The 46,470-nt window shown below is 70.9% G+C and carries 48 protein-coding genes and 1 riboswitch (1 of these 49 cut by a window edge); of the genes, 28 read left to right on the top strand and 20 right to left on the bottom strand.

Annotation, left to right across the window (positions count from 1 at the left end):
- Positions 1-596: 596 nt before the first annotated feature.
- Together QMG73_RS36390 and QMG73_RS36385 are read right to left on the bottom strand one after the other, a co-directional pair.
- Positions 597-1,418: a peptidylprolyl isomerase gene (locus tag QMG73_RS36390; RefSeq protein WP_281903480.1), complete on the bottom strand. Its 822-nt coding sequence runs from the start codon at positions 1,416-1,418 to the stop codon at positions 597-599.
- A gap of 17 nt (positions 1,419-1,435) precedes the next feature.
- Complete coding sequence (locus QMG73_RS36385) at positions 1,436-2,341, bottom strand: peptidylprolyl isomerase (protein WP_281903479.1); 906 nt, start codon at positions 2,339-2,341, stop codon at positions 1,436-1,438.
- Positions 2,342-2,475: 134 nt separating this feature from the next.
- On the opposite strand from QMG73_RS36385, the gene QMG73_RS36380 reads away from it, so the two are divergent.
- Together QMG73_RS36380 and hisS are read left to right on the top strand one after the other, a co-directional pair.
- Entirely contained in the window at positions 2,476-3,150 is a 675-nt protein-coding gene (locus tag QMG73_RS36380) for an MBL fold metallo-hydrolase (protein WP_281903478.1), read from the top strand.
- Entirely contained in the window at positions 3,147-4,478 is a 1,332-nt protein-coding gene (hisS, locus tag QMG73_RS36375) for a histidine--tRNA ligase (RefSeq protein ID WP_281903477.1), read from the top strand. The genes QMG73_RS36380 and hisS overlap by 4 nt, the downstream gene beginning before the upstream one ends.
- A gap of 23 nt (positions 4,479-4,501) precedes the next feature.
- On the opposite strand, the gene QMG73_RS36370 is transcribed toward hisS, so the two are convergent.
- A complete protein-coding gene (locus tag QMG73_RS36370) occupies positions 4,502-4,933 on the bottom strand; it encodes a MarR family winged helix-turn-helix transcriptional regulator (protein WP_281903476.1) in 432 nt (143 codons plus the stop codon).
- A gap of 77 nt (positions 4,934-5,010) precedes the next feature.
- Between QMG73_RS36370 and QMG73_RS36365 the strand changes: the two genes are divergently transcribed.
- The 6 genes from QMG73_RS36365 to urtE all read left to right on the top strand — a co-directional run bounded on the left by QMG73_RS36365 (position 5,011) and on the right by urtE (position 10,924).
- The gene (locus QMG73_RS36365; RefSeq protein WP_281903475.1) at positions 5,011-6,099 is read left to right on the top strand and encodes a substrate-binding domain-containing protein; all 1,089 of its coding nucleotides are present in this window, start codon (positions 5,011-5,013) and stop codon (positions 6,097-6,099) included.
- Positions 6,100-6,297: 198 nt separating this feature from the next.
- Positions 6,298-7,539 carry an urea ABC transporter substrate-binding protein gene (gene urtA, locus QMG73_RS36360; protein WP_281903474.1) on the top strand — a complete coding sequence of 414 codons (1,242 nt, stop codon included), beginning with the start codon at positions 6,298-6,300 and terminating at the stop codon, positions 7,537-7,539.
- The gene (urtB, locus tag QMG73_RS36355; protein WP_281903473.1) at positions 7,536-8,423 is read left to right on the top strand and encodes an urea ABC transporter permease subunit UrtB; all 888 of its coding nucleotides are present in this window, start codon (positions 7,536-7,538) and stop codon (positions 8,421-8,423) included. The genes urtA and urtB overlap by 4 nt, the downstream gene beginning before the upstream one ends.
- Before the next feature lie 59 nt (positions 8,424-8,482).
- Entirely contained in the window at positions 8,483-9,505 is a 1,023-nt protein-coding gene (gene urtC / locus QMG73_RS36350; protein ID WP_281903471.1) for an urea ABC transporter permease subunit UrtC, read from the top strand.
- Entirely contained in the window at positions 9,502-10,239 is a 738-nt protein-coding gene (urtD, locus tag QMG73_RS36345) for an urea ABC transporter ATP-binding protein UrtD (protein WP_281903469.1), read from the top strand. The genes urtC and urtD overlap by 4 nt, the downstream gene beginning before the upstream one ends.
- Positions 10,232-10,924, top strand: a complete 693-nt coding sequence (urtE, locus tag QMG73_RS36340) for an urea ABC transporter ATP-binding subunit UrtE (protein WP_281903467.1) — start codon at positions 10,232-10,234, stop codon at positions 10,922-10,924. The genes urtD and urtE overlap by 8 nt, the downstream gene beginning before the upstream one ends.
- Before the next feature lie 52 nt (positions 10,925-10,976).
- Here the strand turns inward: urtE and QMG73_RS36335 are convergent, their stop codons facing one another.
- Positions 10,977-11,489, bottom strand: coding sequence for a PaaI family thioesterase (locus QMG73_RS36335; RefSeq protein WP_281903466.1), 513 nt, complete (start codon positions 11,487-11,489; stop codon positions 10,977-10,979).
- Between the two features lie 56 nt (positions 11,490-11,545).
- On the opposite strand from QMG73_RS36335, the gene QMG73_RS36330 reads away from it, so the two are divergent.
- The 4 genes from QMG73_RS36330 to QMG73_RS36315 all read left to right on the top strand — a co-directional run bounded on the left by QMG73_RS36330 (position 11,546) and on the right by QMG73_RS36315 (position 15,075).
- On the top strand, positions 11,546-12,022 hold the full coding sequence (locus QMG73_RS36330; RefSeq protein WP_281903465.1) for a winged helix-turn-helix transcriptional regulator: 477 nt from the start codon (positions 11,546-11,548) through the stop codon (positions 12,020-12,022).
- 67 nt (positions 12,023-12,089) lie between these two features.
- Positions 12,090-12,617 (top strand): GNAT family N-acetyltransferase, encoded by a 528-nt coding sequence (locus QMG73_RS36325; protein WP_281903464.1) that lies wholly within the window; start codon positions 12,090-12,092, stop codon positions 12,615-12,617.
- A 421-nt stretch (positions 12,618-13,038) separates the two neighbouring features.
- Complete coding sequence (locus tag QMG73_RS36320) at positions 13,039-13,491, top strand: GNAT family N-acetyltransferase (RefSeq protein WP_281903463.1); 453 nt, start codon at positions 13,039-13,041, stop codon at positions 13,489-13,491.
- Between the two features lie 21 nt (positions 13,492-13,512).
- A complete protein-coding gene (locus QMG73_RS36315) occupies positions 13,513-15,075 on the top strand; it encodes an MFS transporter (RefSeq protein WP_281903462.1) in 1,563 nt (520 codons plus the stop codon).
- Positions 15,076-15,789: 714 nt separating this feature from the next.
- Here the strand turns inward: QMG73_RS36315 and QMG73_RS36310 are convergent.
- From QMG73_RS36310 to QMG73_RS36285, 6 genes are all read right to left on the bottom strand, one after another.
- Complete coding sequence (locus tag QMG73_RS36310) at positions 15,790-17,829, bottom strand: serine/threonine-protein kinase (protein WP_281903461.1); 2,040 nt, start codon at positions 17,827-17,829, stop codon at positions 15,790-15,792.
- 115 nt (positions 17,830-17,944) lie between these two features.
- Complete coding sequence (locus QMG73_RS36305; RefSeq protein WP_281903460.1) at positions 17,945-18,712, bottom strand: ABC transporter ATP-binding protein; 768 nt, start codon at positions 18,710-18,712, stop codon at positions 17,945-17,947.
- On the bottom strand, positions 18,709-19,563 hold the full coding sequence (locus tag QMG73_RS36300) for an ABC transporter permease (RefSeq protein WP_281903459.1): 855 nt from the start codon (positions 19,561-19,563) through the stop codon (positions 18,709-18,711). Before QMG73_RS36300 ends, QMG73_RS36305 begins: the two co-directional genes overlap by 4 nt.
- Positions 19,560-20,549 (bottom strand): ABC transporter substrate-binding protein, encoded by a 990-nt coding sequence (locus QMG73_RS36295; protein WP_281903457.1) that lies wholly within the window; start codon positions 20,547-20,549, stop codon positions 19,560-19,562. The genes QMG73_RS36300 and QMG73_RS36295 overlap by 4 nt, the downstream gene beginning before the upstream one ends.
- Positions 20,546-21,655 carry an agmatinase family protein gene (locus QMG73_RS36290; RefSeq protein ID WP_281903489.1) on the bottom strand — a complete coding sequence of 370 codons (1,110 nt, stop codon included), beginning with the start codon at positions 21,653-21,655 and terminating at the stop codon, positions 20,546-20,548. Before QMG73_RS36290 ends, QMG73_RS36295 begins: the two co-directional genes overlap by 4 nt.
- A gap of 52 nt (positions 21,656-21,707) precedes the next feature.
- Positions 21,708-21,821, bottom strand: a riboswitch (guanidine-I (ykkC/yxkD leader).
- A 253-nt stretch (positions 21,822-22,074) separates the two neighbouring features.
- Positions 22,075-22,458, bottom strand: a complete 384-nt coding sequence (locus QMG73_RS36285; RefSeq protein ID WP_281903455.1) for an SSI family serine proteinase inhibitor — start codon at positions 22,456-22,458, stop codon at positions 22,075-22,077.
- Between the two features lie 110 nt (positions 22,459-22,568).
- On the opposite strand from QMG73_RS36285, the gene QMG73_RS36280 reads away from it, so the two are divergent.
- Positions 22,569-23,267, top strand: a complete 699-nt coding sequence (locus QMG73_RS36280) for a hypothetical protein (protein WP_281903453.1) — start codon at positions 22,569-22,571, stop codon at positions 23,265-23,267.
- Here QMG73_RS36280 and QMG73_RS36275 read toward each other — a convergent pair.
- The 7 genes from QMG73_RS36275 to QMG73_RS36245 all read right to left on the bottom strand — a co-directional run bounded on the left by QMG73_RS36275 (position 23,250) and on the right by QMG73_RS36245 (position 28,193).
- Positions 23,250-23,975 (bottom strand): urease accessory protein UreD, encoded by a 726-nt coding sequence (locus tag QMG73_RS36275; RefSeq protein ID WP_281903451.1) that lies wholly within the window; start codon positions 23,973-23,975, stop codon positions 23,250-23,252. The two genes, QMG73_RS36280 and QMG73_RS36275, sit on opposite strands and share 18 nt — an antisense overlap.
- A complete protein-coding gene (gene ureG / locus QMG73_RS36270) occupies positions 23,972-24,640 on the bottom strand; it encodes an urease accessory protein UreG (RefSeq protein ID WP_309299568.1) in 669 nt (222 codons plus the stop codon). The genes QMG73_RS36275 and ureG overlap by 4 nt, the downstream gene beginning before the upstream one ends.
- Positions 24,630-25,274: an urease accessory protein UreF gene (locus QMG73_RS36265; RefSeq protein WP_281903449.1), complete on the bottom strand. Its 645-nt coding sequence runs from the start codon at positions 25,272-25,274 to the stop codon at positions 24,630-24,632. Before QMG73_RS36265 ends, ureG begins: the two co-directional genes overlap by 11 nt.
- The gene (locus QMG73_RS36260) at positions 25,274-26,980 is read right to left on the bottom strand and encodes an urease subunit alpha (protein WP_281903448.1); all 1,707 of its coding nucleotides are present in this window, start codon (positions 26,978-26,980) and stop codon (positions 25,274-25,276) included. Before QMG73_RS36260 ends, QMG73_RS36265 begins: the two co-directional genes overlap by 1 nt.
- Positions 26,977-27,273 (bottom strand): urease subunit beta, encoded by a 297-nt coding sequence (locus QMG73_RS36255; protein ID WP_281903447.1) that lies wholly within the window; start codon positions 27,271-27,273, stop codon positions 26,977-26,979. Before QMG73_RS36255 ends, QMG73_RS36260 begins: the two co-directional genes overlap by 4 nt.
- Positions 27,270-27,572: an urease subunit gamma gene (locus tag QMG73_RS36250; RefSeq protein WP_281903446.1), complete on the bottom strand. Its 303-nt coding sequence runs from the start codon at positions 27,570-27,572 to the stop codon at positions 27,270-27,272. The genes QMG73_RS36255 and QMG73_RS36250 overlap by 4 nt, the downstream gene beginning before the upstream one ends.
- 63 nt (positions 27,573-27,635) lie before the next feature.
- Complete coding sequence (locus QMG73_RS36245) at positions 27,636-28,193, bottom strand: hypothetical protein (protein ID WP_281903445.1); 558 nt, start codon at positions 28,191-28,193, stop codon at positions 27,636-27,638.
- Between the two features lie 200 nt (positions 28,194-28,393).
- Between QMG73_RS36245 and QMG73_RS36240 the strand changes: the two genes are divergently transcribed.
- From QMG73_RS36240 to QMG73_RS36220, 5 genes are all read left to right on the top strand, one after another.
- The gene (locus QMG73_RS36240) at positions 28,394-29,152 is read left to right on the top strand and encodes a hypothetical protein (protein WP_281903444.1); all 759 of its coding nucleotides are present in this window, start codon (positions 28,394-28,396) and stop codon (positions 29,150-29,152) included.
- Positions 29,153-29,228: 76 nt separating this feature from the next.
- A complete protein-coding gene (aspS, locus tag QMG73_RS36235; protein WP_281903443.1) occupies positions 29,229-31,073 on the top strand; it encodes an aspartate--tRNA ligase in 1,845 nt (614 codons plus the stop codon).
- A gap of 1,224 nt (positions 31,074-32,297) precedes the next feature.
- Complete coding sequence (locus QMG73_RS36230) at positions 32,298-32,510, top strand: hypothetical protein (protein WP_281903442.1); 213 nt, start codon at positions 32,298-32,300, stop codon at positions 32,508-32,510.
- A gap of 51 nt (positions 32,511-32,561) precedes the next feature.
- Complete coding sequence (locus QMG73_RS36225) at positions 32,562-33,974, top strand: replication-associated recombination protein A (protein WP_281903441.1); 1,413 nt, start codon at positions 32,562-32,564, stop codon at positions 33,972-33,974.
- On the top strand, positions 33,971-34,096 hold the full coding sequence (locus QMG73_RS36220; RefSeq protein ID WP_281903440.1) for a hypothetical protein: 126 nt from the start codon (positions 33,971-33,973) through the stop codon (positions 34,094-34,096). The genes QMG73_RS36225 and QMG73_RS36220 overlap by 4 nt, the downstream gene beginning before the upstream one ends.
- 476 nt (positions 34,097-34,572) lie before the next feature.
- Here QMG73_RS36220 and QMG73_RS36215 read toward each other — a convergent pair whose 3' ends face one another.
- A complete protein-coding gene (locus QMG73_RS36215; protein ID WP_281903439.1) occupies positions 34,573-35,553 on the bottom strand; it encodes a hypothetical protein in 981 nt (326 codons plus the stop codon).
- Positions 35,554-35,568: 15 nt separating this feature from the next.
- On the bottom strand, positions 35,569-36,339 hold the full coding sequence (locus QMG73_RS36210) for a hypothetical protein (RefSeq protein WP_281903438.1): 771 nt from the start codon (positions 36,337-36,339) through the stop codon (positions 35,569-35,571).
- Between the two features lie 994 nt (positions 36,340-37,333).
- Between QMG73_RS36210 and QMG73_RS36205 the strand changes: the two genes are divergently transcribed.
- From QMG73_RS36205 to QMG73_RS36160, 10 genes are all read left to right on the top strand, one after another.
- A complete protein-coding gene (locus tag QMG73_RS36205; protein WP_281903437.1) occupies positions 37,334-37,678 on the top strand; it encodes a hypothetical protein in 345 nt (114 codons plus the stop codon).
- A gap of 440 nt (positions 37,679-38,118) precedes the next feature.
- Positions 38,119-38,709 carry a hypothetical protein gene (locus QMG73_RS36200; RefSeq protein ID WP_281903487.1) on the top strand — a complete coding sequence of 197 codons (591 nt, stop codon included), beginning with the start codon at positions 38,119-38,121 and terminating at the stop codon, positions 38,707-38,709.
- A gap of 69 nt (positions 38,710-38,778) precedes the next feature.
- Positions 38,779-39,249 carry a DUF948 domain-containing protein gene (locus tag QMG73_RS36195; protein ID WP_281903436.1) on the top strand — a complete coding sequence of 157 codons (471 nt, stop codon included), beginning with the start codon at positions 38,779-38,781 and terminating at the stop codon, positions 39,247-39,249.
- Positions 39,250-39,271: 22 nt separating this feature from the next.
- Positions 39,272-39,535: a hypothetical protein gene (locus QMG73_RS36190; RefSeq protein ID WP_281903434.1), complete on the top strand. Its 264-nt coding sequence runs from the start codon at positions 39,272-39,274 to the stop codon at positions 39,533-39,535.
- Positions 39,532-42,210 (top strand): alanine--tRNA ligase, encoded by a 2,679-nt coding sequence (gene alaS / locus QMG73_RS36185; RefSeq protein ID WP_281903432.1) that lies wholly within the window; start codon positions 39,532-39,534, stop codon positions 42,208-42,210. Before QMG73_RS36190 ends, alaS begins: the two co-directional genes overlap by 4 nt.
- A gap of 92 nt (positions 42,211-42,302) precedes the next feature.
- Positions 42,303-42,761: a Holliday junction resolvase RuvX gene (gene ruvX / locus QMG73_RS36180; RefSeq protein WP_281903430.1), complete on the top strand. Its 459-nt coding sequence runs from the start codon at positions 42,303-42,305 to the stop codon at positions 42,759-42,761.
- Positions 42,761-43,954: an endolytic transglycosylase MltG gene (gene mltG / locus QMG73_RS36175; protein WP_281903428.1), complete on the top strand. Its 1,194-nt coding sequence runs from the start codon at positions 42,761-42,763 to the stop codon at positions 43,952-43,954. The genes ruvX and mltG overlap by 1 nt, the downstream gene beginning before the upstream one ends.
- The gene (locus QMG73_RS36170; protein WP_281903427.1) at positions 43,951-44,763 is read left to right on the top strand and encodes a shikimate dehydrogenase; all 813 of its coding nucleotides are present in this window, start codon (positions 43,951-43,953) and stop codon (positions 44,761-44,763) included. Before mltG ends, QMG73_RS36170 begins: the two co-directional genes overlap by 4 nt.
- A 13-nt stretch (positions 44,764-44,776) precedes the next feature.
- A complete protein-coding gene (gene aroC, locus QMG73_RS36165) occupies positions 44,777-45,955 on the top strand; it encodes a chorismate synthase (protein WP_281903425.1) in 1,179 nt (392 codons plus the stop codon).
- Entirely contained in the window at positions 45,955-46,458 is a 504-nt protein-coding gene (locus QMG73_RS36160) for a shikimate kinase (protein WP_281903423.1), read from the top strand. The genes aroC and QMG73_RS36160 overlap by 1 nt, the downstream gene beginning before the upstream one ends.
- Here QMG73_RS36160 and QMG73_RS36155 read toward each other — a convergent pair.
- A protein-coding gene (locus QMG73_RS36155; RefSeq protein ID WP_281903421.1) for an alpha/beta fold hydrolase crosses the window boundary here: on the bottom strand, positions 46,455-46,470 show its final stretch. The gene runs 710 nt beyond the window's last position; only the last 16 of its 726 coding nucleotides appear in the window; its start codon lies off the right edge, out of view; it ends in the stop codon at positions 46,455-46,457. The genes QMG73_RS36160 and QMG73_RS36155 overlap by 4 nt on opposite strands.

The raw sequence follows: 46,470 nt of genomic DNA, 5'->3' as shown, positions 1-46,470 counted from the left end.
ACCCCGAATGACCCTCGGCTGGGCCAACCCAGCTGACAAAATGGCCCAACTACTCGGTGTTGCAACCACCGGTTGAGCTCGCCATAGCGACGGTGGAGCGCCAAGATCTGGATGCCGATGGCGTCTGTGGCGAAGTGCTGCCCCTCTAGGGGCAGTAGTTCGCCACGGTCTCCGGCAGCGGCCGCCCTCCGCCGCGTCCGCGCCTGGCGTGGGCGCCGAGCCGGCGGCGCCCACGCCCGGCTAGGCCCGGCCTGCGCGGCCCGGGCCGAGCAGGGCTGCCGCAGGTGAGGCGCCGCGCGGCGATCAAGGGAGTTCCGAACGATCAAGGGCATACGCACGTGGTTTTGAGATCGAACCACGTGCGTATGCCCTTGATCGACGAGCTGGGGGCGGGGCGTCCGCGCCGAGCGGGCACCGCGCGCCGCGACGAGCTGGGGGGCGGGGCGTCCGCGCCGAGCGGGCGCCCCGCGCCGCGACCAGCTGGGAGCGCGGCCGCTGCGCTGCGCAAGGGGACGCGGCCGCCGCGCTGAGCGGGGCAACGCGCGCTGCGCCCGCGCCCAGCGCGGCGCAGCGCGCTGCCGCGCGGGCCTAACGGGTTAGGAGACTGTCACTGTTTGGAGGTCGATGTCGGACTTCGGGTGGCCGCCGCCCGGGTTCGGGTCGAAGGCGCCGTCGTGGCCCTTCTCGGTGGCCTTCTTCAGAACGTCCAGGCCGGCCTGGTCGACCTTGCCGAGGATCGTGTAGTCCGGCGAGAGTTCGACGTCCTGGTAGATGAAGAAGAACTGGCTGCCGTTGCTGTCGGGCGAGCCGCTGTTGGCCAGTGCTACCACGCCGGCCGGGTACGCCGGGCGCTCGTTGGTTGGCAGGTACTCGTTGCCGAAGCGGTACGACGGGCCGCCGGTGCCGTCGGTCTCGCGGTAGCCCTTGCCCTTGGCGCTCGGGTCGCCGCACTGGAGCATGCCAGTGAACATGCGGTGGCACTTGGTGCCGTTGAAGAAGTTCTTGCTGGCCAGGTACGCGAATGATTCTGCCGCGCACGGCGACTTGGCCAGGTCGAGCGTGACGTTGACGGTGCCGAAGTTGGTGGTGACCGCCATCGTCTTGGTGCCGGTGTTCGGCGGCGACGTGGTCGGGGGCAGGCCGACGTCCACGGTCTGCTTGGTCTGCTGGTCCTTCGGCACCTCGATCCACTTGCAGGCGACCGGTGCGGCCGAGGTGTCGGAGCCGGGGGTGGTCTTGTCGTCTCCGGCCGCCGCCACGATCCACACCGTGCCGACGGCGACGATCAGCAGCGCCACTCCCGCACCGATGATCTGGAACTGGCGACGGCGCTTCTTGGCCGCGGCGGCACGCTGGGCCATCTCCCTTTCGAGCCGGGCCCGCGCCGCGGCGCGCTGCCGCTCCTTCGTGGACGTCACGGTCTTTCCTCCTGCAGTTATGACTGGCCGGTGGTCGGCGACGGGCTGGCTGTCGGCGCGGTCGGGGTGGCGGGCACCGACGCGCTAGGTGCCGGCGTGGCCGCCTCACCGACCGTGAGGCTCTGGATGATCACGTCCTGGGCTGGCTTGATCTTCTCGCCCGAGCCGTTGTCGACGGCGCCCAACGCGCCGATCTTCTCGACCACGTCGAGGCCGGCGGTGACGGTGCCGATGATCGGGTACGTCGGCGAGGACGTCGTGAAGTCCTTGAAGAAGATCAGGAACTGGCTGCCGTTGCCGCCACCTGTCGCCGCGTTGCTGATCAGCGCGACCGTGCCCTTGGGGTACAGCGGGGCCTGGGCGGGAGCGGGGCTGGCCGACGGGCTCGGCTCGGGCGCGGCGGGGACGTTTTCGTTGAAGAAGGAGTACGTCGCGCCGCCCTGGCCGGTGCCGCTCGGGTCGCCACAGCGCAGCGCGCCCTCGGCGGTCAGCTCGTGGCACTTGGTGTTGTCGAAGAAGCCCTTGCCAGCCAGGTACGCGAAACTGGCACTGGAGCACGGCGCGCTCGCGACGTCGAGCGTCACGGTGACCGGCGCGCCCTGGTTGGTGGTGATGGTCATCGGGCGGGTGCCGGTGTTGGGCAGGTCTTTGGTGGGCGGCGTGCCGACGTCTTTGAGGTTGGTGTTGGCGCTGCCGTCCTGCGGCGTCCAGGAGCACAGGTCAGCGGCCTCGGGTGTCTTGGGGTCCGAGTCGAACCCGCCGAGCAGCCACACCGTGCCGAACACGATCAGCAGGAGAGCCAGGGCCGATCCGATGCCGGCCTGCAGGCGCCGCTTCCTGCGTGCGGACGCCGCCTTGCGCGCCATCTGCCGGTCGTATTTGGCCCGGGCCAGCTTGCGCTGCCGAGTCTTGCTGGAAGGCACCCGCACTCCCCTCCTTGTCGCCCCGTGTAGCGCACGCCACACGCCCGCCAGAGTGTACGGGTAACGCCTGAGAAAGTGGTGTCCGAGGTCGACGGATTCCAATCGGCCGTTATCGAACCGCTAACGTGGACTCTGTGTTCGTTACCGGCTTTCCCGCCGACGCCTTTGGCACCAACTGTTACGTGGTGGCCACGGCGCCGGGGGAGCAGTGTGTAGTGGTTGATCCCGGTATCGGGGTGATTGACCGGCTGGACGCCGTGCTCGCGGAGCACCGGCTGCATCCGGCCGCCGTCCTGCTGACCCACGGACACCTGGACCATACGTTCTCCGTCACGCCGGTCTGCGGCGCGCGGGGCATCACGGCGTACATCCATCCGGCCGACCGCGAGCTGCTCGCCGACCCGACCAAGGCGATCAACTCCATCGACCCGCGCGCGCTGCTCGGCGGGCTGGAGTGGAGCGAGCCCGACGAGGTCGCGCCGATGACCGACGGCGAGATCATCAAGCTTGCCGGCTTGGAGATCACCGTCGACCACGCGCCCGGCCACACCAAGGGCTCGGTCATGTTTCGCCTGCCAGATCAAGAGCAGGAGATCTGCCTGTCCGGCGACGTGCTCTTCGCGGGCTCGGTCGGTCGTGTCGACCTGCCCGGCGGCAGCATGCAGGAAATGATGGTGAGCCTGCGCGACAAGGTGCTTACCCTCGACGATGAGACGGTCGTGCTGCCGGGCCACGGTCCGGCCACCACGATCGGCCGCGAGCGCGCCGCCAACCCGTACCTTCGCCAAGTGATGGAAGCCCACTCATGAGTAAGCCCACGCCGCTCTCCGGGTTTCCGGAGTGGCTGCCGCCCCAGCGCGCCATCGAGCAGTACGTGGTCGATCGCATCCGGTCGACCTTCGAGCTGTACGGGTTCGCGCCGCTGGAGACCCGTGCGGTCGAGCCGCTCGACCAGCTCCTGCGCAAGGGCGAGACCTCGAAGGAGGTGTACGTCCTGCGCCGGCTCCAGGCAGCCGCCGAGGACGCCTCCGACGAGTCGTTGGGCCTGCACTTCGACCTGACCGTCCCGTTCGCGCGGTACGTGCTTGAAAACGCCGGGAAACTCACGTTCCCCTTCCGCCGGTACCAGATCCAGAAAGTGTGGCGCGGAGAGCGCCCACAGGAGGGTCGTTACCGCGAGTTTCTCCAGGCGGACATCGACATCGTCGACCGCGACACCTTGCCGTTCCACTACGAGGCCGAGATCCCGCTGGTCATCGGCGACGCGCTCAGCGCGTTACCGATTCCGAAGGTGCGCATCCAGGTCAACAACCGCAAGGTGTGCGAGGGCTTCTACCGCGGCCTGGGCCTGACCGACCCCGAGGCGGCGCTGCGCGCCGTCGACAAGCTCGACAAGATCGGTCCGGACAAGGTCGCGGAGCTGCTGACGGAGACGGCGGGCGCGACCGAGTCGCAGGCCAAGGCCTGCCTGCGGCTCGCGGAGATCTCGGCGCCAGACACTTCTTTCGAGTCCGCCGTGCGCGCGCTGGGCGTCGAGCACCCACTGCTCGACGAGGGCCTGGCTGAGCTGGTACTTGTCATGCAGGCGGCCGCCGAGCACGCGCCCGGCCTGTGCGTCGCCGAGCTGAAGATCGCGCGCGGTCTCGACTACTACACCGGCACCGTGTACGAGACGCAGCTCGTCGGGTTCGAGAGGTTCGGCTCGATCTGCTCCGGCGGTCGCTACGACAACCTGGCGTCCGCCGGCAACGAGCGCTTCCCCGGCGTGGGCATCTCGATCGGCGTGTCCCGCCTGCTGGGGCTGCTGTTCGGCGCCGACGCGCTGTCGGTGTCCCGGCCGGTGCCAACCTGCGTACTCGTGGCGCTGCCGACCGACGAGCAGCGGGCGGCCTGTGACCGCACGGCCGCGGTGCTGCGCCGGCGTGGCATCGCCACCGAGGTGTCGCCGTCGGCGGCCAAGTACGGCAAGCAGATCCGGTTCGCGGAGCGGCGTGGCATCCCGTACGTCTGGTTCCCCGGCTCGGACGGCGCCCAGGACACGGTGAAGGACATCCGCTCCGGCACCCAAATCGATGCCGACCCGATGACCTGGACCCCACCCGCGGCCGACCTCCGCCAGCAGATCACCCGCCCGTGATCAAAGCTTCATTCAAGGCGTTCTTACGACTTGAATGAAGCTTTGATCACGGAGTCCGCAGCGATCACGCGCTTCAGCAACGCCGCGAGGAGGTCGGCGTCGGCCAGGGGTACGTCGGCCCAATCCGCGTCGATCTCGCGAGCGATGCGTGCGTGGGTGTCTTTGCCGCGCGGCGTCAGGTAGGCGCGGATGCGCCGGCGGTCGACGGGGTCGATGCGCCGGTAGACGAGGTTGTGCTCGGTGAGCTGATCGACGAGCTTGGTGAGGGTCGCCGGGGGCAGGAACGCCTGCTCGGAGATCTCGCTCATGGTGTGGCCGCCGCCGTCGGCGAGCAGGGCCAGCACCCGCCACGCGTCGGTGGAGAAGCCCATCGGGTCGAGCACGGCCTTGAGCCGGCGGGCGACCAGCCGCTCGGCCCGCGTCAGCAGAAGCGTGAGATCCGCGGGCCTTTCCACGCACCTCATGCTACAGATCGGTCGCAGGTGCCGGCAGCCTCTGGAGATCACGCCGTTGACCAGGGACGATGGGCGCCATGCGGCGACGGGAATGGCTGAGCCTCGATGCGGCGGCCGTCAATGTCGCGCTCGTGTTTCCGTTGCAGGGACCGGCGGGCGTGTTCGGGCCGACGTGCGAGCTGTGCGCGGTACTCGCCGCCGAAGAGGTCAACGCGGCCGGCGGGGTGCTGGGTCGCGAGCTGCGGCTGGTACCGGTGGATGGCGGAGCGCCTCCGGACAATGTGGCCGCCGAGGTCGAGGCACTCGTCCACATGGGAGCGGTGCATGGCGTGACCGGCTGGCACATCTCCTCGGTGCGCCAGGCGCTAGCACCTCGGATCGCGCACCGAGTTCCGTACGTCTACACCGCCCTGTACGAGGGGGGCGAGCGCACCGAGGGGGTCTTCCTCACCAGCGAGACCCCGGTCGACCAGCTGTTGCCGGCGATGCGGCTGCTGAGCCGGGAGCGCCGGGTCCGCCGCTGGTACGTGGTGGGCAACGACTACGTGTGGCCGCGCCACAGCGCGCGGGCGGCCCGGCGGTACGCGCTGGCGTGCGGCGGCCGGGTGTGCGGCGAGACATATCTGCCGCTCGGCACGAGGGATTACCGCGAAGTGCTCCGACGCATTGAGCACGCCGAGGTCGATGCGATCCTCATGCTACTCGTGGGCAATGACGCGGTGCGGTTCAACCGGGCGTTCGCGGCGTCCGGGCTCGACGCCAGGTGCCTGCGGCTGTCGACGCTGATGGACGAGAACATGCTGCTGGCCAGCGGTGCCGGGGCCACGGCTGGCCTGTACAGCACCGCCGGCTTCTTCGCGGACCTGGTGACGCGCGAAAACCTTGACTTCCACGGGCGCTACGCGCGCCGTTTCGGCGCGGAAGCGCCGCCGCTGGGCAGCCTGGGTGAGTCCTGCTACGAGGGGGTACTGCTGCTGGCGGCCCTGATCGCGAGGGCACGCACGCTGGACGTGCGGGCGATCGGGGCGAGCGCCGACGCGGTGTCGTACGAGGGCCCGCGCGGCCTGCTGCGGATGCGCGACCGGCACGTGCGGCAGCGCATCTACCTGGCCGAGGCCGAGGCCCTCGACTTCCGGGTACTGGCCGAGCTGACCGCCGCCCCTTGACAGCCCACCACCCCGGCCGAGATACTTCCTGTGGGAAGGATCTCCCATTTAATTGCTCGTGCGCTCCTTTCGCACGGGCTTATTTTTTTGCCTGCCTGGCATTCACGGAAACACCCTCTTAAGGGCTCGGAAATACGTTGGCAACGTGTCACGCAGACGCTGAGGGCGCCATTCACCAGGGCCTTCCGTGGAGGTCGGATGTATTCGTTGCGTGGGCGCCGGTTCGGCGCCCTTTTGATCGCTGCCACACTCGCGTTGACGGCGTGCGGCAGCAAGACCGGTGAAAACGACTCGTCGTCCAGCGGTGCGGTCGCGGACACGTCCGGCGACACCGTCAAGGTGGGCCTGCTCAACTCGCTGTCCGGCACGATGGCCATCAGCGAGGTGACGGTCCGCGACAGCATCAAGCTCGCGGTCGAGGAGATCAACGCCGCTGGCGGCGTACTGGGCAAGAAGCTGGAGCCGATCAGCGAAGACGGCGCCTCCGACTGGCCGACGTTCGCCGAGAAAGCGGAGAAGCTCATCAAGGAGGACCGGGTCGCGGCGGTCTTCGGCTGCTGGACATCCGCCAGTCGCAAGGCGGTCAAGCCGGTCTTCGAGGAGAACAAGGCGCTGCTGTTCTACCCGGTGCAGTACGAGGGGCTGGAGCAGTCGCCGTACATCTTCTACACCGGCGCGACGACCAACCAGCAGATCGTTCCCGGTCTTGACTACCTGAAGTCACAGGGCAAGACATCGGTCTATCTGGTCGGCAGCGACTACGTGTTCCCGCGCACAGCGAACAAAATCATCAAGGCGTACGCGGCCGCCAATGGCATGACGATCCTCGGCGAGGACTACGCGCCGCTCGGTTCGACCGAGTTCGGCACGATCGTCAACAAGGTCAAGGCGTCCAAGGCATCGGCCGTGTTCAACACGCTCAACGGCGACAGCAACGTCGCTTTCTTCAAGGAGTACAAGTCGGCCGGGCTGACCGCGGCGAGCATGCCGGTGGTCTCCGTCTCGATCGCCGAGGAAGAGGTCAAGAGCATCGGCACGCAGTACCTCGCCGACCAGCTCACCGCGTGGAACTACTACCAGACCACGCCGGGCGCGGCCAACGACAAGTTCGTCAAGGCGTACAAGGCGAAGTACGGCGCGGACAAGCCGACCAGCGATCCGATGGAAGCCGCCTACGTGTCCGTGTACCTGTGGAAGGCCATGGTCGAAAAGGCCGGCGCGTTCGACGTGGCGAAAGTGAAAGCGGCCTCCGACGGCGTCACCTTCGAGGCGCCGGAAGGCACCGTGACCATCGACGGCGCCACCCAACACATCTACAAGACCGCGCGCATCGGCAAGGTCGGCGGCGACGGCCTGATCACCGAGGTTTGGAACTCCGGCTCGCCCGTCAAGCCGGACCCGTACCTCAAGGGCTACACCTGGGCGACCGGCCTGTCATGACGGTCATCGTCAGCCAGCTCTTCACGGGCGTCAGCATCGGCGCGGTACTGCTGCTCATCGCGCTCGGCCTCAGCCTGACGTTCGGGCAGATGGGCGTCATCAACATGGCGCACGGCGAGTTCATCATGGCCGGTGCCTACACCGTGTACGTCCTGCAGAAGGTCATCACCGGCGCCGGCTGGTCGCTGCTGATCGCCCTGCCCATCGCGTTCGCTGTTGCGGGCGCGATGGGCGTCCTGCTCGAGTTCCTGCTGATCCGGCGGCTGTACGCCCGGCCGCTGGACACGCTGCTGGTGACCTGGGGCGTCTCGCTGATCCTGCAGCAGGCCGCCCGCGACATCTTCGGCGCACCGAACGTGCAGACCAAAGCGCCCGACGCGCTCACCGGAAATGTACGGATCACCGACGACCTGGTGCTCTCGAACAATCGGCTGTTCATCCTCGGCCTCGCCGGGCTGGCCGTGGTGGCGCTGACGCTGGTGCTGCGGTTCACGTCGCTGGGCCGCCGCATCCGCGCCGTCGTGCAGAATCGCGACCTCGCCGCCGTGTCCGGCATCCCCACCGGGCGCGTCGACCGGCTCACGTTCTTCATCGGATCGGGGCTGGCCGGGGTGGCCGGGGTCGCGCTGACCCTGCTCGGCCCGATCGGACCGACCATGGGCACCAACGTCATCATCGACGCGTTCCTGGTGGTCGTGGCCGGTGGGATCGGGCACCTGAAGGGCAGCGTGATCGTCGCGTTCGCGCTCGGGACACTGCAGTCCCTCATCGAGTACTCCACCACGGTCAGCGTCGCGAAGGTGCTCGTGTTCGTCGCGATCGTGGCGTTCCTCCAGTGGCGGCCCCAGGGCCTGTTCACCCTGCGAACGAGGAGCATGGCGTGACGTCTACTGTAGAAAGACCTGTGTCGGCGCCGCCGGTGGCTCCGCGGCGTCGCTTTGTCTTGAGAGGGCCGGGCGTCGGCCTCGCCGTCGGCGCGGTGGTGCTTTTCGCGGTCGCGCCGGTCGCACTCTCTGACTTCCGGCTCAGCCTGCTCGCCAAGTACCTGTGCATCGCCATGGTGGCGGTCGGCATCGGGCTCGCGTGGGGACGCGGCGGGCTGCTCACCCTCGGGCAGGGCGTGTTCTTCGGGCTCGGTGGCTACGCGATGGCCATGCACATGAAGCTCGCGGACGCGGGTCCGGGCCAGATGCCCGACTTCATGCTGCTGTACGGCCAACTCGACGCGCTTCCCTGGTGGTGGGCGCCGTTCCGCAGCCCGTACTTCGCCCTGCCCGCAACGGTTCTCCTGCCGATGCTGGTGGCTTTCCTGCTCGGCTCGCTGGTCTTCCGGCGCCGGGTGCGCGGCGCGTACTTCGCGATCCTGAGCCAGGCGCTCGCCGCCGCGCTTGCCATCTTCCTCATTGGACAGCAGGGCACGACCGGCGGCACCAACGGGCTCACCGACTTCCAGGGCTTCTTCGGATACGACCTGGACGACCCCGTCAACCAGCGGATGGTGTATTTCATCGTCGCCGCCAGCCTGCTTGCGCTGCTGCTGATAGCGAGGCAGCTCATCAGGTCCCGGTACGGCGAGCTGCTCGTCGCCGTCCGCGACAGCGAGGAGCGGGTGCGCTTCCTCGGGTACAACCCGGCCAACGTCAAGCTCGTCGCGTACGTGGTCGCCGCCGGCATGGCCGGCCTCGCCGGTGCGCTTTTCGTGCCGGCGGTCGGAATCATCAACCCGGCGCTGATCGGCATCGTGCCGTCGATCGAGTTCGTCATCGGGGTCGCCGTCGGTGGGCGTGCCACCCTGCTCGGCCCGGTGATCGGTGCGGTCGCGGTGGCATGGGCGCGCACCACACTGTCCGAGGAGTTCCCGGCCGCGTGGACGTACCTGCAAGGGTTGCTCTTCGTCCTGGTAGTGGCCTTCCTGCCGGGCGGCCTGGCGTCGGCACGCGTGCTGCTTCGCAGGAGGTCCCCTTGAGTGGTCTACGGATTCGCGACCTCCGGGTCTCGTTCGACGGGTTCAAAGCCGTGGACGGCGTCGACCTCGATGTGGCGCCCGGCGACATCCGGTTCCTCATAGGACCGAACGGTGCCGGAAAGACCACGCTCGTCGACGCGGTCACCGGTCTGGTCAAGGCATCCGGCTCCGTCCACTTCGGAGACGCCGAGCTGCTGGGCCGGCCGGTGCACCAGATCGCCCGCATGGGCGTCGGGCGTACCTTCCAGACCGCCACGGTGTTCGAGGAACTGACCGTGTTGCAGAACCTCGACATCGCGGCCGGCGCCGGCCGGAGTCCGTGGTCGTTGTTGCGGCGCCGCACATCGGTGCCCACCGTGGTTTCGGAGGCGCTGGAGACCATCAACCTCACCGCCCAGCGGGACCAGCTCGCCGGCACGCTCGCCCACGGGCAGAAGCAGTGGCTGGAGATCGGCATGCTGCTGGTGCAGGACGTGCGGCTGCTGCTGCTCGACGAGCCCGTCGCCGGCATGAGCCACGACGAGCGCGACGCCACCGGCGCGCTGCTCGGCGTCGTCAGCCGCGACCGCACCGTCGTGGTCATCGAGCACGACATGGACTTCATGCGCAGCTTCGCCCGCACCGTGACGGTGCTGCACGCGGGCAAGGTGCTCAGCGAGGGGTCGGTCGCCCAGGTGCAGGCCGACCCCAAGGTGCAAGAGGTGTACCTGGGTCAGGGGACGCGCGATGCTTGAGTTCGACGACGTACACGTCGGGTATGGCCGCAGCACGGTGCTGCACGGCGTCTCCGCCTCGGTACCCGCCGATGGGGTGGCCGCCGTCATGGGCCACAACGGCGCGGGCAAGAGCACGCTGCTGCGCGCCGCGATCGGCCTGCTCCGGCCGGCGCGCGGCGTGATCCGGCTCGCCGGGGAAGACATCACCAAGCTGGCGCCGCACGAGCGTGTGGCGCGCGGAATGGCGTACGTGCCGCAGGGCCAGCAGTGCTTCCCGCACCTGACGACGGCGGAGAACCTGCAGCTCATCGCCGACTCGCGCCCGGGAGGCCGCGCGGCCATGGGGGAGGCGCTGGACCTGTTCCCGGCGCTGCGCGCACTGCTGAACCGACGGGCAGGGCTGCTGTCTGGCGGCCAGCGGCAGCAGTTGGCGATCGCGCGTGCGCTGATCACGTCGCCGAAGCTGCTGCTGCTCGACGAGCCCACCGAGGGCATCCAGCCGTCGGTGGTCGCCGAGATCGAGCACACGATCCTCGGCCTGACCCAGCGGGGCGGCCTGTCCGTGCTCCTGGTCGAGCAACACGTCGGCTTCGCGTTGCGCGCGGCCAGCCACTACTACGTACTCGAATCCGGCCGCGTCACATCATCAGGCGCCGGCGGCGACTCCGCCCAGCAAGCAGTCCGCGAAGCCCTAGCCGTCTAAGCGTGATCAGGGCGTCCCTCAAGTCGTTAGAACGACTTCAGGGACGCCCTGATCATGGGGTCGTGGCGTCGAAGATGAGGCAGCTCGACGTGGCGTGCGCGACGAGGCGGCCCTTCTCATCGGTGAGGCGGGCCTCCGCGAGCGCGGTCCGCCGCCCGGCCGACAGCACAGTGCCCTCGCAGCGCAGCAAACCCGACGCGATCGTGACCGGACGCAGGAACTTCACGCTGAGGTCCAGCGACGTGTACCCCACGCCGGCGGGCAGCGTGGTGTGCACCGCGCACCCGGCCGCCGTGTCGAGCAGCGTGGAGAGCATGCCGCCGTGCACCGTGCCCAGCGGGTTGTAGTGGAACTCCTGCGGCATCATCTCGACGACGACCCGCCCCTTGTCGGCCTCCATGCGGCTCATGTCGAGCAGGTGCATGACCGGCGGGGCGGCCAGCTCACCGTCGATCATCGCCCGGATCAGCTCCAGGCCGCTGCGCTGCCCCACGTGGGCGGCGTTGGCCATCGGGTCCTGCCAGGTGAAGGTGCGGCTGCGCTCGGCGGTCTGAGTCTGACTCATGGACGCAGCCTCGCAGCAGCTTGCTAGGTCTGTCAATCAGACTTAGCCTGGGTGGAGTGAGACCTACAGCACTCGACTGGTCCATCGACAACTGCACCATCGCCCGCGGGATGGAGATCCTTGGCGAGAGATGGACGTTCGTGGTGCTGCGCGACATCTTCGCGGGCATCCGGCGCTTCGACGACATGCGTGAACGCACCGGCATCTCCCGGCAGGTCCTCGCCAACCGCCTCGCCATGCTCGTCGAGCACGGTGTGCTGCGCCGCGAGCCCTACCGTGAGCCGGGCGCCCGCGTCCGCCACGAGTACCGCCTCACCGAGAAGGGCCTCGACCTGTACCCGCTGCTCGTCGCTCTCAGCGAGTGGGGCAACCGATACCTGGCCGATCCCGAAGGGCCGCCGGTCGCCATGGTGCACCGGGACTGCGGCGGCGAGGTGTCGCCCGTGATGCGCTGCTCCCACGGCCACGACGCCCTCAAGCCCCGCGAGGTCGCCAGCGCCCCCGGCCCCGGCGCCCGGCGCCGCCCCTCGTGATCAGGGCGTCCCTCAAGCCGCTAGAGCGACTTGAGGGACGCCCTGATCACGGGCCTAGAGTTTCGGGATGACTGATCACTCCGTCCGGCTGCGTCCAGTCACCGAGGACGATCTGGCAATGTTCCGACGGTTCCTGACCGAGCCGGGCCTCATCGGCCTGGACTGGGCCGGGTTTCGCGACGCGCAGGCGCCGGCCCGCCGGTTCGCCACCGACGGCTACCTCGGCGACGAGGACGGCCGCCTCATCGTGGAGGTCGACGGCGAGTCAGCGGCGGGGCTCGTCAGTTACTCCGCTGGCCAGTACGGCGCCGCGGGCAGGCACTACGAGATCGGAATCGCGCTGCTGCCCGAGTGGCGGGGGCAGGGCATAGGCTGGCGGGCGCAGGCGATGCTGACGGACTACCTCTTCGAGCACACGGTCGTGCAGCGCGTCCAGGCCGGCACCCACCCGGAAAACGCCGCCGAGCAGAAGTCCCTGGTCAAGGCCGGCTTCCAGCTCGAGGGCGTGGTGCGGGCGTGCGAGTTCCGCGCCGGGCAATGGCGCGACGGCTACCTCTACAGCCGCCTGCGCACCGACCCCGCCCCCACCTACTAGCAACGACGCGCCCCCGCGCCCTGCGCGCCGCGCGCTGCGCGCCGCGCGCCGATCAAGGCCATCCGCGTCGATCAAGGGCAGATGCACGCGGAAAGAGATCCAACCACGTGCATTCGCCCTTGATCGACGGAAGCGGCGCGCCGCTGCGCCCTGCGCGCTGCGCCCTGCGCCCTGCACGCCGCGCGCCGCGCGCTGCGCCCTGCGCGTCGATCAAGGCCATCCGCGTCGATCAAGGGCAGATGCACGCGGAAAAGAGATCGAAGCACGTGCATTCGCCCTTGATCGGCGGAAAGCGGCGTGGCGCCGTGCCCGGCGCGATGCGCGTGCCGTTGATCGGGCCAGGCTCAGCGACGCGGGCGCAGGACCGAGAGCTCAGAATCTCGTTGTTCTGGGGGTGTGTCACCGCGCTAGGGTCCGGCGCATGCGGCTTGAGGCGGTCACCCCGAAGAACTACGAGGCGGCTCTGGAGCTGTCCGTGCGCCCGGACCAGGACGATCTCGTCGCGCCGGTGGTCAAGTCGCTGGCCGAGGCGTACATCTTCCCCGAGTACGCCTGGCCGCGACTGATCTACGACGGCGACCGGCTCGTTGGCTTTCTCATGGCCTTCCTGGACATACCGTGGGGCTCCGAGCCCGAGGCCGACCTGCGTTCCGGTCTCTGGCGGCTGAACATCGCCGCCGACGCGCAGGGGAAGGGCTACGGCCGGTTCGCCGTCGAGGCGGTGTGCGCGGAGATCCGTGCTCGCGGCGGCACTCAGGCGTACGTGACCTGGGAACCGCGAGCCGGAGGACCGGAGGAGTTCTACCTGAAGCTGGGTTTCCGGCCGACAGGCGAGGAGAGTGGCGGCCAGACTGTCGGCGTCCTAGACCTGTGAAAGACCGGTAGCGTCCCCGGAGTGACCTCTACCTGGGCGCCCTTGCGGATCGCGGCCTTCCGCAGCCTGTGGATCGCCGTACTGGCGAGCAACATCGGCACCTGGATGCAGACCGTCGGGGCGCAGTGGCTGCTGGTCGAGCAGCGCGACTCCTCGGCGCTCGTGGCGCTCGTGCAGACCGCGAGCATGCTGCCCGTACTGCTGCTGGCACTGCCTTCGGGCGCGCTGGCCGACACGTTCGACCGGCGGCGGCTGCTGATCGCGGTCCAGGGATTCCTGGTAGGGGTGGGCGCGCTGCTCACCGCGCTGACCGCCGCCGACAAGATGCCGCCGGCGCTGCTGCTGACGCTGACGTTCGCGCTGGGAGTCGGGCAGGCGCTGACGCTGCCGGCATGGCAGGCGATCATCCCGGAGCTCGTACCGCGGCCGCAGCTCCCGGCCGCCTCCGCGCTCGGCTCGATCAGCATCAACCTGGCCCGCTCGGTCGGCCCGGCGATCGCGGGCGTACTGGTGGCTGGCGTCGGCGTGGCGGCGGTCTTCGGGCTGAACGCGCTGTCGTTCCTCGTGTTCGGGCTGGTGCTGTTGCGGTGGCGGCGCCCCGTCGACGGGCCCGCGGGCGCCCCCGAGCGATTCACCGCGGCGCTGCGCGCGGGTGGCCGGTACGTGCGGCACTCGCCGGTCGTGCGGCGCATCCTGTTGCGTGCCAGCCTGTTCGTGCTGCCGGGCAGCGCCCTATGGGCGCTGTTGCCGCTGGTCGCGAGCCGCCGGCTCGCGCTGGGGGCGGGCGGATATGGCATGTTGCTCGGCGCGATGGGCGTCGGCGCCGTCGTGGGCGCTCTGGTTCTGCCTCGGGTACGGGAACGCCTCACGCCAAACCAACTGCTGGCCGCCGCTGGGCTGACCTTCGGGGTGGCGCTGCTGGTGCTGGGGCTCGTGCGCAACGCGTTCGTGGTGACACTGGTGCTGCTGCCCGCCGGCGTGGCCTGGATGACCGTACTGTCCAGCGTCAACGCGGCACTCCAGCTCTTCCTGCCAAACTGGGTACGCGGGCGCGGGCTGTCGGTGTGGCAGGTCGTGTTCGCGGGCGGGCAGGCGTTGGGTGCGCTGTTGTGGGGCGCGCTGGCCGACTGGCAGGGCCTCGTCACGACGTACGTGGTGGCGACGATCGTGATGCTCGCGGGCGCGGTGAGCGTGCGACTCTGGCCGCTGATGGACGTGGCGGGACTCAACCGCGAACCCACTATCTACTGGCCCGAGCCACACCTGGTACTCGACCCCGACCCGGCCGCGGGCCCGATCCTCGTGAGCGTGGCGTACGCGGTCCCGCCCGAGCGCGAGACCGACTTCGTGGCCGCGATGCGTGCGGTGCGGCGGTCCCGCCAGCGAACCGGCGCCACCCGATGGGGCCTGTACCGCGACGGTGCGGTGGCGGGACGCTTCGTGGAGGTCTACACGGTGCCATCCTGGGACGAGCACCTCCGCCAGCACGGCGGCCGCCTGACCGGCGCCGACCGCGAGGCCGAGGAGCGCGCCCGTGCCCTGGTAACCGGCACCCCCGAAGTAACCCACCTCCTTCCCGCCTAAGCATCTCCGGCTGTGCCGCGTCCGGCGTCCTGCGGCTGGCGTCGTGCTCGTCCGGGACGGCGTGTCGCCCCGCTCCGCACGCCTCCCCGCCTCCCGCCGCCCGCCGATCAAGGGCGAATGCACGTGGTTGGATCTCTTTCCGCGTGTTTTTGCCCTTGATCCATGCGATTGCCCTTGATCGGCGGACGCCAGGGGCGCCCGTGTCACAGATGCGCGACGCCAGGCGCGGGACGCGCGCCGCCGGACGCCGGGCGCGGGACGCGCGCCGCCAGACGCGGGGCGCGGGGCCCGGGGCGCGCGCCGCCGGACGCCGGGCGCGGGACGCGCGCCGCCGGGCGCCCGGCGCGGGGCCCGGGACGCGGATGCCAGAGGCGGGGACGCCAGGCGGGGATGCCAGGCGGGGATGCCAGGCGCCAGAGCGCGGGCACGCGGCGCGGGGCGCAGGACGTCGGGGCGGGGCGCCGGGGTCGGGACATGTTCGGGGTTTTTGTTGGGTCCGGGGCGGGTTGAGGGGACATCTTCCGGGATATTGCTGGGTCGGTTGGGGTCGGGCTTGGCGGGCGGTGCTGGCAGCGTGGGCCGGGGGTTTCGGCGAGCGCTTGCGAGCCGCCGGCTCGCGCGGTGCCCGCGGGAGCATGCGGTCCGCAGGTGACGCGGACCGGGGCATATGAGCGCACCGGGGCGCCCAAAAGCGAGCCTGCGACTACGCCTGCGTCACGTCGGGGAAGGGGTGAGGGCGGGGTCGGTCGCTGTGGGGGTGATCGACGCGGTCGCGGATGGGGTCGCGGTGGGTGAGCACTCCGGCGGTACGTCGGCGGAGCCGGTCGCGGAGAGCCGGGTCGGTTCGAGGACGGTGACCTGTACTCGCGCGGGGCCTGTCGTCAGTGGGCCGCCCCCGGAAACGGGGAGGGTGACGGTGCCGGCCGCCGTGGCGGTCGTGGTGTGCGTACTGGTCGAACCGTCGACGGCCGTGACCTGGTACACCACCATGGTGGCGCCGGAGACGGTCGCGGTCGCGTCGACGGTGTAGGTGCAGTCTGCGGCGACCGTGACGTTGACGGCCACGCCGGTGACGCGTGCGGGTGGGCGCGGGGCCCGGGTGGTCGGTGCCGCGCCGCCGCCTCCGCTCGGTTTCGGAGTGGGGCTGGCGGTCCGTGCGACGGGCTCGGTGGTCAGCACGGCGCCGGGGAGGGCCTCCGGGGGCGGGGTGCTGTTCGGTGACGCGAGGTCGGGCATGGCGAGGGTGAGCCCTTTGCGTGGCGGGTTGGTCGCGGGTATGCCCGGTGGCACCGGTCGGGCCTCGACGATCCGTTCGCCGTTGGGGCCGCTCGGTGTCGAGGTGAGGCTGGCCAGTGCCGCCGCCATCGGCAGCAACAGGGCGGCCGCTGACGTGACGAGGGCGACGCGACCGCGCCGGCCGATCCGCCGCCGGACCAGGGTCGCCGGGCGCGGGCGGTCACCGCGAGCGTCCGCCGTGAACCGCGCCGTCGCTCGCCCGCCGGGCATCGCCGGACGGTCAGCGCCTGCCGCCGCCGCATCGAGGCGCGCCGTGCCGACCGGCGGCTCGGCGGAGTCAGGGTCGGAGGCGAGGCGCGTCGGGCCGGCCGCTGGCTCAGCGGAGGCGGAATCAGAGGCGAGGCGCGCCGTGCCGACCAGCGGCCCGCCGGGGTCGGAGGCAAGGCGCGCCGTGCCGACCGGCGCCTCGGCGGAGTCGGGATCGGAGTCGAGGCGCGTGCCGGCCAGTGGCTCGGCGGAGGCGGAGGCGGAATCAGAGGCGAGGCGTGCCGTGCCGGCCAGGGGCTCGGCGGAGTCAAGCGCCGCCGATGCGGTCGACGCGAGTATTGCCGCGGTGTCGATCGGTGCCGCGCGCCACGGGGGAAGGTACGCGCGGCGGGACAACAGCAGTGGGTGCGGCGGCACTGCCCGGCGGCGCCGGCGTGGGCGGGCGGCCTTCAGTAGTGCCTCGCGCGCTCCGGCCGCGTCGAGGCGGTCGGCGACGTTCTTGGCGAGTAGCGCGTCGATCACCGGGGTGAGCGGTCCGGCCCGGCGGGGGCGGGGGTGCGGCTCGCAGACGGTCGCGACCAGGCATGCCATGGTGTCGCCGCGCGCGAACGGGCCCACGCCCTCGACCGCGAAGAACAGCGTCGCGCCGAGCCCGAACAGGTCTGCTGGCGCGCCACCGGGTGCGCCGTGCAGGCGTTCCGGTGCTACGTACCCGGGGCTTCCCATCACCGCGACGGTGCGGATGGCGGCCTGGGGGTCGCCGACGGTGGCGATGGAGAAGTCGCTCAGCAGCGGGCGGCCGTCGGCCTGTACGAGGACGTTGGAGGGTTTGACGTCGCGGTGGATGACGCCGGCCGCGTGGGCGGCGTCGAGGGCGTCGAGCAGGCCCAGCCCGAGTCGCACCGCGGCCATCGGTTCCAGCGGCCCGTCTTCCTTGACGAGCTGGCGCAGTGACCGGCCCTCGACGAGGCGCATGACGACCCACGGCTGGTCGGCGTCTTCGACCGCGTCGTAGACGGCCACGATGTTCGGATGGAAGAGGCGGCCCGCGCTGAGCGCCTCCACCATCGCGCGTTGCTTGATCTCATCCCGCTCTTGCGGGGTGACGTACTGGTCGAAGCGGATCTCCTTGATCGCGACCCAACGTGCGAGGCGCAGATCGTAGGCTCGCCAGACCACCCCCATACCGCCCGTGCCGATGACCGATTCCAGGAAGTACCGGCCTGCGACAAGGCGTCGCTCCGACGCCACAGCTTGACCTCCCCGTAGCCGCACCACTACTCCAGCACCAGGTAAGGAGGCAAGCCATCCCAGATCCGTACGTAGCAGTGTCGGCTGATGATCCGATACTGCCCGGTCCAGATCGTTATTTTGCCTGGTGACGTCGGTGATAGGTACGGACGAGATCCTCTACTTGGATGCGTAGGGCGAGAAATTCAGGGAGTCTTTTTGCCGACAGTTCACGATCGTCGGGCAGATTGACAGCGATGTCGGCCGCGATCCGACCGGGGTCGCTGGCGAGCACCACGACCCGCTGGCCGAGGAACACGGCCTCCTCCACGTCGTGCGTGACCATCAGGACCGTCGTGCCGGTGTCGCGCCAGACCCGCCGGATGAGGATCTGCATGTCCTCCTTGGTTTGCACGTCCAGTGCACCGAACGGCTCGTCCAGCAGCAGCACCTCCGGCTCGCAGGCGAGCGCCCGCGCGATGGCGACCCGCTGCCGCTGGCCGCCCGACAGCTGCTTCGGCAGGGCGTGACGCAGGTCGGCCAGTCCGGTCTCGTCCAGGTACCAGGTGACCCTGCGGGCGCGCTCGGCCCGGCTGATCGGCAGGAGCTCCAGCCCGAACCCCACGTTTCGCTCGACGGTGCGCCACGGGTACACGGCGCCCTGCTGGAAGACCAGGCCGCGATCCGGTCCCGGGCCGCTCACCGCGCGGCCATCGAGGCGCACCTCGCCGCCGGTGGGCCGGGCGAGCCCGGCCACCAGCGACAGCAGTGTCGACTTGCCGGAGCCGCTGGCGCCGACGACGGAGAGGAACTGACCGCGCGGCACGGTCAGGTCGATGCCGTCGAGCGCGCGCACCGCGCCGAAATCCTTCACCACGCCGGCTAACTCGAGTACAGCGCTCACACCCACCGCCCGACTCGGTCGCGGGTCAGGCGCAGCAGCAGGTCGATCGTCAAGCCGATGATGGCGATGACCACGAGTACGGCGAAGATGCGGTCGATCTGGTTGAACCGTTGCGCCCGCACGATCCGGTACCCGAGGCCCGACTCGGAGGCGATCAGCTCGGCGACCACCACGAAGTTCCACGCGGCGGCCGCGTTGACCCTGATGGCGTCGAGCATGCCCGGGAGCGCGCCGGGCACGATCACTTTGCGCAGCACCTCTCCACGTCTTGCTCCGAGGGTGTACGACACGTCGATCAGCGCGGTCGGCACCTGCCGCACCGCGTCCGCGGTCATCAGCGTGTTGAAGAAGATCGTGCCGATGAACAGCAGCGCGATCTTCGACGGCTCGCCGAGGCCCAGCCAGATGATCAGCAGTGGGATGAACGCACTCGCTGGGAGGTAGCGCAGCAGGCCTATCACCGGTTCGAGGGCGGACTGGGCGGCCCGGAAACTGCCCATCAGGATACCGAGCGGCACCGACACGAGCACGGCCAGCCCGAAGCCTTGCAGCACGCGCGCCACGGTCGCCCACGCGTCGGTCCACAGGACACCGGAGCGGGCCATCTCGACACCGGCCGCCCACGCCTCGGCCGGCGAGGGCAGGAAGTCTGGGCGCCCGTCAACCAGTACGCTGCCGACCTGCCACGCGACCAGCGGCACCGCCACCGACAGCACCGCCAGCGTCCACCTCGCCGCCGGGGCTATCGGGCTGCGGATGGCGAGCAGGCTCGGCACCCGCCGGGCGGGCCGGCGGCGGGGGAGCGGATCCCACTCCCGGTGCGATCTTTCCACCGGCGCCGTCACGGTCATGAGGACGATGCCTTGACGAACGTCGGATCGAACAGGCCATCGAGGGGCGGCTCCTCGTCGACCAGGCCGGCCTTGACCAGGAATTGCGCGATCGACTTGGCCTGGTAGTCCAGGTGCGCCGGCGTGGTACCCGATTCGAATGCCGCGAGGTTCTGCTCCCGCGCGAAGATAGTGGTACCCGCGTCATAGGTCTTGTAGTCGGCGTCGCTGACGCCGCCCTTCTTGGCCATGATGCTGATGGCCGCGTCGGGGTTCGCCTTGATCCACGCCAGCGTCTCGAACCAGGTGTCCACCATGGCCTGTACCTCTTTGGGGTGGTCCTTGACGAAGTCAGCGGTGAACACGAGGTGGTCGGGGATCGCGCCGGGGAAGTCCGCGGAGGTGGCGATGGCCTTGCTGCCGGCGAGCCCGAGCGCCGTGGTGGTAAACGGCGCGAACGCCCCGACGGCGTCGACCTGCCCGGCGAGGAACGCGGCCGCGGCGGCATCGGTCAGCAGCGGCTTCACCGTGATGTCCTTTTCGGACAGTCTGGCCTTCTGGAGGGCGAGCAACAGAAGGTAGTGGTCGACCGTGCCCTGCTCGACGGCGACCGTCTTGCCTTTCAACTCAAGAACCGAGTCGATGCCCGGCTTGGCGATGATCTGGTCGTTGCCGGTGGAGTTGTCGTTGACGAGCACGATGGTCTGCTGCGCGCCGCCGCTGACCGAGGAGAGCGTGTCGTTGAGGGTCTGGCTGTTGGCGTCGAGGTTGCCGGTCGACAGGGCGGTGAGGCTGTCGGTGTAGCTGTCGAAGTACTTGAGGTCGACGGTCACGCCGTTCTTGGCGAACAGGCCCTGCTCCTGCGCGACCTGCCAGGGGAACCAGCCGGGCCAGGCGCTGAACCCGATGCGTACCGTGGTCGGTTCACCGGCGGCGTCGTCCTCTGTGGACCCGCACGCGGCCAGCAAAAGCAGCGCCGCCGCGGCGGCGGCGAGAAGCCTCTTCATGACGTGCTCCTTTGGGGGAGGTGGCCGGCCCGCACCAGGCAGCCGAGGGTGTCGCAGATGACGCGCGTGGCGATGAGGGACGTGATCTCGGCGTTGTCGTACGGCGGGGAGCACTCGACGATTTCGATGCCGGCGAGCGGCCGCTCGGCGATGAGCTGGATGAACTTGAGCACCTCGCGCGGGAGGAAGCCGCCGGGCTCGGGCCAGCCGGTGCCGGGTACGAACGCGGCGTCCAGACAGTCGACGTCGAACGACAGCCACACCGCCTCCGCGCCGTCCCACGCGACCTCCAGGGCGCGCTCGGCGGCGGCCTCGATGCCCATCTCGACGCAGTCGGTAACCGTCATGATCGTGGTGCCGCGCTCGCGCCCCACCTTGACGCCGGGGCGGGGCGCCTGCCAGCCGCCGATGCCGATCTGCACGAGGTTCTTCGGCGGGACGTTGGGGATGTCCGTCGCATGGAACCAGGGCGTCGTGTGCATCCGTTCGTCGAGGTCGGTCTCCTGGGTGTCGACGTGCCGGTCGAAGTGGATGATCCCCAGGTTGCCGTCGAGATGTTCGGCGACCCCGCGCACCGTCGGGTACCCGATCGAGTGGTCACCGCCCAGCACCACCGGGAACGCGCCGGAGGAGTACACGTGGCTGACCGCCTTCGAGATCTGGTCGAAGGTCTTTTCGATGTTGGCGGGGATGGTGAACACGTCGCCGAGGTCCGCGATCGTGATCGACTCGCGCAGGTCGACGCCGAGCTCGAACGAGTACGGGCCGTAGAGGGCGGAGATCTTGCGGATGCCCTGCGGGCCGAAGCGCGTGCCGGAACGGTACGTCGTGCCGCCGTCGAAGGGCGCGCCCAGCACCGCCACGTCGTACTCGCCGCAGCGGCGCACGTCTTCTAGGTACGGCGCCTTCAGAAACGTGTTGATGCCGGCGAAGTGCGGCAACTCGCCGCGGGAGAACGTCGGGATGCGCTTGTCGACGATGGAGTCGGCGCCGGGCAGCCCGTACTCCAACCCGCGCGCGACCTCTTCCTCCCACTTCGTGGTGGGCAGTTCGGCCTCGCGTTCGACGGCGTAGCGGGCCTCGGGACCGTAGTGGTTATGGAACATTCCCACGGGCACCTCCGGGCGAAGGCCTGGCTGGATACAGCCAGGAACGGCTGTCTCCCGGGCTTTTGTCCCGCCGTGGAGCGCGGCGGCTCGATGCCGCCGCGCCTGCGTCTCTCGGACCAGGCCCGCCCGCTGCTGGGGCGGCGGAACCCTAGGCGCGCCTCACCTGTGGTGAGTCTTCCGCAGTAGACCGGCTGCCCATTGCGGATACTTTGCCCGTTGGTTACGCCTATGTATCGACGCAGATGAGGGCGTCGCACGCGCGCGCCGCCCTCCTCGCCCTTTTCCGTCGATCAAGGGCGAACGCACGTGGTTCGATCTCTTTTCCGCGTGCATTCGCCCTTGATCGATGCGAATCTCCTTGATCGGCAAGCGGTGCGCCCGGCAGAGCGGCGCGCCCGGCGGGTGCCGACTCGCCCTTAGTACAGGAACACGTGGCCGTGCGAGATGGCCGCGCAGCCCGAGTTCGGCTGGAACTCGCTGAACAGGATCTCCTTGCCGTCCATGCGCCCGGTCACGCCGATCAGCACCGGGTCCCACACGTCCGTGCAGCCCTGCCCCGGCAGCGGCGGGATCGACTTGATGTCGCCCTTGGCGTCGCTGATCTCCGAGCAGACCTCTTTCTGGTGCGGGTGGGTGGGCAGGCCCGGGCCGGACGGGCCGCAGTCCACCAGGATCACGCCGTTCGGGCTGTAGATCCGGACCTCGTTGTCGCCGGCGGCCGGCGCGGCCGCGGCGGGTGGGGCGAAGATCGCCAGGGCTCCGAGGGCGGCAAGGGCCGCCGCGGCGGTGCGTGTTCTCATCGAATCCTCCCGTGGGTGAGAACGACCTCCTCCTATATAGATGTCAATCAGATGCGTGAAGGTTCGCGCCAACGTGGGTCAGATCAACGACCGTGCGGCATGATGGCGCGGTGGCCGACCACGAGACCCTGGAACGGGTGCGCGAGATGCGCGCCAAGGGCGCACCACCCAAGGTGATCGCCCGCGCGCTTGGCATGACGCCGGCCGAGGTGGCGCCCCTCATCCGGGCCGCCGCCGAGAGCGGCGACGTCCCGGCGCCGGTATCGGAGCTGGCCGGGTGCTGGATCAGTGGTGGCTGGAGCGACGGGCTCACCGTCAACGGCCACCTCGAGTGGGTCGACGTCGACATGCCCGGCCTGACGACTCGCGGGCTCGCGGCCGTGATGGTCGCCCGCCGGCCGAGGCACAGCTCCAAGCTCCAGGTCGCCGGTTTCCTGATCGACGTCTACTGCCTGGGTGTGAAGAACGCCCTGGGCGCGGCGATGAACGAGCGCGAGCTGCCCGAGTTCCTCGCCAACTACTTCGCGAACTATGACGGTGGAGCGCTCGCCATACCGGTGGAGCAGGCGCGGCACGTGGTCTTCGGCGCCGTCGACTACGCCCGCGGGCTCGGATTCGAGCCGCACCCGGACTACGCGCCGGTCGCGGATCTCCTTGGACCGTGGACCGGGCCGAGCGACATCACCTTCGGGTTGGACGGCATGCCGACCTTCATCCAGGGGCCCTACGACGACGTCCGCGCGATCGAAAAGACCCTCAAGCGCTCGGCCGGCAAGGGGAAGTACGCGATCTCATACGTCGTCGGGTAGGCACTCGTCGAGAGCGGCGCGGACCTCGCGGAGGTCGGCGCCGGTGGCGGTCGCGAGGGCAGCCGGCCCCACGAGCGGCATCCACGCCGCGCTGGGCCCGAGCACCGCGGGCTCCGGTGGCTTGTCGGCCCAGGCCGGATCGACCACCAGCAGCGAACCGGTGGCGCGGCCGCCGCCCAACACCGCCGGGCCGTCCCAGCCCGCGGCGCGCGGTCCGACCGCCACTTCCTGGCGCATGATGGTACCGCCCGCGTAGCGCACGGTCGTTTCAAGGCGCGCGTCGCCGGGCTGCTCGCCGTGGCGGCCGCAGACCAGTTCCTCGCGCCACACGAGCGCGGCGCCCTCGGCAAGCTCCACTGTAGACTGTCCAACATGGTCGCAGCCGCGGGCGGCGATCAGCGGCTCGGGCAGCCACCGCAGGTGCCCGCCGGCCGCCACGGTGGCGGCCACCTCCAGCAGTGACGCCCCGCCGCTGGCACCGGGCAGCGCCAGTGAGGCGGCGACGGCCCGCAGGCAGAGGCGCGCGCCCGGGCCCACCTCGACCTCGACGCGCAGCCGGTCACCGCCCAGCGGGCCGGCCGCGCCGCCGACGAGATGGGCCGTCTCCGGACCGGTGCGGCGGAGCACGAGCGGCGGCTCGGACCGCATGGTCACCAGCCGCGTGCCGCCTCGGCCCGCGACCGCCACGATCCGGGCGGTCGCTCTCACGCGTGGATCAGACCGCGGACCCAGTCGGCCACGGGCTTGGCGGACGGGTCCTCGACCAGCGAGAGGAACACCGTTGGCAGCGCACCCCGGCGGGCCTCGGCGTCGCGGGCCATCACGGACAGGTCGGCGCCGACCAGCGGTGCCAGGTCGGTCTTGTTGACCACCAGCAGATCCGCCGACGTGACGCCGGGACCACCCTTGCGCGGCACCTTGTCGCCGCCGGCCACGTCGACGACGAAGATCTGCTGGTCGACCAGCCCCTTGCTGAACGTCGCGGTCAGGTTGTCGCCGCCGCTCTCCACCAGTACCAGATCCAGCGGACCCAGCTCGGCCTCGAGGTCTTCGACCGCGTCGAGATTGGCGGAGATGTCGTCGCGGATCGCGGTATGCGGGCAGCAACCCGTCTCCACCGCCTTGATCCGCTCCGCCGGCAGTACGCCGTTGCGCAGCAGGAAGTCCGCGTCTTCGGTGGTGTAGATGTCGTTGGTCACCACCGCCAGGCGCAGCTCGCTGGCGAGCGCGCGGCACAGCGCGGCGACCAAAGCCGTCTTTCCCGAGCCGACCGGGCCGCCGATGCCCACCCGCAAAGCGCGTTGGCCGGCTTCGAGTGGGGCGTGGGGGTCGGGGTGAATGTGCTCAGCTTGCGTCGTTTCGTTAACTGGCAAAGAGACGCACCTCCCAGCGCGCGTGGATCTCGGCACCGGCGTCCAGCAACGGCGCTGACGCGGCGGGCAGGTCGTCGACCGGCGAACCGGCGTGTGCGGCGGCCCGTGCGGCCACCGTCTCACAGTCGGTCGCCATGCCGGCGAGTAGCGCGTGTACCCGGTACGGATCAAGCCCGAGCAGGCGCACGGCGGCGCTGGCGGGGCCGGTGATCGTGCCGTACGCGGCGGCCAGGGCCGCCTGTGTGTGGTCGAGGCCGGCGGCGGCAGCGACCACGCCGAGCGCGACCGGCTGATGCGGGCTCGCCGGCAGCGGGGGCAGCGGCCACATCTGGCGTGCGGCGCGCAGCAACGCCCGGCCCTGTGCCCGCGACGCGCGGCGGAGCGCGGGGGAGGGCGTGCGCGCGTCGAGCCCGGCGTCCAAACTGGAGGCGTCCACAGTGGAGTAGCAGGCCGCCGCAGCGAAGGCCGACGATACCAGGCCGGCGGTGGCCAACCGTCCACGTAGGAACGCGCCGAGGTCGTCGACACCGGTGACCCGGCGCGCGGTCACCGCCGCCTCCAGCCCGCCCGAGTGCGCGTGCCCGCCGGACGGGAACCGCCCGTCGGCGAGCAGCAGCAGCGAGGTGATCGACATCAGAACAGGAAGTATCGCTGGGCCATCGGCAGCTCGATCACCGGTTTCGGCTCGATCACCTCACCGTCGACGCGCACCGTGAACGTGTCGGGCTCCACCTCGATCCGCGGCATCGCGTCGTTGAGCGGCATGTCGGCTTTGCCGCGTGCGCGTACACCTGCCACCGGCACCAGACGGCGCGCGACCGCGAGGCGGTCAGCAAGACCCGCGTCGACCGCCGCCGGGGCTACGAAGGCGACGCTCGTCGCCGCCGGCGCGGCGCCATAGGCGCCGAACATCGGCCGGGGGAGCACCGGCTGCGGCGTGGGAATCGAGGCGTTCGCGTCGCCCATCTGCGCCCACGCGATCAGGCCGCCCTTGACGACCAGGTGCGGCCGCACCCCGAAGAACGCCGGATCCCACAGGACCAGGTCGGCGAGCTTGCCCGGCTCGACCGACCCGACCTCGCCCTCGATGCCGTGCGCCACCGCCGGGCAGATCGTGTACTTGGCGACGTACCGCCTGGCCCGATGGTTGTCGGCGGCGCCGTCGCCGGGCAGCGCGCCCCGCCGTTCCTTCATGACGTGCGCGGTCTGCCAGGTGCGCAGGACGACCTCGCCGACGCGCCCCATCGCCTGCGAGTCGGAGCCGATCATCGAGATCGCGCCGAGGTCGTGCAGGACGTCTTCGGCTGCCATCGTGCTGGGCCGGATGCGGCTCTCCGCGAACGCCAGGTCTTCGGGCACGGCCGGGTTGAGGTGGTGGCAGACCATCAGCATGTCGAGGTGCTCGTCGAGCGTGTTGCGCGTGTACGGCCGGGTCGGGTTGGTCGACGACGGCAGCACGTTGGGGTGGGCGACGACCGTGATGATGTCGGGCGCGTGGCCGCCACCAGCGCCCTCGGTGTGGTAGGCGTGGATCGCCCGGCCACCGATCGCGCGCAGGGTGTCTTCGACGAAACCGGCCTCGTTCAGCGTGTCGGTGTGGATGTTGACCTGGACGCCCGACGCGTCGGCGACCCGCAGGCACGCGTCGATCGCGGCCGGCGTGGTGCCCCAGTCTTCGTGCAGCTTGAACCCGCCCGCGCCGGCGCGCAGCTGCTCCCACATCGACTCTTCGCTGACCGTGTTGCCCTTGCCGAGCAGCATCACGTTGACCGGCCAGGGGTCGAGCGCCTCCAGCATCCGCGCCAGGTGCCACGCGTTCGGGGTGACCGTCGTGGCCTTGGAGCCCTCGGCCGGACCGGTGCCGCCGCCCAGGATCGTGGTGATGCCGCTGGCGAGCGCCTCTTCGAGGATCTGGGGGCAGATCAGGTGCACGTGGCTGTCGATCGCGCCCGCGGTCAGGATCTTTCCGTTGCCGGCGATCACCTCGGTGCCCGGCCCGATGACCAGGTCGGGGTGGACCCCGTCCATCGTGTCGGGGTTGCCGGCCTTGCCCAGGGCCACGATGCGCCCGTCGCGGATGCCGACGTCGGCCTTGACGATGCCCCAATGGTCGAGCACCACCGCGCCGGTGATCACCGTGTCGGGGGTGCCTTCGGCGCGCGTCGCCCGCGACTGGCCCATCGACTCGCGGATCACCTTGCCGCCGCCGAACACCGCCTCGTCGCCGCCGGCGCTGCGGTCCTCTTCGACCTCGATCAGCAGGTTGGTGTCGGCGAGCCGGATGCGGTCGCCGGTGGTCGGCCCGTAAAGGCTGATGTATCGCCGTCTATCGATCCTCATGCGTCCCGCCTCACCAGGCCCGGCACCACGCGGAGGCCGGCCAGGGGCACCAGGTCGACGTCGCGCGGCACGCCGGGCTCGAACCGGACCGACGTGCCGGCGGGAACCCCGAGCCGATGCCCCTGTGCCGCCGCGCGGTCGAAGTCGAGCGCCGAGTTGGCGTCGGCGAAGTGGTAGTGCGAGCCCACCTGGATCGGCCGGTCGCCGGTGTTGACCACCGCGAGCGACAGCACTGGCCGGCCGGCGTTGATCTCGATGTCGCCGTCGCCGGGGATGACCTCTCCGGGGATCATGGGATCGGCTCGTGGACGGTGACGAGCTTCGTGCCATCCGGGAACGTCGCCTCGACCTGCACCTCGGCCAGCATCTCCGGCACGCCTTCGAGCACGTCGTCGCGGGTCAACACCTGCCGTCCCGCCTCCATGAGCTCGCTGACGGTGCGCCCATCGCGGGCCGCCTCCAGCAGGAACGCCGTGATGATCGCGGTCGCCTCTGGATAGTTGAGCTTGAGGCCGCGATCTCGACGCTTCTGGGCCACGTCGGCGGCGACGTGGATCAGTAACCGGTCCTGCTCATGGCGGGTCAGAAACACTCGAACACCTCCGGGCCGGATCGTGCCACCCATGCGTTGCCGACATGTTACGCAGCGCGTGCGTCAGGAATTGACGAGCCGCGCGCCCGCTAGAACGATCACGCCCTCCGGCGCCTCGCACCGCACCTGGATCGTCAGCTCCTCGGCGCCCTCCACCTCCGCGTCGAGGCGCGCCGGGCGCGTCATCGTCGCCTCGAACTGGGTGCCGCGGGTCCGCTGCGTGAGCGTGCCGTCTCGTTCCTTCACGCCGGACAGCGCGTAGACGTACGTGCGGGCGTCCTTTTCGGCTTCGTAATAGGGGCGCACCGTGGCGGAGAAATCGAGATACCGGCCGCGCACGAGATAATTGACCGAACGTACCTTGTCGTTGGCCTGATTGGTTGGACAGCGTACGACAATGGCGTGCTCGTAACCGGATTCGTCGGCGAGTTCGCGGGGGAGTTTCGTCAAATTCGCGGCACCGGACTGGGGGCTGAGCGCGTCGAGGTACGTGGCGTCTTCGACTTTCACCGGTGCTGGTTTCGCGCCTGTCGTCGGCGGTGGCGTCGGCTTCTCCGGGACCGGCTGTGGCCATCGCCAGGCGGCCAGCGCGATGGCCGACGAGGTGACCAGCGTGATCACGCCGATCGCGATTCCGATCCTCTCGGCGCGTCTCATCCGTGCGGCCTCGATTCTGCTCGACTCCAATGACAGGCGCTCATTATCGGGGCCACCGCCCATTGTGGAAGTCGCTCAATCGTGGACGTATATGTGACAGTGATCGGCAGTCGGTCGTGCGATAAATGCGTTCCCTTTGAAACAGTTCGAAACGAGGAGGTGGCGTGGTGAGCGCGCCGAACCCCAACGTCGTCATTCCGCCGCCCCGCCCTCCGCTACCGGCCGGTCCGGTGTCCGGCAAGCGGCTGCCGTACGGCGTCGCCGCCCTCGCGGTCGCGGGGCTGGCGCTGCTGCTGGCGCTCGGGTCGGCGGTGTTCGCGTGGCGGGCGATCGACCAGGCCAAGGACGCCAAGCAGGTGGCGCTGGCGGGGCGCGCCGAGCCTGTCGCACCGGCGGCCGCTTCTCCTTCGTCCTCGCCCTCTTCCGCTGCGGAGCCGCTGCCGTCCGAGGAGCCGGTCGAGCCCGCCGGGACGGGTGAACCGGCTCCACTGGACGAGCGCACCGTCTACACGCCCAAGTACGAGAAGCAGTCCTTGACCTTGAAGGCTCGCGAGTGCAACCACTCGATGTACGCCGACCTGGACGAGCCCCGGGCGAACGTCGCCTCGACCGGCTATGACCTGGTGCTGAGTGGTGACTGCAGTGGCAACCTGCTGTATCTGCGCCTCGGCGACGGCGTGGAGGGCAGCGAATCGGGAAGCGCCGGTTCGACGCCGCAGGACTGCGCGGAGCAGATCCGCACCGCGCCGCTCGGCGAGGCCAAGGTGCCCGTGCGCAAGGGGGTGGTGCTGTGCCTGACCACCTCGTTCGTCGCGGCCAACGAGCGCGGCGACGATCAACGTATGGTCCTCGTCGAGATCACGGGTGTCGCGGACGGCGGCGCGGTCACCCTCAAGGCGACCGCGTGGAACATTCCACGCTGACGGCGGGTGGCGCGGCCGCTACCGGGTACGCCTGACAGAATGTCGGGGCAATCCCGTTAGCTAAGGAGAAGCTCCCGTGATCCGTACCCATGACGCCGGCAGCCTGCGCGCCTCGGACGCCGGCACGACGGTGACGCTCGCCGGGTGGGTGGCCCGCCGGCGCGACCACGGGGGAGTGATCTTCGTCGACCTGCGCGACGCTTCGGGCGTCGTGCAGGTCGTTTTCCGCGAAGAGATGCAGGTCGCGCACGCGCTGCGCAACGAGTACTGCGTCAAGGTGACCGGTGCGGTCGAGCGCCGCCCGGACGGCAACGAGAACCCCGAGCTACCCACCGGCGAGATCGAGGTCACCGCGAGCGTCCTGGAGATCCTCTCCGAGGCGGCGCCGCTGCCGGTGCCGGTCGACGACAACGTCGACGCCGGTGACGACATCCGCCTGCGGTACCGGTACCTGGACCTGCGGCGCAGCGGCCCCGCGCGAGCCTTGCGGATGCGCTCCCAGGTCAACCAGGTCGCCCGGTCCGTGCTGCACGCGCGTGACTTCGTCGAGATCGAGACGCCGACGCTGACCCGGTCGACGCCCGAGGGCGCCCGCGACTTCCTGGTGCCCGTGCGGCTCCAGCCCGGCACCTGGTACGCCCTGCCGCAGTCGCCGCAGCTGTTCAAGCAGCTGCTGATGGTCGGCGGCATGGAGCGGTACTACCAGATCGCCCGCTGCTACCGCGATGAGGACTTCCGCGCCGACCGGCAGCCCGAGTTCACGCAGCTCGACATCGAGATGTCGTTCGTCACGCAGGACGACGTGATCGAGCTGGGCGAGGCGATCGTCGCGGCCCTGTGGAAGGAGACGATCGGGTACGAGGTCACCCGGCCGATCCCGCGGATCACGTGGCACGACGCGATGGCGCGGTACGGGTCCGACAAGCCCGACCTGCGGTACGGGGTCGAGCTGACCGAGCTGACCGACTACCTGCGCGGCACCGAGTTCCGGGTCTTCGCGGGGGCGATCGAGGCCGGCGGTTATGTCGGCGCCGTGGTCATGCCGGGTGGCGCCGGGCAGAGCCGCAAGGAGCTCGACGGCTGGCAGGACTGGGCCAAGGCTCGGGGCGCGCGCGGCCTGGCGTACGTGGTGCTGGACGCCGAGACCGGCGAGGCGCGCGGGCCGGTCGCCAAGAACCTCAACGAGGCGCACCTGTCGGGGCTCGCCGACACGGTCGGCGCCAAGCCCGGCGACGCGATCTTCTTCGCCGCCTCGACGAACACCCGTGAGGCGCAGGAACTGCTCGGTGCCGCGCGCATCGAGATCGCTCGTCGCGCGGGCCTCATCGACTCCGTCGACGGAGGGGCGAACGCGTGGGCGTTCTGCTGGGTCGTCGACGCGCCGATGTTCGAGGCCACCGACTCCCAGGAGGGCAAGGCAGCCGGCTGGACCGCCGTCCACCACCCCTTCACCTCGCCGAACGCCGAGTGGGAGGCTGGGTTCGAGCAGGCTCCCGACCGGGCGCTGGCGTACGCGTACGACATCGTCTGCAACGGCAACGAGATCGGCGGCGGCTCCGTCCGTATCCACCGCGGCGACGTACAGCGGCGCGTCTTCGACCTGCTCGGCATCACGCCCGACGAGGCGAACGACAAGTTCGGCTTCCTGCTGGAGGCGTTCAAGTACGGCCCGCCGCCGCACGCGGGCATCGCGTTCGGCTGGGACCGGGTCTGCATGCTCCTCGCCGGCGCCGACTCGATCCGCGAGGTGATCGCGTTCCCCAAGACGCGCGGCGGCTACGACCCGTTGACCAGCGCCCCGACACCGATCACCGCCCAGCAGCGGTTGGAGGCGGGCGTCGACGCCAAGCCCAAGCCCGCGCCCGGCACGCCCACTCCGGGCACGACCGGCACGGCCGCCCCGGTCGACCCCGCGAGCTAACGCGCCAGCCATCCGCACGTTTTCGCGCCTTCGGCGCGGCGCTCGCTCGCCCGTTCCGCGGCGCTCGCTCGCCCGTTCCGCGCCGTTCCGTGTCGTTTCGCGCCTTGCGGTGCCTTGGCGGCGCTGCCCTGGGCGCCGTTTCCGCCGATCAAGGGCGAATGCACGTGGTTGGATCTCTTTTCCGCGTGTATTCGGCCTTGATCGGTGCGAATGTCCTTGATCGGCGGGTGTCCGCGATCGGTGGGCGTCCTGACACGTCCCCGGGGGTGTGAGGCGGCGGGTCATGGTGGCCGGGCTAGCCGCCGGGTTTGAGCGGTTGGCGGCGGTGTGCCGCCGCGCTCTGCGCGTCGATCAAGGCCATTCGCACCGATCAAGGGCGTATGCACGCGGAAATGAGATCCAATCGCGTGTATTTGCCCTCGATCGGCGCACACGGCGTGGCGACACGCCGTGTTGGGCTGGTCTGGGGGTGGACGTGCGCGGAGGAGAGATCCAAGTACGTGCATTCGGCCTTGATCGGCGTGCAATCGGCCTTGATCGGCGTGCAAGGCGTGTCGACACGCCGTCACGGACGGGCGGCGGCGCCGGGAGAAAGGACGGGCGCGGGCTGGTTTGCCCCTCTTTCAGCCGGCTGTGGGTGGCCCGGAGGGCCAGGGCTTCTTGATCGGTAGGCGTCCGCGATCGTAGGGCTCGGGAGGCCCGCGGCGCGATCCGGACAATCTGGTCGGTGGGCGGCGCCTGGCGGCGCCGGATCGACCGCGGTGGACGGGCTTGACCTGGCTGGGAGCGCGCGTAGCCGCGACCGTGACAGATCGCCGGAATGCCCACACTCGGCGGCGCCGATCAAGGAGATCTGCATGGATCAAGGGCAAACACACGCGGAAAAGAGATCCAACCACGTGCATTCGCCCTTGATCGGCGGGAAAAGGGCGGCGCGCGCCGGCCCGCGCCGGCGGCGGCCCGCCACGGCCCGCGGCGGCGGCCCGCGGCGGGCCGTGGCGGAGTGCCGCGCGGTAGTGAGGCGCGGACGACGGCGCGAAGCGGCGCAGGGTCGCGCGGAGCCGGCGCGGTCGAGCGGCGAGGCGGTTGACGGTGTACGAAATGTCACCGTCCGTGACGAAGCGTCGACAAGAGACCGGCTCTAGAAATGTCCACGGTGGACGCTTGGCGGGGTGTGACGAGGGGTACATACGGCGGCAGGAATCCCCCGGATAGGAGGACACGATGCTCGCCATCATCGCGGCGGCAGTCTTCGGGTTCGCGTTGCTGCTGGACCTGCTCGACTCGGATCTCGGCGCCCCGGACCTGTTCAACTGGAACACCCTCGTGCTCATCGGACTGTTCGCCCTCGCGCTGTACTTCGCGGGCGTCGGCCGTGGGCCTGGCACCGGCGGTGGTGGCCGGTGGTATCGCGGACGCCGTCCGGGTCGCGGATAGCGTCCGCGACATTTCGGGCGTTGGAGATCCGGCCGGTAGTGTCTTTCGGTAATGGAGCCCGACGGCCTGTTCTCTATTGCCGACACCGGCGTGCGCACAGCACCCGCCGGGGGCGGTGACGTCGGCGGCTTCACGCCTCCCCGCGCCGACTCACCGCTCCCGGTGCGCATGCGCCCCGCCTCGATCGACGAACTGGTCGGGCAGGACCACCTGCTCGCACCCGGCGCGCCGCTGCGCCAGCTGGTCAGCGGCGCGTCGCCCATGTCGGTGATTCTTTGGGGACCGCCCGGCAGCGGTAAGACCACGATCGCGCACCTGGTGGCGGGCGCGACCGACCGCAGGTTCGTGGCGCTGTCGGCGCTGTCGGCGGGGGTCAAGGACGTCCGCGCGGTGATCGACACGGCTCGCCGTGAGCGCCGGGCCGGTGGGCGGCCGACGGTGCTGTTCATCGACGAGGTGCACCGGTTCAGCAAGACGCAGCAGGATTCGCTGCTCGCCGCCGTCGAGGATCGCGTCGTCACGCTGCTCGCCGCGACCACCGAAAACCCGTACTTCTCGGTCATCTCGCCGTTGCTGTCACGCTGCGTGCTGCTCACGCTGCAGCCGCTCGACGACCACGCGGTGCGCGGCCTCGTGCGGCGCGCGATCGCCGACGAGCGAGGGCTGCGCGGCGAGGTCACCCTCGCCGCCGAGGCAGAGGATCATCTGGTACGCCTCGCCGGCGGTGACGTGCGCAAGGCGCTCACCGCACTGGAAGCCGCCGCGGGGTCGGCTGTCGCGCTCGGGTCCACCGAGATCGACCTGGCCACCGCCGAGCAGGCGGTCGACGTTGCGGCCGTCCGTTATGACCGTGACGGTGACGCGCACTACGACGTGACCAGCGCGTTCATCAAGAGCATGCGCGGATCCGACGTCGACGCGGCGCTGCATTGGCTGGCACGGATGCTGGTGGCGGGCGAGGACGCCCGGTTCATCGCGCGGCGCATGGTGATCTTCGCCAGTGAAGATGTCGGGATGGCCGACCCGAGCGCGCTGTCGGTGGCGACCGCCGCGGCGCACGCCGTCGAATACGTCGGGCTGCCCGAAGCGCAGCTCAACCTCGCCCAGGCCGTGATCCACCTCGCCACGGCACCGAAGTCGAACTCCGCCACCCGCGCGATCGGCGCCGCCATGGCCGACGTCCGCGCGGGGCGGGGCGGCGGGGTGCCGCGCCACCTCCGCGACAGCCACTACCAGGGCTCGCGCGGGCTCGGGCACGGCATCGGGTACCGGTACCCGCACGACGATCCGCGCGGAGTGGTCACGCAGCAGTACGCTCCGGACGACCTGGCCGGGGCCGACTACTACGAACCGAGTTCGCACGGAGCCGAGCGGGACATCGTCGCCCGCCTCCCCGTGCTGCGCCGGATCGTGCGCGGTGCCGAGCCCAACCAGCGGACGAACCAGGACGAGGAGGCACAGTGAGCGAGGTAGGTGGCGCGGCGGCGCCTGGACTGAGCGACGCGCCGACGAAGTCGCTGCGCGGCGCGCGGTCCAAGCGCCGCCCTCTGGCGCCGCCCGACCGAGCGAACCAGGAGGCACAGTGAGCGACGACCGGCGTGGCCGGGGGCGCCGCTGGGGCCGAGGCAAACCGGAGGCGCCCGCCGAAGAGGCGGTACCCGGCGAGGAGCTCGGCTGGATCGACGACCTGCGTACCGCCAAGCAGGATGGCTCGGCCATCGGCGCGGCGACGGTGGGTGCGTCCGGCTCGTCCGCGTACTCGAAGCTGCCCACTGGCGACGAAGAGGCCGAAGGCGAGGCCTGGCCCGGCCGCCGGCCGCCGGAGGAGGAGTCCCCGCGTCCGCCCGCGTCGCAGCAGTCACCGGGTCCCGATACCCGCTCGGCTGTGACCCAGCCGCGTCCGCCCGCTGCCGCCCCAACGCCTCCGCTGCCTTCCGGGGCTCCCGCCCCGCCGCGCCGCTTCGCTGGCTCCGGCGACCCAGCCGTACCCGGACCGGCCGACGCGGCCACCGACCTGCCGCCTCGCCATCCAAGCTCCGGCCAGCCCGACCCGTACGCTGAGTCACCGGCGAGGCCGGGTCCACAGGGATCGTTCCCCGGGATCGGCCGGCTGCCGGTCGAGCCGCCGCCGGGTCGGGGGGCTGCGCCGCGCGGTACGGTTCCGCCGCAGGCTGGCCCGATCGGTCCGCCGATCGCTGGACCGGTCGAGCGGGTGGTGCCGCTCTCTGGCAACGCTCCCGAGGTGCCACTTTCCGGCAACGCCCCGGAGATTCCGCCGCCGTTGCCGCCGCGAGGTGGCCCCGCTGGTGCCCGTGGTGGCGCAGCCCCCGAAAGCCCGGTCGCGGGCGAGCGCACGGGTCCGCGAAGCCGGTTCGGTGGCCGCGGTGACGAAGTGCCTCCGGTCCAACAGGACGTGCCTTGGGCGGGCGCCGCGCCGCCCCCGGACGACCCGCGCGCCGGCCGCCGCGACGCCCCATGGGACGGCGGCCCGAGTGGCCGGTTTGCCACCGGCGATGTGCTGGGCGGCGCGGATGGCCCGGGCGGTCGCCGTGGCACTGGCGATGTGACGGGTGATGGCCCGCGCGGTGCTGATGGGCCGGGTGGCCGCCGTGGCACTGGCGATGTGATGGGTGGCGGTGGTCCTCGCGGTGCTGATGGCCCGGGCGGGCGGCATGGCACTGGCGATGTGATGGGTGATGGCCCGCGCGGTGGTGACGGGCCGGGGGGTCGGCATGGGACCGGCGACGTCATGGCCAGTGGTGGTCCGCGTGGTGGTGACACGCAGTTCGACGGGCCGGGTGGCCGGCGCGGGACCGGGGAGGTCGTGCCGCCGGGCGGGCGGCACGGAACTGGTGACGTTCTGGCCGGGCGTGGCCGGCAGGGAGCTGTGCCGCCGGCTGGCCGGCATGGCACGGGTGATGTCGCGGCCGGCCGGTCCGATGGTGACGCGCAGTTCGAGGGGCCTGGCGGCCGGCATGGCACCGGGGACGTCCTCGCGGGTCGTGGCCGGCAGGGCGGGGAAATGCCGCCCGGTGGCCGGCACGGGACGGGTGACGTTCTAGCCGGTCGTGGCCGGCACGGTGGTGAAGCGCCGCTCGGTGGCAGGCACGGCGGTGAGGTGCCGCCCGGCAGCAGGCATGGTGGTGACGTGCCGCCGGCTGGCCAGCAGGGTGGTGAGATGCCGTCCGCTGGCAGGCGCGGTGGTGAGGTGCCGCCCGGTGGCCGGCACGGCGGTGAGGTGCCGCCCGGCAGCAGGCATGGCGGTGACGTGCCGCCGGCTGGCCAGCAGGGTGGGGAAGTGCCGTCCGCTGGCAGGCGCGGCGGTGAGGTGCCGCCGGGTGGTAGGCACAGCACGGGCGATGTTCTTGCTGGTCGCGGGCGGCATGGTGGCGACACGCAGTTCGATGGGCCGGGTGGTCGGCACGGGACTGGAGACGTAGCGGCGCCGGGTGGCCGGCATGGCACGGGCGACGTACTGGCCGGGCGTGGTCGGCGCGGTGGTGACGCGCCGCCGGTCGACTCTGGCGGCCGGCATGGTGGCGACGCACCGTTTGACGGGCCGGGTGGCCGGCACGGTACTGGCGATGTGCTGGCCGGGCGCGGTCGACCGGCTCCGGGACGCGGGCCGGTGGACGAGCCGGGCGGCCGTCCGGGGGTGCCTGGTGGGCGCGCCGGGATTGGTCCGATGGACGCGCCGCCGGCCGCCGCGCCGCCGGTGGTGCCCGGTCGGCAGGGCGCCGTGCCACCGCCGGGTGGGGCGGCACGCGTACGAGGCGCTGGGGCGCAGCGCCGGCCGGGTGAGCCGCCCATGGCACCCGGTGCGCCGCACGGTGAAGCGCCGTTCGCGGGGCCGGGCGGTCCGGCCGGCCCCGATCGTCCGCGCTTCCCGGGTGAGCCGTCGTCGCCGCCTGGGCCGCGTTCGCGTGGAGCTGAGCCACCGGGTGGTCCGGGCGGATCCGGCGGTACGCGCGTGCGGGGCGGTGCACCGGAACCACGGGGTGGACCGCGAGTGCGTGGGGGCGGGCCGGAGCTGCCGGGTGGCCCCGTCGCGGGCATGGGCATGGCCGGCGCGCCGCCGGTACCTGGCCCTGGGCCCGAGGCGCCCGCTGGTCGGCCGGGCAGGCCACCGGCGCGCGGCGGCCTGCCAGAGGGACCAGGCGGCACTGGGGGCTTTGACGGTCCTGGAGGGCCGCGTGGGCGTGGCGGGGCCGGGTTTGGTGGGCCCGAGGGGGCTGAGGGCTTTGACGGCTCTGGTGGACCGCGTGGGTCCGGTGGAGCGAGGCGGCGTGGTGCTGGCGAGGCGACCGGGGATGTGGCTGGGCGAGCCGGCGCGGAGTCGGCGCGCGGCGCTGGCCCCGAAGGGCCGGGTGCGCAGTTTGGCCGGCCGCAGCGCGGTGGGCCGGCTCACGGGGCATACCCGGAGCCGCCGCCGTTGCCCCGGGGCGGTGTCGCGCCGCCGGGCAGTCCGGTAGCGCCGCCCGGTAGTCCGGTGGCGCCGGCACGAGGCGGGGCCAGCGTGCCCATGCCCGGTGCGGCGGGAGCGGCTTCGGTGCCGGGGAGCGGATCGGGCCCGGTCGCCGGTGCGGCGTCGGTGCCTGGGGTCGGCTCGGCGTCGGTTCCCGGGTCGGGGAGTGGCGCTGGCGTCCGTGGCGCTGCCGCGGGCGCGGCCTCCGTGGTGCGAGGCCGCCCAGGATCGGCGAGCGGCCCCGGCGGGTCGAGCGGACGAGCGGACGCGGGTGCCCCTGCGCGCGGTCCAGACGCCGCGGGTAGCGCTCCAGCCGGTCGGGGGCCCGGTGGCCTCGCGGGTGATTTGGGTGCCGTAGGTGGTTCACCGGGCGGTCGGAGGGCCAGTGGCCCTGCCGGTGGTCCGGGTGCCGGGGGTGCTTCGGCTGGTGTGCCGGGCGGTCATGGAGCCGCTGGCCTCGCGGACGGCCCAGGTGGCGTGGGCGCTGCTGGCGGCCCGGGCGGCTCAGCGAGCGGACCGAGTCGTCGGGGGGGCCTCGCACCGGGCAGCGCGGGCAGCCCCGGAAGCGCGGGCGGTCGCGGCGGTCCTGGAGGCGCGGGTGGGCTTGATGGTCCCGGCGGCGCCGGCAACCTTGGCGGGCCTGGGGGCGCCGCTAGTGGGCCGCAAGGTCGAGCGGCCGCAGGTCTCGCTCCGGGCGGCGTAGGCGGGCCGGGCAGCCTGGGTGGTCCGGGCGGCGTGGGCGGACCGGGCGGTCACGGTGGACCGGGCGGCGTAGGCGGGCCGGGCACCGCGGGCGATCACGGTGGGCCGGGGGCCGTGGGCAGGCCGGGCGGGCCGGGCGGTGTGGGTGGTCACGGCGGCGCCGGAGGCGCGGGCGGGGCCGACGGGCTTGGTGGGCGTGGGACCGCCAGTGTGGCGGTCGGGTCGGTTGGTGTGGCCGGGTCCGTGGCCGCTGGGACCGCCGCGGTGGGGAGTGCGAACGCGCCGGTGGTCGGGGGCGCCGCTGTCGAGGCGGGCGGGCCGGTCACGCGGCCATCGGTGCCTTCGGCCGCCCCGCTGGGCGTACCAGATGACGAGCTGGACCAGGACGGGAGTGGGCGGCCGACGGCGCGTGCGGAGGCGCGCGACCTGCGCCGGCTGCGGATGGCCGCCATTTTGCTCGCGATCCTGGTGCTGCTCGGGGCTCTGCCGTTGTATTTCGGGATCCGGGCGGCGACGCGCGATCCGGTGCTGAACACGCTCGACGGGCTGGACGTGCCGGGTTGGGCGGCGGTCAAGACCGAAGACGCGGTCAGCGGCAGCCGGTGGTGCCTGATCGACTGCCGGTTGCGGGAGCGGACCGTGCAGTCGGACGGGACGCCGGACGAGACGGCGAAGGCGTATGAGTCGGCGCTCGCGGCGGAGGGCTGGCAGCGGTGGTCGCCGGCGGAGTTGTGCCCGGAGCAGCCGGTCGAGGGTCGGTACACGTGCTGGCAGCGGGACGAGCTGACGCTCGACCTGTGGGTCCGGCCGCCGTCGTGTGTCGCGGAGGCCGCGGGCGCGACCGTGCCGGCGTCGCCGCCGGCCACGGCCCCGGAGTGCAACGGCGCCACGGTATCGATCAAGGTGCGCAACGCGATCGACGACGACCGGACGCGGCCGCAACCGAGTACGGATCCGTCGCTCACCGGCGTGGACCCGGACCCCATTTTCACCGACGATCCGCTCGACGATCCGACACCGTCACCGTCGTGAGGCCGACTGCCGTCACTGACGGTAGGGTCTCCACGTTGGCGTAAGACAGTGGCGGCGGAGGAGGAGACTGTGAGCGCTGGTGAAGTCGCGGGTCTGGTCGCGGCGGGGGCATTCCTGATGCTGGTGCTCGTGCTCGCTGTGCCGATCCTGCGGCTACGGCACACAGTGGACGCTGCCACTCGGGCGATCACCGACCTGAACGAGGGCACGGCGCCCCTGCTCGACAACGCCAAGGTGACGATCGAAAACGTCAACACCGCGCTCGGGCAGGTGCACACGACGATCGACGGCGTGAACCTGCAGCTCGTCAAGCTCGACACGATGACCGGCCACATCCAGAGCGTCACCGCCAACGTCGCCAACCTGACCACGGTGGTCGCGGCCGCGGCGTCGAACCCGCTGGTCAAGGTGGCCGCGTTCGGATACGGGGTGCGCAAGGCGGCGGCCGCGCGCCGGCACGCCGACGAGGACCGCGAGGTGCGGGCCACGCTGAAGCAGCGGCGCAAGGATGCGCGGGTGTCCCGCCGCGCGGGCCGCTGAGAGCTCGGAGGAGGATGGTGCCATGAAGCGGTTGCTCTGGTTGGGTATCGGTCTGGCGGTGGGCGCTCTGGTCGTCCGCAAGGTGAGCCAACGAGCCCAGTCCTACACACCCGCCGGCATCGCGACCTCGCTGTCGGAATCGGCTGGCGGCCTGGTGGAGTCCGTGCGTAGCTTCGTGGACGACGTCCGGTTGGGCATGGCTGAGCGGGAAGACGAGATCCACGCTGCCATCGCTGAGGGCGTGGAGTTTGATTTTGACGAAGAATACGAGGAAGGGCATCGATGAGAACGGCGGAGATCAAGCGACGGTACCTGGCCCATTTTGAGGCCAACGGCCACGCCGTGGTGCCGAGCGCTCCGCTGCCGGCGATCGATGACCCGAACCTGCTGTTCATCAACGCCGGCATGGTGCAGTTCGTCCCGTACTTCCTGGGGCAGCGGGCGCCGCAGTGGTCCCGTGCCGCGAGCGTGCAGAAGTGCATCCGGACGCCCGACATCGACGAGGTCGGCAAGACGTCGCGCCACGGCACGTTCTTCCAGATGAACGGCAACTTCTCGTTCGGCGATTACTTCAAAGAGGGCGCGATCCAGCTCGCGTGGGACCTGGTCACCAAGTCGCAGGCCGATGGCGGCTTCGGGCTCGACCCCGGCAAGCTCTGGGCGACCGTGTACCTCGACGACGACGAGGCGATCGCGTTGTGGCGTGCGGTGGGCATGCCGGCGGATCGGATCGTGCGGCGCGGCAAGAAGGACAACTACTGGTCGATGGGCATCCCCGGTCCGGCCGGGCCGTGCTCGGAGATCTACCTCGACCGGGGCCCCGCGTACGGGCCGGACGGTGGGCCGGACGTCGACGAGGACCGGTACCTGGAGTTCTGGAACCTCGTCTTCATGCAGTACGAGATCACCAACGTGCGGTCGAAGGAAGAGTTCGACATCGTCGGTGAGCTGCCCGCCAAGAACATCGACACCGGCATGGGCCTGGAGCGGATCGCCTCGATCCTGCAGGGCGTCGACAACCTGTACGAGATCGACGAGGTGCGCCCGATCCTGGCGCGGGCCGCGGAGCTGACCGGCAAGAAGTACGGTGTGCACAGCGGCCACGCGGCCTCCGAGTCGCACCCCGACGACGTGCGCCTACGCGTGATCGCCGACCACGTGCGCACCTCGCTGATGCTGATCGGCGACGGTGTGACTCCGTCGAACGAGGGCCGCGGATACGTGCTGCGCCGGATCATGCGGCGGGCGATCCGGGCGATGCGGCTGCTCGGCTGGCAGGAGGCGGCGCTGCCGGAGCTGCTGCCGGTGGCCCGCGACTGCATGTCGCCCTCGTACCCCGAGGTGGCGCAGGAGTTCGAGCGGATCTCGCAGTACGCGTACGCGGAGGAGGACGCGTTCCTGTCGACGCTGCGTGCGGGCACGACGATCCTGGACACGGCGCTTTCTGACGCTCGCTCGGCGGGCGCTTCCTCGCTGTCGGGCGAGAAGGCGTTCCAGCTCCACGACACCTACGGCTTCCCGATCGACCTCACGCTGGAGATCGCGGCTGAGCAGGGCCTGTCCGTCGACGAGGCCGGCTTCCGCCGGCTCATGTCCGAGCAGCGCACGCGCGCCAAGGCCGACGCGCAGGCGCGCAAGACCGGCCACGCCGACCTGTCCGCGTACCGTTCCGCGCTCGACGCGGGCGGGGCCGTGGAGTTCACCGGGTACAGCGAGGTGGCTCGCGAGTCCCGGGTGCGGGCGCTGATCGGTGGTGGCGGCGCGCTGACGGCCGCCGGCGAGGGCGACGAGATCGAGCTGGTGCTCGACTCCACCCCGTTCTACGCCGAGGGCGGTGGCCAGCAGCCCGACCACGGCGTCATCACCGTCGGGAGCGGCAAGGTCGAGGTGTACGACGTACAGCAGCCGATCCCCGGCCTGTACGTGCACAAGGCCCGCGTGGTGAGCGGCGAGGTCCGGTCGGGGGAGAGCGGGTACGCCGAGATCGACGTGACCCGGCGCAAGGCGATCTCCCGGTCGCACACGGCGACGCACCTGGTGCACCAGACGATGCGCGAGTTCCTGGGCGAGTCGGCCACGCAGGCCGGTTCGCTGAACGCGCCGGGGCGGCTGCGGTTCGACTTCAACACACCCGGCGCGGTGCCGGCGAGCGTGCTGCACGACGTGGAGCAGCAGGTCAACGAGGTGCTGCTCGGTGACCTGGAGGTGCGCGCGTTCATCACCTCGCAGGAGGAGGCGCGGCGGCTCGGGGCGATGGCGCTGTTCGGCGAGAAGTACGGCGACGAGGTGCGGGTCGTCGAGGTCGGCGACTACGCGCGGGAGCTGTGCGGTGGCACCCACGTGGCCCGCTCCGGCCAGCTCGGCGTCGTCAAGATCCTGTCGGAGTCGTCGATCGGCTCCGGGGTGCGGCGGGTCGAGGCGCTGGTGGGCATCGACGCGTTCGGGTTCCTGGCGCGGGAGCACCTGCTCGTGTCCCGCCTCGCTGAGCTGTACCGGGTTCCGCACGACCAGGTCGCCGACCGGGTCGAGCAGACGATCACGCAGCTGCGCGACGCCGAGAAGGAGCTCGAGAAGATGCGCGCCCAGCTCGTACTGGGCGGGGCGGCGGCGCTGGCAGCCGAGGCGCGCGACCTGCGGGGCGTGGCTTTCGTGGCCGCCGAGGCGCCCGAGGGTGCGGGCGGCAACGACGTACGGACGCTGGCGCAGGAGATCCGCGGGAAGATCGACGCGGCACGGCCGGCGGTGGTGGTCGTGGCGGCTCGCGCCAACGGCAAGGCGTCGCTGGTGGTAGCGGTGAACGCGGCGGCGCGCGGGCGCGGCCTGTCGGCGGCTGACCTGGTGAAGGGGGCGCTGTCGGGGCGGGGTGGCGGTAACGCCGACCTGGCCCAGGGTGGTGGTCTGCCGGCGGCGGAGGCACCGAGGCTGCTCGCAGCCGTCGAGTCCGCGGTAGCCGCCGCGTAGCCGGAGTCAAGCCTCTTCGTGATCAGGGCGTCCCTCAAGTTGCTAGAGCGACTTGAGGGACGCCCTGATCAATAAAACCTGGAAGGCAGGGTATGGCGGAGTTTGTGCGTGGTGTCCGTATCGGCGTGGACGTCGGTCAGGTACGCGTCGGAGTGGCCGTCAGTGACCCGGACGGCATCCTCGCGACGCCCGTCGTCACGCTCCGCCGCGACCCGAATGTAGATATTGATGCTCAGGCTTCCGATATCGTTGAACTTGCACAACTCGTAGACGCGTATCAAAGCGTAGAGGTCGTCGTCGGCTTGCCGGTGACCCTCGCCGGGCGGGACGGGCCCGCTGCGGTGCAGGTCAGGGCCTATGCGGACCGGCTTGCGAGAGTGATCAGTCCGGTTCCTGTGAGGCTGTACGACGAGAGGATGTCGACGGTTGCGGCAACCCGTAGGCTGGCCGAACGTGGCGTGCGGGGTAAGCGCCAGCGCGCGGTCGTCGATCAGGCTGCCGCCGTAGAGATCCTGCAGGGCTGGCTAGACGCGCAGCGGAGGCGTACGTGATGATCGACGAGCTTGAGCTCGCGTTCGATGATCCCGGCGATAAAGGCCGACATCGGCGGGGCCGCCGGCGGGCAAGCGACCGCAAGAAGGGCAAAGGCGGAGGTGCCGGTAAGAGCATCGTCGCGCTGCTGATGTCCGTGGTCCTGCTCGGCGCGCTGGGAGCCGGCGTCTGGTATGGCTTTGACCGCGTGCAGAACTTCTTCACGACCCCCGATTACAGCGGTGGTGGCACCGGCGAGGTGACAATTCAGGTCAAGAAGGGCGACACCGCCACCGACATCGGCAACACTCTCGTCCAAGCCGACGTGGTCAAGAGCGCCAAGGCGTTCGTCAACGCCGCCAACGAAAACTCGCGCAGCGCCAACATCCAGCCCGGCACCTACAAGGTGCGCCTGCAGATGCGTGCCACCGATGCACTCGCCCTGCTCCTCGATCCGAAGAACCGGCAGGTCAACGGCCACACCATCCCCGAGGGCCTCTCCGCGAAGGCGACCTACAAGGAGTTGGAGAAGGACACCGGCATCCCGGCCGCCGAGTTCGAGAAGGCGGCCAAGGACCCGCTGGCGCTCGGTATCCCGGAGTGGTGGTTCACGCGCACCGACGGCAAGAAGGTCACTCCGTCGATCGAGGGCTTCCTCTTCCCGGACACCTACGAGTTCGACGCCAACGCCACCGCTGACACGGTCATCCGGGCGATGGTGCAGCGGTTCCTGACGGTGACCGGTGGCATGAAGTTCGCCGAGGCTGTGCAGCCGCTCAGCATCAGTCCGTACGAGGCGCTCATCGTCGCCTCGCTCGCACAGGCCGAGGCGGGCATCACGGAAGATCTCGCCAAGGTGGCGCGCGTCGCGTACAACCGGCTCTACAAAGACTTCCCCTGCAATTGCCTCGAAATGGATGTCACGGTCAACTACTGGTTCGAGCTCAACGGCAAGCCGCGCAAGGCGTCCAAAAACATGACCGTGGCCGAGCTCGACGACCCCAAGAACCCGTACAACCGCAAGCTGCGCGGCCTCATCCCCACCCCGATCGACAACCCCGGCAAGGCGGCGCTGGAGGGCGCGATCAAGCCCACCGGCGGCGACATCTACTACTTCGTCGCCATCGACAAGTCGGGCAAGTCGGCGTTCGCCAGGACATCGGCGGAGCATGAGGCAAACAAGGCGATAGCACGAAAGAACGGCGTCCTTTGATCGAGATCCACCGGGCCGCCGTCCTCGGCAAGCCCATCGCACACTCGCTCTCGCCGGTCATCCACAACGCCGGGTACGCCGCCGCGGGGCTCGCGGGCTGGGAGTACACGGCGGTGGAGTGCGCGGAGGTCGAGCTCGCCGACCACGTCGCGGCGCTCGGTCCGGAGTGGGCCGGGTTGTCGCTGACCATGCCGCTCAAGGAAGTGGCCTTGTCGGTGGCCGCGGAGATCTCGCCGGTCGCGGCCGCGACCGGTGCCGCGAATACTCTGGTACGCCGGCACGACGGCTCATGGTTCGGTGACAACACCGATGTGCCGGGCATGGTCGAGGTGCTGGGCGGCACACCCGCGGGCGCGCGGTTCACGCTGCTGGGAGCCGGTGGCACGGCGCGCGCCGCGATCGCGGCCGCCGCCCAGGTGGGTGCCGCCGGCGTGACCGTTGTCGCCCGCCGCCCCGAGGCGATCGACGAGCTGCGTCCCGTGGCCGCCGCTGTCGGCGTACCCCTTGAAGCCGCCGCGTGGGGTGAGGTGCCGGCGGCGGATGTGCTGGTCTCCACCGTGCCGCGGGGTGTGGCAGACCCATTGGCCAGCGTGATCGCCTGGCGGCCCGCCACCGTCTTCTTCGACGCGCTCTACGACCCGTGGCCGACGCCGCTGGCCGCCGCCGCGGCCGCCGCGGGCTGCCGCGTGGTCTCCGGGCTCGATCTGCTGCTGGCTCAGGCGGTGGGACAGTTCGAGCAGTTCACCGGGCGCGCGGCCCCGGTCGCCGCGATGCGGGAGGCCCTGTTCGCCGCTCGCCGGCCGGCCTGAGACACTTCTCCTCGTGTTGCGTTGGTTGACCGCGGGTGAGTCGCATGGGCCCGCGCTGGTTGCTGTCCTGGAGGGTGTGCCCGCCGGGGTCGAGGTGACGAGCGCCGAGATCGGCCGGGAGCTGGCACGCCGCCGGCTGGGATATGGGCGCGGTGCGCGCATGGCGTTCGAGCAGGACGTCGTCGAGATCATCGGCGGCATCCGGCACGGCCTCACGCTGGGCAGCCCGGTGGCGGTGCGCGTGGGCAACTCCGAGTGGCCCAAGTGGCAGACGGTGATGGCCGCCGACCCGGTCGACCCTGACGAGCTGGCTCGCCAGGCCCGCAACGCCCCGCTGACCCGGCCTCGCCCGGGCCACGCCGACCTGGCCGGCATGCAGAAGTACGGGCACACCGACGCCCGACCGATCCTGGAGCGGGCCAGCGCGCGCGAGACCGCCGCGCGGGTGGCCGTGGGTACGGTCGCCAAGGCGCTGCTCAAGCAGGCGCTCGGCATCGAGATCGTCTCGCACGTCGTGGAGCTGGGCTCGGTGGCCGCCAAGCCCGGCCTCCAGCCCCGCCCCGAAGACGCCGAACGCGTCGACGCCGACCCGCTGCGCTGCCTCGACCCCGAGGCGAGCGCCCGCATGGTCGCCGAGGTCGACGCCGCCAAGAAAGACGCCGACACGCTGGGCGGCGTCGTCGAGGTCCTCGCCTACGGCGTGCCGCCGGGCCTGGGCAGCCACGTCCAGTGGGACCGCAAGCTCGACGCCCGGCTCGCGACCGCGCTGATGTCGATCCAGGCCATCAAGGGCGTGGAGATCGGCGACGCGTGGCTGCAGGCGCGTTCGCGCGGTTCACAGGCGCACGACGAGATCATCCCGACGGCGAGCGGTGTCAAGCGGGTCACCGACCGGGCCGGCGGCCTGGAGGGCGGCATCACGACCGGCGAGCCGCTGCGGGTCAAGGCGGCCATGAAGCCGATCTCATCCCTCAACCGCGCACTGTCCACCGTGGACGTCGTGACGGGCGAGCCGGCCACCGCCATCAACCAGCGCTCCGACGTCTGCGCGGTCCCGGCCGCCGCGGTCGTCGCCGAGGCCATGGTCGCGCTGGTACTGGCCGAGGCGGCCACCGAGAAGTTCGGCGGTGACTCGGTGGCGGAGATCCGGCGCAACCTCGACGGATACCTGGAAAACCTGGTGATCCGCTGATGGGGCCTGCCTGCGTGCTCGTCGGCGTGATGGGTGCCGGAAAGACGACCGTGGGCGAGCTGCTGGCCGCCGAGCTGGGCGTGGAGTTCCGCGACACCGACGTCGACATCGAGACCGCCGCCGGCCGCCCGATCTCCGACATCTTCGTGCAGGATGGCGAGGCGCACTTCCGGGATCTGGAGCGGGCGGCGGTGGCGGCGGCCCTGTCGTCGTTCGACGGGGTGCTGGCGCTGGGCGGCGGCGCGGTCCTGGCTGAGGAGACCCGGGCCGCGCTGGCGGGTCACACCGTGGTTTTCCTGTCGGTGGAGCTGGCCGACGCGGTCAAGCGGGTCGGGCTCGGCACGGGGCGTCCGTTGCTGGCGATCAATCCGCGCGCCACCCTGAAACACCTGATGGACCAGCGCCGCCCCCTGTACCTGGAGGTCGCGACGCACACGGTGGCGACGGACGGGCGCCCGGCCGAAGACGTGGCCGCCGAGATCCGCACCCTCCTCAAGGGCTAGCCCGCCAGCTCG

Source organism: Phytohabitans aurantiacus, from assembly GCF_027923225.1.
Lineage (GTDB): Bacteria > Actinomycetota > Actinomycetes > Mycobacteriales > Micromonosporaceae > Phytohabitans > Phytohabitans aurantiacus.
Note: the sequence above shows the minus strand (reverse complement) of the source record. Positions and strands in the feature narration are given on the sequence as shown.

What these genes read in the sequence shown, in the direction of transcription:
- QMG73_RS36265 (WP_281903449.1), bottom strand. Translation starts at nt 25,274, where the DNA reads ATGTCGATCACCTCGCTGCTGCTGCTCGCCGACGGGCGGTTCCCGTCC.
- QMG73_RS36290 (WP_281903489.1), bottom strand. Translation starts at nt 21,655, where the DNA reads ATGTTCCATAACCACTACGGTCCCGAGGCCCGCTACGCCGTCGAACGC.
- QMG73_RS36325 (WP_281903464.1), top strand. Translation starts at nt 12,090, where the DNA reads ATGACTGATCACTCCGTCCGGCTGCGTCCAGTCACCGAGGACGATCTG.
- ruvX (WP_281903430.1), top strand. Translation starts at nt 42,303, where the DNA reads ATGGCGGAGTTTGTGCGTGGTGTCCGTATCGGCGTGGACGTCGGTCAG.
- urtB (WP_281903473.1), top strand. Translation starts at nt 7,536, where the DNA reads ATGACGGTCATCGTCAGCCAGCTCTTCACGGGCGTCAGCATCGGCGCG.
- QMG73_RS36320 (WP_281903463.1), top strand. Translation starts at nt 13,039, where the DNA reads ATGCGGCTTGAGGCGGTCACCCCGAAGAACTACGAGGCGGCTCTGGAG.
- QMG73_RS36365 (WP_281903475.1), top strand. Translation starts at nt 5,011, where the DNA reads ATGCGGCGACGGGAATGGCTGAGCCTCGATGCGGCGGCCGTCAATGTC.
- QMG73_RS36285 (WP_281903455.1), bottom strand. Translation starts at nt 22,458, where the DNA reads ATGAGAACACGCACCGCCGCGGCGGCCCTTGCCGCCCTCGGAGCCCTG.
- urtE (WP_281903467.1), top strand. Translation starts at nt 10,232, where the DNA reads ATGCTTGAGTTCGACGACGTACACGTCGGGTATGGCCGCAGCACGGTG.
- QMG73_RS36190 (WP_281903434.1), top strand. Translation starts at nt 39,272, where the DNA reads ATGAAGCGGTTGCTCTGGTTGGGTATCGGTCTGGCGGTGGGCGCTCTG.
- urtA (WP_281903474.1), top strand. Translation starts at nt 6,298, where the DNA reads ATGTATTCGTTGCGTGGGCGCCGGTTCGGCGCCCTTTTGATCGCTGCC.
- mltG (WP_281903428.1), top strand. Translation starts at nt 42,761, where the DNA reads ATGATCGACGAGCTTGAGCTCGCGTTCGATGATCCCGGCGATAAAGGC.
- QMG73_RS36295 (WP_281903457.1), bottom strand. Translation starts at nt 20,549, where the DNA reads ATGAAGAGGCTTCTCGCCGCCGCCGCGGCGGCGCTGCTTTTGCTGGCC.
- QMG73_RS36200 (WP_281903487.1), top strand. Translation starts at nt 38,119, where the DNA reads ATGGCCGCCATTTTGCTCGCGATCCTGGTGCTGCTCGGGGCTCTGCCG.
- QMG73_RS36160 (WP_281903423.1), top strand. Translation starts at nt 45,955, where the DNA reads ATGGGGCCTGCCTGCGTGCTCGTCGGCGTGATGGGTGCCGGAAAGACG.
- hisS (WP_281903477.1), top strand. Translation starts at nt 3,147, where the DNA reads ATGAGTAAGCCCACGCCGCTCTCCGGGTTTCCGGAGTGGCTGCCGCCC.
- QMG73_RS36300 (WP_281903459.1), bottom strand. Translation starts at nt 19,563, where the DNA reads ATGACCGTGACGGCGCCGGTGGAAAGATCGCACCGGGAGTGGGATCCG.
- QMG73_RS36230 (WP_281903442.1), top strand. Translation starts at nt 32,298, where the DNA reads ATGCTCGCCATCATCGCGGCGGCAGTCTTCGGGTTCGCGTTGCTGCTG.
- alaS (WP_281903432.1), top strand. Translation starts at nt 39,532, where the DNA reads ATGAGAACGGCGGAGATCAAGCGACGGTACCTGGCCCATTTTGAGGCC.
- QMG73_RS36225 (WP_281903441.1), top strand. Translation starts at nt 32,562, where the DNA reads ATGGAGCCCGACGGCCTGTTCTCTATTGCCGACACCGGCGTGCGCACA.
- QMG73_RS36255 (WP_281903447.1), bottom strand. Translation starts at nt 27,273, where the DNA reads ATGATCCCCGGAGAGGTCATCCCCGGCGACGGCGACATCGAGATCAAC.
- QMG73_RS36260 (WP_281903448.1), bottom strand. Translation starts at nt 26,980, where the DNA reads ATGAGGATCGATAGACGGCGATACATCAGCCTTTACGGGCCGACCACC.
- QMG73_RS36335 (WP_281903466.1), bottom strand. Translation starts at nt 11,489, where the DNA reads ATGAGTCAGACTCAGACCGCCGAGCGCAGCCGCACCTTCACCTGGCAG.